The 57,149-nt window shown below is 45.3% G+C and carries 59 protein-coding genes; 12 read left to right on the top strand and 47 right to left on the bottom strand.

Translation table 11 applies throughout. The features are described from left to right. Positions 1 to 232 precede the first annotated feature (232 nt). The 15 genes from AC58QM_RS32640 to AC58QM_RS32570 all read right to left on the bottom strand — a co-directional run bounded on the left by AC58QM_RS32640 (position 233) and on the right by AC58QM_RS32570 (position 17,604). Positions 233 to 2,092, bottom strand: coding sequence for a hypothetical protein (locus AC58QM_RS32640; protein ID WP_497288921.1), 1,860 nt, complete (start codon positions 2,090 to 2,092; stop codon positions 233 to 235). Further along, positions 2,089 to 3,291, bottom strand: coding sequence for a CynX/NimT family MFS transporter (locus tag AC58QM_RS32635; protein WP_497288920.1), 1,203 nt, complete (start codon positions 3,289 to 3,291; stop codon positions 2,089 to 2,091). Before AC58QM_RS32635 ends, AC58QM_RS32640 begins: the two co-directional genes overlap by 4 nt. A gap of 59 nt (positions 3,292 to 3,350) precedes the next feature. Beyond that, entirely contained in the window at positions 3,351 to 4,907 is a 1,557-nt protein-coding gene (locus tag AC58QM_RS32630; protein ID WP_497288919.1) for an ABC transporter substrate-binding protein, read from the bottom strand. Positions 4,908 to 4,980: 73 nt separating this feature from the next. Continuing rightward, positions 4,981 to 5,955 carry a carbohydrate ABC transporter permease gene (locus AC58QM_RS32625; RefSeq protein ID WP_497288918.1) on the bottom strand — a complete coding sequence of 325 codons (975 nt, stop codon included), beginning with the start codon at positions 5,953 to 5,955 and terminating at the stop codon, positions 4,981 to 4,983. Positions 5,956 to 5,966: 11 nt separating this feature from the next. Next, positions 5,967 to 6,923: an ABC transporter permease gene (locus AC58QM_RS32620; protein ID WP_497288917.1), complete on the bottom strand. Its 957-nt coding sequence runs from the start codon at positions 6,921 to 6,923 to the stop codon at positions 5,967 to 5,969. A 174-nt stretch (positions 6,924 to 7,097) separates the two neighbouring features. Continuing rightward, positions 7,098 to 8,705, bottom strand: coding sequence for a response regulator transcription factor (locus tag AC58QM_RS32615; RefSeq protein ID WP_497288916.1), 1,608 nt, complete (start codon positions 8,703 to 8,705; stop codon positions 7,098 to 7,100). Next, on the bottom strand, positions 8,680 to 10,458 hold the full coding sequence (locus tag AC58QM_RS32610) for a sensor histidine kinase (protein WP_497288915.1): 1,779 nt from the start codon (positions 10,456 to 10,458) through the stop codon (positions 8,680 to 8,682). The genes AC58QM_RS32615 and AC58QM_RS32610 overlap by 26 nt, the downstream gene beginning before the upstream one ends. A 131-nt stretch (positions 10,459 to 10,589) precedes the next feature. Continuing rightward, positions 10,590 to 11,183: a histidine phosphatase family protein gene (locus AC58QM_RS32605; RefSeq protein WP_497288914.1), complete on the bottom strand. Its 594-nt coding sequence runs from the start codon at positions 11,181 to 11,183 to the stop codon at positions 10,590 to 10,592. Positions 11,184 to 11,188: 5 nt separating this feature from the next. Beyond that, the gene (locus AC58QM_RS32600) at positions 11,189 to 11,596 is read right to left on the bottom strand and encodes a zinc ribbon domain-containing protein (protein WP_497288913.1); all 408 of its coding nucleotides are present in this window, start codon (positions 11,594 to 11,596) and stop codon (positions 11,189 to 11,191) included. A gap of 145 nt (positions 11,597 to 11,741) precedes the next feature. Continuing rightward, positions 11,742 to 12,725: a Gfo/Idh/MocA family protein gene (locus AC58QM_RS32595; RefSeq protein ID WP_497288912.1), complete on the bottom strand. Its 984-nt coding sequence runs from the start codon at positions 12,723 to 12,725 to the stop codon at positions 11,742 to 11,744. 38 nt (positions 12,726 to 12,763) lie between these two features. Then, a complete protein-coding gene (locus tag AC58QM_RS32590; protein WP_497288911.1) occupies positions 12,764 to 13,669 on the bottom strand; it encodes a Gfo/Idh/MocA family protein in 906 nt (301 codons plus the stop codon). A 182-nt stretch (positions 13,670 to 13,851) separates the two neighbouring features. Beyond that, on the bottom strand, positions 13,852 to 14,637 hold the full coding sequence (locus tag AC58QM_RS32585) for an alpha/beta fold hydrolase (RefSeq protein ID WP_497288910.1): 786 nt from the start codon (positions 14,635 to 14,637) through the stop codon (positions 13,852 to 13,854). Between the two features lie 91 nt (positions 14,638 to 14,728). Beyond that, positions 14,729 to 14,905: a hypothetical protein gene (locus AC58QM_RS32580; RefSeq protein WP_497288909.1), complete on the bottom strand. Its 177-nt coding sequence runs from the start codon at positions 14,903 to 14,905 to the stop codon at positions 14,729 to 14,731. A gap of 135 nt (positions 14,906 to 15,040) precedes the next feature. Next, entirely contained in the window at positions 15,041 to 15,946 is a 906-nt protein-coding gene (locus AC58QM_RS32575; protein ID WP_497288908.1) for an S-layer homology domain-containing protein, read from the bottom strand. Between the two features lie 104 nt (positions 15,947 to 16,050). After that, positions 16,051 to 17,604, bottom strand: a complete 1,554-nt coding sequence (locus AC58QM_RS32570; protein WP_497288907.1) for an SAM-dependent methyltransferase — start codon at positions 17,602 to 17,604, stop codon at positions 16,051 to 16,053. Between the two features lie 92 nt (positions 17,605 to 17,696). On the opposite strand from AC58QM_RS32570, the gene AC58QM_RS32565 reads away from it, so the two are divergent. Further along, positions 17,697 to 18,578 (top strand): alpha/beta fold hydrolase, encoded by an 882-nt coding sequence (locus tag AC58QM_RS32565; RefSeq protein WP_497288906.1) that lies wholly within the window; start codon positions 17,697 to 17,699, stop codon positions 18,576 to 18,578. Between the two features lie 9 nt (positions 18,579 to 18,587). Here the strand turns inward: AC58QM_RS32565 and AC58QM_RS32560 are convergent, their stop codons facing one another. From AC58QM_RS32560 to AC58QM_RS32535, 6 genes are all read right to left on the bottom strand, one after another. Then, complete coding sequence (locus AC58QM_RS32560; RefSeq protein ID WP_497288905.1) at positions 18,588 to 19,961, bottom strand: PDZ domain-containing protein; 1,374 nt, start codon at positions 19,959 to 19,961, stop codon at positions 18,588 to 18,590. Positions 19,962 to 19,976: 15 nt separating this feature from the next. Then, positions 19,977 to 20,732 carry a phosphoribosylformimino-5-aminoimidazole carboxamide ribotide isomerase gene (hisA, locus tag AC58QM_RS32555; RefSeq protein ID WP_497288904.1) on the bottom strand — a complete coding sequence of 252 codons (756 nt, stop codon included), beginning with the start codon at positions 20,730 to 20,732 and terminating at the stop codon, positions 19,977 to 19,979. A 144-nt stretch (positions 20,733 to 20,876) separates the two neighbouring features. Next, the gene (locus AC58QM_RS32550) at positions 20,877 to 21,356 is read right to left on the bottom strand and encodes a hypothetical protein (RefSeq protein ID WP_497288903.1); all 480 of its coding nucleotides are present in this window, start codon (positions 21,354 to 21,356) and stop codon (positions 20,877 to 20,879) included. A 15-nt stretch (positions 21,357 to 21,371) separates the two neighbouring features. Beyond that, a complete protein-coding gene (locus AC58QM_RS32545; RefSeq protein WP_056621264.1) occupies positions 21,372 to 21,680 on the bottom strand; it encodes a hypothetical protein in 309 nt (102 codons plus the stop codon). A 228-nt stretch (positions 21,681 to 21,908) separates the two neighbouring features. Then, positions 21,909 to 22,100: a hypothetical protein gene (locus AC58QM_RS32540; RefSeq protein ID WP_497288902.1), complete on the bottom strand. Its 192-nt coding sequence runs from the start codon at positions 22,098 to 22,100 to the stop codon at positions 21,909 to 21,911. Between the two features lie 57 nt (positions 22,101 to 22,157). Then, positions 22,158 to 23,207 (bottom strand): YheC/YheD family endospore coat-associated protein, encoded by a 1,050-nt coding sequence (locus AC58QM_RS32535; protein ID WP_497288901.1) that lies wholly within the window; start codon positions 23,205 to 23,207, stop codon positions 22,158 to 22,160. A 180-nt stretch (positions 23,208 to 23,387) separates the two neighbouring features. On the opposite strand from AC58QM_RS32535, the gene AC58QM_RS32530 reads away from it, so the two are divergent. Both AC58QM_RS32530 and AC58QM_RS32525 read left to right on the top strand, forming a co-directional pair. After that, positions 23,388 to 23,756 (top strand): hypothetical protein, encoded by a 369-nt coding sequence (locus AC58QM_RS32530; RefSeq protein WP_497288900.1) that lies wholly within the window; start codon positions 23,388 to 23,390, stop codon positions 23,754 to 23,756. Positions 23,757 to 23,790: 34 nt separating this feature from the next. Beyond that, on the top strand, positions 23,791 to 24,684 hold the full coding sequence (locus AC58QM_RS32525) for a YitT family protein (RefSeq protein WP_497288899.1): 894 nt from the start codon (positions 23,791 to 23,793) through the stop codon (positions 24,682 to 24,684). Between the two features lie 557 nt (positions 24,685 to 25,241). Here the strand turns inward: AC58QM_RS32525 and AC58QM_RS32520 are convergent. Next, complete coding sequence (locus tag AC58QM_RS32520; RefSeq protein ID WP_497288898.1) at positions 25,242 to 25,505, bottom strand: HPr family phosphocarrier protein; 264 nt, start codon at positions 25,503 to 25,505, stop codon at positions 25,242 to 25,244. 211 nt (positions 25,506 to 25,716) lie between these two features. On the opposite strand from AC58QM_RS32520, the gene AC58QM_RS32515 reads away from it, so the two are divergent. Continuing rightward, a complete protein-coding gene (locus tag AC58QM_RS32515) occupies positions 25,717 to 26,607 on the top strand; it encodes a cation diffusion facilitator family transporter (protein WP_497288897.1) in 891 nt (296 codons plus the stop codon). 7 nt (positions 26,608 to 26,614) lie between these two features. Here the strand turns inward: AC58QM_RS32515 and thrS are convergent, their stop codons facing one another. The 8 genes from thrS to AC58QM_RS32475 all read right to left on the bottom strand — a co-directional run bounded on the left by thrS (position 26,615) and on the right by AC58QM_RS32475 (position 34,934). Further along, positions 26,615 to 28,528 carry a threonine--tRNA ligase gene (gene thrS, locus AC58QM_RS32510; RefSeq protein WP_497288896.1) on the bottom strand — a complete coding sequence of 638 codons (1,914 nt, stop codon included), beginning with the start codon at positions 28,526 to 28,528 and terminating at the stop codon, positions 26,615 to 26,617. A gap of 420 nt (positions 28,529 to 28,948) precedes the next feature. Further along, positions 28,949 to 29,836 (bottom strand): multicopper oxidase family protein, encoded by an 888-nt coding sequence (locus tag AC58QM_RS32505; RefSeq protein ID WP_497288895.1) that lies wholly within the window; start codon positions 29,834 to 29,836, stop codon positions 28,949 to 28,951. A gap of 70 nt (positions 29,837 to 29,906) precedes the next feature. After that, on the bottom strand, positions 29,907 to 30,890 hold the full coding sequence (gene msrB / locus AC58QM_RS32500) for a peptide-methionine (R)-S-oxide reductase MsrB (RefSeq protein ID WP_497288894.1): 984 nt from the start codon (positions 30,888 to 30,890) through the stop codon (positions 29,907 to 29,909). A 114-nt stretch (positions 30,891 to 31,004) separates the two neighbouring features. Beyond that, positions 31,005 to 31,937 carry a manganese-dependent inorganic pyrophosphatase gene (locus AC58QM_RS32495; protein WP_497288893.1) on the bottom strand — a complete coding sequence of 311 codons (933 nt, stop codon included), beginning with the start codon at positions 31,935 to 31,937 and terminating at the stop codon, positions 31,005 to 31,007. A 147-nt stretch (positions 31,938 to 32,084) separates the two neighbouring features. After that, positions 32,085 to 32,663, bottom strand: coding sequence for a polysaccharide deacetylase family protein (locus AC58QM_RS32490; protein WP_497288961.1), 579 nt, complete (start codon positions 32,661 to 32,663; stop codon positions 32,085 to 32,087). A 370-nt stretch (positions 32,664 to 33,033) separates the two neighbouring features. Next, complete coding sequence (locus AC58QM_RS32485; protein WP_497288892.1) at positions 33,034 to 33,582, bottom strand: DUF1697 domain-containing protein; 549 nt, start codon at positions 33,580 to 33,582, stop codon at positions 33,034 to 33,036. Positions 33,583 to 33,618: 36 nt separating this feature from the next. Next, positions 33,619 to 34,479 carry an HAD-IIB family hydrolase gene (locus AC58QM_RS32480; RefSeq protein ID WP_497288891.1) on the bottom strand — a complete coding sequence of 287 codons (861 nt, stop codon included), beginning with the start codon at positions 34,477 to 34,479 and terminating at the stop codon, positions 33,619 to 33,621. Then, positions 34,476 to 34,934, bottom strand: coding sequence for a GNAT family N-acetyltransferase (locus tag AC58QM_RS32475; RefSeq protein ID WP_497288890.1), 459 nt, complete (start codon positions 34,932 to 34,934; stop codon positions 34,476 to 34,478). The genes AC58QM_RS32480 and AC58QM_RS32475 overlap by 4 nt, the downstream gene beginning before the upstream one ends. A gap of 172 nt (positions 34,935 to 35,106) precedes the next feature. Between AC58QM_RS32475 and AC58QM_RS32470 the strand changes: the two genes are divergently transcribed. From AC58QM_RS32470 to AC58QM_RS32460, 3 genes are all read left to right on the top strand, one after another. Beyond that, positions 35,107 to 35,883, top strand: a complete 777-nt coding sequence (locus AC58QM_RS32470; RefSeq protein WP_497288889.1) for a threonine/serine exporter family protein — start codon at positions 35,107 to 35,109, stop codon at positions 35,881 to 35,883. A gap of 1 nt (position 35,884) precedes the next feature. Further along, complete coding sequence (locus tag AC58QM_RS32465) at positions 35,885 to 36,316, top strand: threonine/serine exporter family protein (protein ID WP_497288888.1); 432 nt, start codon at positions 35,885 to 35,887, stop codon at positions 36,314 to 36,316. Between the two features lie 149 nt (positions 36,317 to 36,465). Beyond that, positions 36,466 to 37,161, top strand: coding sequence for a class I SAM-dependent methyltransferase (locus AC58QM_RS32460; protein ID WP_497288887.1), 696 nt, complete (start codon positions 36,466 to 36,468; stop codon positions 37,159 to 37,161). A 15-nt stretch (positions 37,162 to 37,176) separates the two neighbouring features. On the opposite strand, the gene AC58QM_RS32455 is transcribed toward AC58QM_RS32460, so the two are convergent. The 8 genes from AC58QM_RS32455 to AC58QM_RS32420 all read right to left on the bottom strand — a co-directional run bounded on the left by AC58QM_RS32455 (position 37,177) and on the right by AC58QM_RS32420 (position 45,064). Continuing rightward, entirely contained in the window at positions 37,177 to 37,623 is a 447-nt protein-coding gene (locus AC58QM_RS32455; protein WP_310224095.1) for a DUF2269 family protein, read from the bottom strand. Positions 37,624 to 37,684: 61 nt separating this feature from the next. Then, the gene (locus AC58QM_RS32450; protein WP_497288886.1) at positions 37,685 to 38,032 is read right to left on the bottom strand and encodes an ASCH domain-containing protein; all 348 of its coding nucleotides are present in this window, start codon (positions 38,030 to 38,032) and stop codon (positions 37,685 to 37,687) included. Positions 38,033 to 38,121: 89 nt separating this feature from the next. Beyond that, the gene (locus tag AC58QM_RS32445; protein WP_497288885.1) at positions 38,122 to 38,295 is read right to left on the bottom strand and encodes a hypothetical protein; all 174 of its coding nucleotides are present in this window, start codon (positions 38,293 to 38,295) and stop codon (positions 38,122 to 38,124) included. A gap of 100 nt (positions 38,296 to 38,395) precedes the next feature. Next, complete coding sequence (locus AC58QM_RS32440) at positions 38,396 to 39,397, bottom strand: aldose 1-epimerase (RefSeq protein WP_497288884.1); 1,002 nt, start codon at positions 39,395 to 39,397, stop codon at positions 38,396 to 38,398. 310 nt (positions 39,398 to 39,707) lie between these two features. Then, positions 39,708 to 41,195, bottom strand: coding sequence for an L-arabinose isomerase (gene araA, locus AC58QM_RS32435; RefSeq protein ID WP_497288883.1), 1,488 nt, complete (start codon positions 41,193 to 41,195; stop codon positions 39,708 to 39,710). A 64-nt stretch (positions 41,196 to 41,259) separates the two neighbouring features. Then, entirely contained in the window at positions 41,260 to 42,939 is a 1,680-nt protein-coding gene (locus tag AC58QM_RS32430) for a ribulokinase (protein WP_497288882.1), read from the bottom strand. Between the two features lie 82 nt (positions 42,940 to 43,021). Next, on the bottom strand, positions 43,022 to 44,125 hold the full coding sequence (locus AC58QM_RS32425) for a GntR family transcriptional regulator (protein ID WP_497288881.1): 1,104 nt from the start codon (positions 44,123 to 44,125) through the stop codon (positions 43,022 to 43,024). A 96-nt stretch (positions 44,126 to 44,221) separates the two neighbouring features. Continuing rightward, positions 44,222 to 45,064 (bottom strand): helix-turn-helix transcriptional regulator, encoded by an 843-nt coding sequence (locus AC58QM_RS32420; RefSeq protein WP_497288880.1) that lies wholly within the window; start codon positions 45,062 to 45,064, stop codon positions 44,222 to 44,224. A gap of 111 nt (positions 45,065 to 45,175) precedes the next feature. Here AC58QM_RS32420 and fabF point away from each other — a divergent pair, with 111 nt between their 5' ends. Next, positions 45,176 to 46,411, top strand: coding sequence for a beta-ketoacyl-ACP synthase II (fabF, locus tag AC58QM_RS32415; RefSeq protein WP_497288879.1), 1,236 nt, complete (start codon positions 45,176 to 45,178; stop codon positions 46,409 to 46,411). 313 nt (positions 46,412 to 46,724) lie between these two features. Here fabF and AC58QM_RS32410 read toward each other — a convergent pair whose 3' ends face one another. The 3 genes from AC58QM_RS32410 to AC58QM_RS32400 are packed head-to-tail and all read right to left on the bottom strand — an operon-like array spanning position 46,725 to position 48,756. After that, entirely contained in the window at positions 46,725 to 47,234 is a 510-nt protein-coding gene (locus AC58QM_RS32410) for a CBS domain-containing protein (RefSeq protein ID WP_497288878.1), read from the bottom strand. Further along, entirely contained in the window at positions 47,209 to 47,961 is a 753-nt protein-coding gene (locus AC58QM_RS32405; RefSeq protein WP_497288877.1) for an SDR family NAD(P)-dependent oxidoreductase, read from the bottom strand. Before AC58QM_RS32405 ends, AC58QM_RS32410 begins: the two co-directional genes overlap by 26 nt. Positions 47,962 to 48,006: 45 nt before the next feature. Continuing rightward, complete coding sequence (locus tag AC58QM_RS32400; protein WP_497288876.1) at positions 48,007 to 48,756, bottom strand: SDR family NAD(P)-dependent oxidoreductase; 750 nt, start codon at positions 48,754 to 48,756, stop codon at positions 48,007 to 48,009. Between the two features lie 163 nt (positions 48,757 to 48,919). On the opposite strand from AC58QM_RS32400, the gene AC58QM_RS32395 reads away from it, so the two are divergent. Beyond that, a complete protein-coding gene (locus tag AC58QM_RS32395; RefSeq protein ID WP_497288875.1) occupies positions 48,920 to 49,822 on the top strand; it encodes a LysR family transcriptional regulator in 903 nt (300 codons plus the stop codon). 82 nt (positions 49,823 to 49,904) lie between these two features. On the opposite strand, the gene AC58QM_RS32390 is transcribed toward AC58QM_RS32395, so the two are convergent. From AC58QM_RS32390 to hrpB, 3 genes are read right to left on the bottom strand one after another with little or no spacing between them, the layout of a single operon-like run. Beyond that, positions 49,905 to 50,168, bottom strand: a complete 264-nt coding sequence (locus tag AC58QM_RS32390) for a hypothetical protein (RefSeq protein ID WP_497288874.1) — start codon at positions 50,166 to 50,168, stop codon at positions 49,905 to 49,907. Next, positions 50,161 to 50,880, bottom strand: a complete 720-nt coding sequence (locus tag AC58QM_RS32385) for a vWA domain-containing protein (protein WP_497288873.1) — start codon at positions 50,878 to 50,880, stop codon at positions 50,161 to 50,163. The genes AC58QM_RS32390 and AC58QM_RS32385 overlap by 8 nt, the downstream gene beginning before the upstream one ends. Before the next feature lie 33 nt (positions 50,881 to 50,913). Continuing rightward, complete coding sequence (hrpB, locus tag AC58QM_RS32380; RefSeq protein ID WP_497288872.1) at positions 50,914 to 53,400, bottom strand: ATP-dependent helicase HrpB; 2,487 nt, start codon at positions 53,398 to 53,400, stop codon at positions 50,914 to 50,916. 162 nt (positions 53,401 to 53,562) lie between these two features. Between hrpB and AC58QM_RS32375 the strand changes: the two genes are divergently transcribed. After that, complete coding sequence (locus AC58QM_RS32375; RefSeq protein ID WP_497288871.1) at positions 53,563 to 53,817, top strand: YpbS family protein; 255 nt, start codon at positions 53,563 to 53,565, stop codon at positions 53,815 to 53,817. A gap of 243 nt (positions 53,818 to 54,060) precedes the next feature. On the opposite strand, the gene AC58QM_RS32370 is transcribed toward AC58QM_RS32375, so the two are convergent. From AC58QM_RS32370 to AC58QM_RS32360, 3 genes are read right to left on the bottom strand one after another with little or no spacing between them, the layout of a single operon-like run. Further along, positions 54,061 to 54,696: an NUDIX hydrolase gene (locus AC58QM_RS32370; protein WP_497288870.1), complete on the bottom strand. Its 636-nt coding sequence runs from the start codon at positions 54,694 to 54,696 to the stop codon at positions 54,061 to 54,063. A 46-nt stretch (positions 54,697 to 54,742) separates the two neighbouring features. Beyond that, complete coding sequence (locus AC58QM_RS32365) at positions 54,743 to 54,997, bottom strand: DUF2164 domain-containing protein (RefSeq protein WP_497288869.1); 255 nt, start codon at positions 54,995 to 54,997, stop codon at positions 54,743 to 54,745. Between the two features lie 12 nt (positions 54,998 to 55,009). After that, positions 55,010 to 55,321: a Dabb family protein gene (locus AC58QM_RS32360; protein WP_497288868.1), complete on the bottom strand. Its 312-nt coding sequence runs from the start codon at positions 55,319 to 55,321 to the stop codon at positions 55,010 to 55,012. 170 nt (positions 55,322 to 55,491) lie between these two features. Here AC58QM_RS32360 and AC58QM_RS32355 point away from each other — a divergent pair, with 170 nt between their 5' ends. Together AC58QM_RS32355 and AC58QM_RS32350 are read left to right on the top strand one after the other, a co-directional pair. Further along, complete coding sequence (locus AC58QM_RS32355; RefSeq protein WP_497288867.1) at positions 55,492 to 55,668, top strand: hypothetical protein; 177 nt, start codon at positions 55,492 to 55,494, stop codon at positions 55,666 to 55,668. A gap of 161 nt (positions 55,669 to 55,829) precedes the next feature. Continuing rightward, positions 55,830 to 56,828 (top strand): YpdA family putative bacillithiol disulfide reductase, encoded by a 999-nt coding sequence (locus tag AC58QM_RS32350; RefSeq protein ID WP_497288866.1) that lies wholly within the window; start codon positions 55,830 to 55,832, stop codon positions 56,826 to 56,828. Positions 56,829 to 57,149 lie beyond the last annotated feature (321 nt).

Genomic DNA, 57,149 nt, shown 5'->3' with positions numbered 1-57,149 from the left:
TTAGCTCCGCATGGTTGACGTGATCCTGAAGAAAACACTCGAAAGCTTGATCACCTAGTTTCTGGGGATAGCCAGCCTGCTGTTCCTCGCCTTTTCATATGTAATTTTCTCACCTCCAAGTGAAATCGTTTTCAGTTCACCCACATATTAACAGTTGTAAATTTCCCCCGACTATATGATTACATGACATTAACATCGAATTTGTAACCTCTTGTACAATGTCAGCATCGAACTAGATGAATTCAAAGTGAAACGCAAAGCGGATACGCTGCGCATTCTCGATAACATCTCGTTTGAGTTTAAAGTCTAAGGCATAGAAGTTAACTTCCTTGCCAAAATGGTTCATAAAGTTCAGTTGCTCCACACTCGGGTTCAGCAATTCATTATCAAACTGAATGACTAACCTATAGCGGGTGCCCTCCAGCTCGACTCGCCCTTGCTCATGTATCTTAGGCTCCATGGCACAAATAAACCGTTCCTTCACCGAGTTTATGCCTTCAGTAAACACGAATTGATCCTCAAGTTGAAGTCTAGGAGGATTGCAATCTTTCTGCCACGTCCAACTACGTTCAAATGCGTATAAATTCAATTGTCCGTAAGTATCTTTCAAATCCAATGTAAACCGGTCACACTCGAGACCGATATCCGCCTCAAGCACCTTGGCCTTAATCTCCTTGCCCGTGAGCTGAAGTTCATGATTAATCATCGGAATGGAATGTCCCTGCGCCCCATTGCCTATAAACGTGTATCGAGCTGGACTAAAATACTGCTTGGTATAGAGACCGGCGCCCATATCGGCAAGAAAAGTTTCTTCATCCGCAGTCAAAATAAAATGACCGATGTCATTATGATTATGTGGCTCATCATTGTAACCGCCTTTTGCAGCGAAGCAAAAGGTGCCATTCGGTTGGTGAACACGTGAAATCACCCATTGTGCATCGGGCAAATAATAAGAAGCTTCCTCCCAGTCCGTTCCTTTGAGGTTCGCGTCAAACCAAATCAATTTACGCAGCGCTGGTGCAAAACGTCCGCAATGATCATAAATCAACTTGCCCTCGAAGCTGTATGCAGGGATATGCATTTCAGGTACTCTTCTAGCCCATTCGTGGGTAAGTCCGATATTCACATCCGCCTCATCTTGCGAATCAGAGAAGTTGACGGTTTTTCTCCCTGTCAAAAAACATTTTTGCTGAAATAACGCGATTTCTTTTACTTTTGAATGATCAAAAAGATTAATGCCTCCAGCGGTCCTGCGTTCTAGGAGTTGTGCAGCATACGTATAAAATCCAAAGCCATAACTCCAATACATATAGCCTTCCAAGCACGCACCATCTTCTCCAAAACCTTCCAGGAATAGGTCGAGAATCGGCAGCGCTTTCGCTAGTACCAAGGCAAGCTCCTGCGAATCTTCAATTAAATAAATCGCAGCTGCGGCAATCGATCCCGCACAGACCGCCGCCCAATTATTACGCACAGCTTCCCAAAAATAAGCATTATTCAAATAGGGAATAAATACTCGGCGATATATTTCTCGATAAATACGACCTCGTACAGCCTCCGGCCACCAATCTCCCGTAAGCTGCAGGATCTCTGCTAACGTAAACGCAGTTTCCGCTGCGAAGAGATCAATTTCTAACGCGGGATCATGATTACCAATATGGGGATCAAGAACGGACTGCCTTATCACTATATTGCCTGGCATGTTCTCAAAATGTGCGGGCACACACCAAGAAAACTCGTTGCAGATTGCCCAGACGATATCTAGCAACCCATCCCGATAATCTTCGCGCTCAGGCCATAGCCAACTCAATAACCCTAATGCGGCTAATCTTTGCCTCCGACGGAAATAATCTGCCTCATACGTCTTGCGGTTTCCATCTTCCCATATTCTACGGAAAAGCGACCATGCCAGATCGGGGATCGGCGTCTGCAAAAATCGATCCCCTTCTCCAACTAATTGATCTAGATATGGTAAATAAGCAGCATCGGTAAGGATTCGCTTGCGAACTTGTTGGCTGTCTTCATGTAACAGCCATGAATCTGCCCCCGTTCGGATAATACCTAGATGCTCAATAATTTCCTCAACCTTCATGCAGATAACCTCTCCTCCTCTGGCAGCCGAATATTTCTTCCTGCACCAAGCCCTGCCCATAAGAACACGATGATAGCTACGAAAAGTACGCTAAGCGGCATACGCCAGCCTCCGCTCAAATCATGCAGCCAGCCGAATAAAGCGGGCCCTGTACAAGCAAGCGTATACCCGATAGATTGTGCCATGCCGGATATTTCTGCTGCTTGACGTGCGCTGTTCGTTCGCAAATTAAAAAACATCATGGTCAGGCTAAAGGCAAAACCAGCCGCACTGCCAATTAATGCACCCCCTAGGGCAAGCAGCACTGCATGATTCATAAATAAGCAAATAACACCGCTAATCGACATGGCGGCACTGGTCAAAGCTAATACGCGCTGATTCTTTACCTTAACTGCGATCAAGGGTACAACAAAATTAAAAGGCAGCCCAGCAAATTGCATCAAAGCGACCATCACACCTGAGGTGCCTGCCCCGACTCCGCGTTCCGCTGCTATATCAGGCAGCCAAGCCATAACCACGTAGAAAAAGAAGGATTGCAGACCCAAATACAACGTAATTTGCCAGGACAGTTTATATCGCCATAAAGATATACGTTTACCTTTTGAACTTGGATTAACGGCTTGCGTTGCCTGGCTACGAGCTCGGATGCAATACATCCAATAGGATGCGGTTACGATGGCAAGGAATCCCCATAAGGCCAACGTTTTCTCCCATCCCCAACCTAATGATCTGGCAATGGGGATACTTGTGGCGGAAGCAATGGATCCTGTTAGATTCATCGAGACGGTGTAGATGCCTGTCATAAATCCAAGTCGGTCAGGAAAATAACGATTCAGCAAAGAGGGCAGCAAGACATTGCCCACGGCGATGCCCATGCCAGCCATCGTCGTACCGACAAGCAGCAGACTTACACCCGACCATGGCCTCAGCAGAAGGCCTGAAGCCAGCAGTAATAATGCCGCCAACACGACACGTTCTAGACCAAAGCGATTGGCGAGACGTGGCGACAGGATAGAAAAAGCTGCAAATGCCATCAGGGGCAGCGTCGTTAATGTACCTGCCACAAGATGAGATAAGTTCAACTTTTGACTAATCGATTCTAACAGCGGACTAATGGACGTTAATGGCGCCCGCAAATTTGAGGCAATGAGTACAATGGCAATGACCATGGCTAGTTTATTTTTCTCAATTTTCCACATGCAGCTCACCCTTACTTAAATGGGAACGGCCCCGATTATCGGAGCCGTCCCTGTATTCATTATTTTTTGTTAGCTGCTGCCCATGCATCCAGCTGTGTTTGAACTTCCTTGTTAATTTTATCCATACCCGCTGCTTTCAACTTCTCAACCATCTTAGGCAGGTATTCTACAGGGTCTAATGTACCTGTGATCAAACCAGGGTAGAACTCAGCTAATGCATTGGTGTAAGCACTGATTTCGTTTTTCACATTTTCATTGTTGAAAATAAAGCCAATACCCTTCGCTTCTTCTCCGTCTGTATTAAATTTATTGTATTTATCCCATTTTTGCGGATCTTCGTTCGTCCAGAGATAATCATTGAATTGATTACCGAACATGTAAGGCGCTCCGAGCGAATATCCGGAAGTTTGCGCTGTGACACCCTGCGGGAAGTCAATTGTATTCGCGTCTTTCTTCACAAAGTGCTTGCCTTCAAGCCCGAATGCAATCATATTGAGCAATGTTTTATCCGAATACAACAGATTCAGGAACATCATGACACGTTCTGGATTTTTGGACGTACGGGAAATTGACAACATATTTCCAAGTACACTGCCTGTTGTAATCAGTGGCTTCGTAAACTCAACCTGAACCCATTTTTGACCGCTCGCTTGCGACACTTCCAAATCTTTACCCGGTTTCAATGTTTCAGGGAAAGCAAATACTTTACCTGAACGGTACGTACCTGCGAAGTCAGTCAACGTAGCAGCATCTTTGTTGATGAACCCGGCTTTGTACCATTTATTCGCTAGTTTCAGCATATCCATGTAGCGTGGATCGCTGTAAAGGTCAACTAGTTTCAGATCTTTGTTGTTACGATCCAAGACACCAAGATTCGTTGCACTGGAGCTTGCCCCATAAAAATTTCCTTCTTGCACAGCAATAAATAGCGCATTGCCCTTGCTGCTTAAGAACGGAATCATCCCCGGTTCATTCTTCTTAATGACATCAAAGAACGGTTCCATATCTTCCGGTTTTTTCACAGTACTGAGATCGAACTTATACTTATCCACTAAATCTTTGCGTACCAGGAAACCTTTATTGGCGGCAAATTCCTTGTTAGTCGGCATTCCATAGGTGACACCGTTATACTTGATCCCGTTCATCACTTTAGGATTCACAATTTTCACTGCATCTTGCCCATATTTGGCTATCAAGTCATCAAGCGGAATGATCGATTTGTTTTGGATTTTGCCAACCCAGTTATCCCATGATGTCGTCCACGTAATATCGAACACTTCGTTGGACGCATATTTTAAATTCATTTTATCCGCCCAACTACCCCAATCAATGACCTGCATATCGAGTGTTACATTAATCTTGTCTTTCAAATACTTGCTAATCTCCGCATTCACAAGCTCTTGATCTTTCTGTGGCACACCAGGAACGAACATCTTAATCGTGTACGGGTCTAGCTTTGGCTGAGCTGCGGCGGAAGCAGCCGGAGTTGCGCTTGTAGCGGGTGCTGGGGTGCTAGTGCTGGTGCTAGACGTACCTGAGGAGCAGGCGCTGAGCACAAGGCTTGCGGTTAGGGTGAACCCTAGGGCAGCGCCAATTCTAGTGCGAATCGATTTCATTTTTTTAACCCTCCATTTAGTTCGTATTTATGAACTTGCTCTATGCTCGACCGGCACGATAGCCGGATGAAGCCTACCCTTTAACTGCGCCAACCGTTAAACCTTTCACAAAATATTTCTGGAAGAATGGATACGCCAGGACAATCGGCCCCATCCCAATGATCGCCATCGCCATCCGAGCTGTTTCGCTCGGAAGTTTGGCAGTCTGATCGCTTATTCCGCTATCCACAGCAATGGTAGTTAGATATTGCAAGTTTCGAAGCGCTTTATACATCATATATTGAATCGAAATCAGCTTATCTGAATTCAAAAACACCAAGGAATTGAACCAATCATTCCAGTAGCTTAGCGTATAGAACAGGCCGATGGTCGCTAGCACTGGCAGCGATAACGGAAGAACGATTTGTGTAAAAATCCGGATCTCACCAGCTCCATCAATCTTTGCTGATTCTAGAATGGACGGATGAATGCTAGTCGTAAAAAACGTCCGCATGATAATTACGTAAAAGGCACCTAGCAAATGATTGGGTACAATTAAAGCCCAAATGGTGTCCCGCAGATCGATGAAGTTCGTATACACGAGATACCAAGGTACCAACCCACCGCCGAAAATCATCGTGAAGAAGACGAAAAAGGAGAAGAAATTTCGAAACGAAAAATCTTGCCGGGATAACGGATACGCGACCAAGGCTGTAATCGTGAGCGCAATGACTGTTCCGAATACCGTCACGAAGATCGTAATCATATACGAATTGAGGATCGGTCCGAGATCTCGTAATAGATACTCATACGCAGACCAGCTGAATACACGCGGGATGACATTATAGCCGTACAGGTAAATCGTATCCTGATCCGTCAGCGAAACGCCCAACACAACGAGCACTGGAAAAATACAGGCAGCTGAGAACAGCAGGAAGAACAGATGCAATACAAATTCAGTCGGTCTTTTAATGGCATTGATTTCGCGCTTCCGCCTTGTTAGCGAAAGTCTGCTACCCTGCGGTGGAGCTTGTGAGGCTACAGTCAACTTCTGAACAGTTTCTTTCATTTCGACTCCTCCTAGAACAATGCATTCTCTTTATCGATTTTACGCACCACATAATTCGTGGTTAGCACAAGAACAAACCCTACGAAAGCCTGATATAAACCAGCAGCTGAGGACATCCCAATGTCTCCGAGCGTAAGAAGCGCGCGATACACATACGTATCAATAACCTGTGTGGCTGAGTAGAGCGCTCCCGAATCAAGCGGTACTTGATAGAATAAACCAAAATCCGCATTGAAAATTTTACCAACCTGCAATAGCATCAAGATGATGAGCACAGGACGAATGAGCGGAATGGTAATGCGTGTAATCTGCTGCCATTTGCTCGCACCATCGATGTGAGCTGCTTCGTAGTACTCGTTATCGATTCCGATGATCGCCGCCAAGTATACGATGCTGTAGTAGCCAACAGACTTCCAAATGTTCACGAGCGGGAGTATATATGGCCAGTACTTGACCTCGCTATACCAGGATATCGCAGGAAATCCGAGCGGTTCGAGCAATGATTTGTTAATAAAGCCATACTCACTATTTAACAAGGAATACCCCAGATAGCTGACCACGATCATGGACAGGAAGTACGGCAGAAACATGACGCTTTGATAAAATCGTGCTGCAAGCCGCACTCTCAACTCATTCAGCGCAATGGCAAACCCAACGGGAATGACGAGATGGAGTAAAATAAACAACGCATTATAAAGCACTGTGTTTCGCGTAATGAGCCAAATATCCTTCGTAGCGAACAGGAACTTGAAGTTATCGAATCCAACCCAGTCGCTTCCGAGAATCCCTTTGGAGTAGTCGATGTGTTTAAAAGCAATGACGACACCGAACATGGGCAGGTAGTTGTTTAGAATTAGATACAGGACGCCAGGCAGAAGCAGCAGAAGCAGCGCCTTGTCTTTCCTCACATTTCGCAAGAATCGTACGAACATATTCCGTGACTTGAGATTCATGTTATTGCCTTTCATGCGTTTGTCACACCTTTCACTTAATTCCTATACTCCTAGTATACTGTCGTTCTCTCTCTCTCTCTATCGGGTAGCGTGACTCCTATCTCGATTTTGTGACTGCTTTGAAGCAGGTACATGTAACGAAAACAAAAAAAGTCTGGCATCGTGCCAAACTTTCGAGGAAATCAACCATTACTTTAATTCTAGATTTTGGAATCGTTTACGGAATTCCACTGGCGAGATGCCAACTTTTTTCTTAAACGCTTGACCGAAATGCGAGTAATTCTCGTAGCCAATCTCCTCACAGATATCAACAATTTTCAGACTCGATTCCGTCAACAAAATTTTGGCCCGATCCATCTTCGCATTAATGATGAAATCAATCAGGGATTGACCCGTTTCCCGTTTGAATATGCGTGACAGATAAGCGGAATTCAAGTAAATGTAACCGGCGGCTTTTTCCCGTGTAACGTCCTTCAAGTTGGCTTTAATGAATTGCTTTGTCTTCTGAATAATTTGAGAACTTTCATTTCTTTGGGATTCGAGATAGCGGGACCCCGTATCGATGATTTTCTCCGCCCATGTCTTCAATTGGGAAATCGAACGAATGGCATTTAATTCTCCGCTGCGTTCGCGAAGTCCTGACCACTCTTTCACCGAAAAGCCGTTCTTATGCGCAACATGATAGATCATATAAACTAGTGCATGATACAGGGCACTTGCCGACTCCGTATCCGCACCACCCTCCTGCATTCCAGCAAATAATTGATCTAACCGCTTTAAGAGCTCTGTTTTATTACCTGTTTCAAAAAGAATGACCCAATCCGACCATGGGATGGCGAACGGATGCTTGCTAGTATGATTAGACCGTACCGATTGATTCAGCTGCTGAACAGATAGCGGATTGGACAAATTCTCTTGCTCCATTTCGATCAAACGATGGTACACCTCTGTTAACTCTTGAAACGGTACCGCATGCCCAATATAGCAGGAAACCGTACAGTAAAAATAACGCGCGCAGGCGTCAGCGAACGTCCGGCAAGCCTCTGCCAATACTTCTGGTTTCGACGACCGTTCGGGTAACTCATAAACAAGTGCAAATAAAATGCCATTCTCATCTTTGATAATGTCCCCGGCAAAGCCGCCTAGAAGGATCTCAGACGCTGCGTTGCGAATCGCATACTCCAACGTATCCTCATCACGTAAGCTGAACTCCTTGTGCCATTGCTCAATAGAGATAAGAATTGGCAAGATTTGCGAGTCGGTCTTTAACGGCAAATTGACCGCTTGTAGATTGTTCGCCTCCGGAATAATTCGGCCTGACAGTAGATTCTGCCAGTACCGTTCAACAACGACCGACTTCTGGCGTTCCCATAAGGTCCGGTATTTCTTGCTCGTTTCCACCATTTGCGCTGCATTTTTGTTTTCATTGATCTTCTCAATCGCATTGTTCACCGTTAGGATTAACTCTTCTGTTCTGACAGGCTTAAGCAAATATTCAAAGCTGCCTAATTGTACGGCTTTTTTCGCATAGGAGAATTCGGCATGTCCGGTTAAGAAAATGGTTTCCACTTCGGGATAATGATCATTCACCCATTCAATGAGCTCCAAGCCGCTCATGCCAGGCATTTCGATATCACAAATGATTAGATTAATAGAATGCGCTTTCAATATTTCCATAGCTTCTTTGCCGCCCATGGCCTGATACACTTCTTCAAAACCAAGTGCCGCAAAATCGATAGACCTCATCATGGCACGCAGCACGTACACCTCATCATCGACGATCATCAACTTTGCCATCTTCTTCCTCCTCCATTTCGTGAAATGCGCCAATTGCCGGAATAATCAGACGAACAATAGCGCCATTCGGCTCACCTAACAAGAAGGTTACCTCCGCCTGATCGCCAAAAGCCATACGCATCCTCCGGTACACATTCCAAATGCCCATATGGGTTCCTGTTCCATCTCCGAATTTTTTCTGATTAAACGTTGACAAGACTTCTGGTGTGAAGCCTACGCCGTTATCGCGAATGAGAATTTCCAGACAGTTCGGATCTTCTTGACAATTACCTGCGGAAATTTCGATATGGAAAGGCTTGCTCCCCTCTTCCATTCCGTGAATAACCGCGTTCTCGACAAAGGGTTGGATCATCAAGGGAAGAATCATCGTACGAGAAAACTGTTCGGGCAGATCAATGCTATACGTAATTTTCTCTGGAAAACGAAGCATTTGAATCTCCAGATAATTGCGGATATGCCGTACTTCTTCATCCATCGTAATCGTATCCCGATGCGATCTTGTTATAAATCGGAAATAATCAGCTAGATGCTCCGTCATCTTTTTGATCAGATCGTTCTCCCCCAGCGTAGAAAGACTGTTAATAATATTCAGGGAGTTTAGATAAAAATGTGGATTGATCTGAGCTTGCAAATGTTTAAATTCCGATTGCTGGGCCTTCAACATCTCTTCGTACACGTTAATTTTGAGATGGCTAATTTGCGATACCATGTGATTAAACGTTGTAATCAGAAAATTTAATTCCTCTGTCTTCGCTTCCTTTAATCCGATTTCCATGTCCCCTTTTACGACCCGCCGCATGCCCATAATTAATGAGTTCATGGGACCGAACAGCATTTTACGCAAATAATGCGAGTAGAAGTAAAAGATGACAATGACACCAAGCGGAATGAGATAGATGACTCCTTGAAAAAATGGCAGACGCTGCAGCAGCGATTTCTCTGGAATGATGGCCGCCAGGCGAAGTGGCGCCTGTTGAAAGTCCGTACTGACGAGCAGGTAATCCTTTTGGTCAGCTGGATTTTCAAAAACTTGAAAAGCACGTGGATTGCTTACCAGCTTTCGGTTAACCGCTGTCATCGTTTCAGGTGACATCACGGATTTGGTTAACGGTTGTCCGGTCTGATCCAGCAGAATCGCCTCCCAGCGATCGCCATAATCCAAACCGCGCAGAGGTCGAATCAGATCCTCCAACAGGATGACAGCCCCGATATATAGCCCATCACTCGCTTGCGCAACACGAACCAGATACCTCTTGTCCCAATACCGAAGGACAATCCAATTACTGAATGTTTGTCCGTTCACCTTCTCACGCAGATACGCGCCCAACATTTCTTTCAGATCGTTCGTATCCGCGAACGAGGAACGAGAGAATATAAAATCCTCTTTCTCAACGGAATAAGTGAAGAATGAATGAAAATTCTCGAAAGCGGTGCTTCCCGAGGTAAGTTCATTATGAATTTTGATTTTAGCTAGCGTATAATCTCCGTTCGTTTCTGGCAGTGATGCCATATCCAGATAGGCAGATTTGGTATCAGATGTGACAATTTGTTGTAACAGATAGTGCGTGATTTCCTCTAGCGTGCGATCAATCTGTGTAATATGTATAGCCAGTACATTGCTGGTAGATTGCGACACTTCCTCTCGAACAATTTTGATAGCATAGTAATTTTCATAATACAGAAAGAGGACCAAAGGTGTAATAATGACTAGGAAGCTGCGGATCAAACCGATACGAAGAGTTGGTTTTTTCATTTCATTCCACCCGCCATGAACATCAAGATATAAAAATAAGGCACCCCGTCATGAGCACCTTACTTTCTTCGATATGATCATACCACGCACTTTAGGTTTATCGTCAAGTAGGAATAACAAGAAGCGTATCGTTATACAATTTCGGGTGCAAGCCCATTTAAATGCCTAATACAATTGTACTTCAAGCATTCCCAACGGCTATCGATATGGCGTAATGTGGTTACAGACGTATTATGTAAATGTTCTTCGATGTTCTCATGTGGGATCAAATCCATTAGCGTCAGACTAAGTAAGGCACCGTGACTGACGATCAAGACTTTCTGATTCGGATGTCTCTCGATCACTTCCTGAATGAAACTCACACCGCGGGCAGCAATTTGCTGATGTGTTTCGACCCCTAAATCCAATTGGGACCAGTCTTCCCCCCATTTGGCAACACGTTCTTCAAGCGTTGTCCCTTCGATCTGTCCACAAAACATTTCACGTAAGCGTTGATCCGTTGTCACTTCCATTTGCTTCACATTTGCAATATATGTTGCCGTTTCATGAGCACGACCCAAATCACTTGCATAGATGTAATCCCATTCCTCATCTTTCATTCTATCGGACAGTAATTCGGCTTGTTTACGCCCAAACGCGTTGAGTGGAATATCCGTTTGTCCCTGTACGCGCTTCTCTGTGTTCCAATCTGTTAAACCATGTCGTATGAGTCCGACTACCGTCATGCCATTCATCCTCCAAATAATAGATCTAATATTGTACCTAGTGAACCAGCTTTCTTATCATGTAACACATTCGGATCATAAATTTCAACGAAGCCACAATGTAAACAAGAGACAAATAAGAAATGGTGATGCTGAATATCGAACATCTTGCTAAGTCCAGTCCCCGTCATCGCTACTTCCTGGATACCACACGCTGTATGCTTACATTTGCTGCATTTGAATTGATTGGATATCCGTTCTTCCAAACTCAGATCAGACAGTTCCTCCTGCTTGGATAGCTGTTCGGAAAACGCCTCGACATCGCTGATCTCTTCGCTCTGATTCAAATGGATCGTCAAAACCTCCTGCTTACAGGCAGGACAGATCTCGTCAACCAACTGCACTTGCTCATGGCACCAAGGACATTCAATCATCGTTAGTCTCCTTTACAGAACCTCTTTTTATATTCCATACCCAGTAAAATATACCTGCCTACAGGACAAAATGACAAAGTAAAGCCATTATCTACGCTGAAATAACAAAAAAAGCTGGATGATTGGTATCCAGCCTTTTCTCATATTAAAGAAATTGTTCCACGCCTGACTCTGCCGCTTGATACACGGCTTCAAGAGCCTCAATCACACTTCGCGCATAGACAGGCGGACAACTCGTTTCATTTTTCGATGCAATTGCGCTCAATAGATCCTTATACTGCAGCTCGAATGGCGTATCCATTGGTGGCACGTCAACCTGTTCATATGCGCCGCCTCGACTCATCCACAAACTAACTCCTGTTACGAGCTTCAGCATGCCAGTTGTACCGATGATCTCCGTTTCATTGCGAGTAGCTCCCGGATACCCAGACTGTGCAATCGTTGCAGGCAGACCATTATCTAGCTCTAAGTAGATGACGCCGCTTCCTTCTACATTTCCTCTTTTGCCATGATGACTCACTTTTGCGCTCACTTTACGAACTTGACTCTCCATCAACCACTGTATTTTATCGATCGAATGGGTACCTAAGTTGGCTAGAATCCCGCCGCCTGATTTGTCCTTTTCAAGAAACCACTGTGGACGTGTGTCTTGGAAATAATTCAAATGCCGAACATCATTGATCATCACAATCTCACCAATTTCGCCACTTTCAACGATCCGCTTCGCTTGAATATTCTCCGCTATATAATGCTGCGTATGCCCGACTAAAATACGAATATCTGCTTTCGTGGCAGCAGCAATGATCTCATCACATTCGGCAACAGAGAGCGCCATTGGCTTCTCAAGCATCAAGTGACAACCATGTTCAGCTGCGAAAATGGCTGTTTCTCTATGTAGAAAATGCGGTAAAGCAATGACCACGACATCCGGTCGTTCTTGACGAATCAGTTCTTGATAATCACGATAGGCTTGAATACCATAGTTGTCAGCAATCGCTTGTGCTCTCTCAATTTGAATATCGGCGACAGCGCAGGCAACGAATCCCTCGGTTCGTCGTATCGCATCAAAATGCTGACCAGCAATGGCTCCCGCGCCCAAAACTGCAACCTTCAAATCTACTCTTTCCATCGTAGTGTTCCTCTCCTTAACTCCTGTGTGCAAAACCTTTATAAGTTTACTGTAAGTCCTGTTTGTCGACTCTCATTAGCAGCTTCCATAAAGCGAATGATTTGCACAGTCTCTTCAACATCGATATCCGGAGCTCCCGTCACAAACATCGACATAATCTTCTCCAAAAGACTCGCATAATACGGTTTAGGATGTTTGTTCACATCAACAAATTGCGTACGTGACTCATGATGAATTAGGGCTCCAAATTGCCCGTTCCCCTTACGATTGCCACGAATGGTACCAATAACGCCATTGTTCCATACGCCAGTAATCACATCATGATCTTCTGTTGTCGCAGCTGTTACATGAAGGCAATCCTTGCCTAATACTCGGAAAAGCATCTCAACCGTATGTACACCATACCAGAATAGACCTGGTTGTGTCGCTTGTAGGGCCATTGGTCCATAACAGTCCATACCAATAATCGGGCTATTATCCGATGCATGCAAAGCGCTTGTCAGTTCCTCTGCATATCTTAAGGAGGAGCAGCTCATAAGCGGAATGTTATTTTGCTGAGCTAACGCTATGATTTCACGCGCTTCGGCCGAAGAAACAGTCATCGGTTTATCTATGAAAATGGGTTTGCGATAGGCCACCACGCGACGAAATTGCTCTAGATGAATGCGGCCATCCACTGAAGTCATCAAAATGCCATCACAATTCGCAGCTACTTCCTCTGGAGAATCGACGATAAGCACACCTCGGTCACGAAGCTGCGTTGTAAATCCTTCGATACGCGAATAGCTCATCTCGAAATCTGGAGAACCACCTGGATACGCTATCGTCACTTTGCCTCCAGTAACATGAAAAGGATGCTCTTTATCGTTCAATAATTGCGTAAACGTCGGAGCATGTGAGGAATCAATACCAATAATACCAATGCGTAATGGTGAATGAGTCATAATAAATACTACCTCCAAACCAGTTTAAATGAATTTGACATGCACTTATGTCATCCGTTGATTGATATTCCTTCCCTTTCATCATAATGAACCGACACCTAAGAGACAAGTCTTTTAATAGTCTATTTATTTCAAATCCGATATCCAGAATACCTAAAAGCCTCCCTTGAGGGGAGGCCCGCTTATCCAATAAACTGCGTGAGCACATAATTGAATCGATCTCTTTCCTCCCAGAATCCACCGTGTCCACTGTAATGAAAAGGTATAAGCTGAGAGTTCGGAATACGTTGATTCATCTCGACCGCTTGCGGATATGGAATGACCTTGTCATGAATCCCATGAACGATCAAGGTTGGTACTTGAATTCGACTTAGATCGGCAGCCACATTCTCATCTCGCAGCAAGCGTATTACCGCCGCGGTTGACCAACTGGCTGCTTCTAGCCCCATTTGAAAGAACCAATCGGAGAATCGCTGCGTGATATATTGAAAGAAGAAGATATCCGTTACACCATGTTGCAGCATATTAGCACGATCGTTAGCATTCTGTTTCAATAGTGCCGCCGCCGTTTCATTCGTAAAGCCCGTAGGCGCTGCTGCATCGATTAACACGAGCTTCGACACGCCTTTTCCATGATGCCTAGCCATATAGCGGATTGCGATTGCTCCACCCGTTGAGTGACCCGCAAGTGTGATTTCTTCCAACTTCAACGCTAGAATCACGGCATGCAAATCATCGGCTAGTTGATCATAAGTATACCCATCCACCGGTTTATCCGATTGCCCAAAGCCCCGCCAATCTATCCCTATACAACGATACCCCAGGCCAGGGAGTACATTAAATTGATACTCAAATTGTGTATGAGACAAAGGCCACCCATGAATAAATAGGATGGTCTTCGTCCCTTTTGGATTTAAATCTTCGATAAATAGTTTCACACCATCTGCCACTTGCACAAAGTATCCCACGTCTGACGCCTCCGTTATGGAAATCTTATCTGTCCATTACGATATTCATCTAGGCTGGTATCGGTGTCAACGCAAGATGGTGTTAGGCGAATTACTGCTCTTTTTGATGGTTCGTATAGACACCGACCACAGAAAGTAAAGCAGCAACACCGTTGGCAATCGCATTCGCTGTCTCATCCGTAATAATATTCATACCGAATGCATCCAAAATTAATTTGGCCGCACCTAACAAACCTAATGCTAACGTGTAATAGTTCACTGTTTTCATATCTCTCACCACCCATCTGATAGAGGATGCTATATCCTATGTGAGAGAGTACGAGCTTGCACAGTTCGAATACAGGGGGGTAAACGCACAAAATAAAAAGCCGCCATCCACATCGGATGACAGCCTTGAGAGGTCTTATTTTACTCCGCTAACTTCTGCTTTCACTTCATATTTCGAAGATACATAGGTTTCAGCCTTCGCTTCGGTTATGACTTGCGCATACATGTGATCAGGTTTTGGATCCAGTAACGTATATTTCACAATTGCTTGACCCTCTGTCTGAAATTCGATGCTGTCTATGCTAATTCCGTAGCCAGCATTTGGTTTCTCACCTCGAGAAAGTGTCACTTTATTCACATCAGCGTTTACTTTTTCAATCGATACTTTGACTTCTTCTACTTGTGGTGGTTTCTGCACATGCGTCTCTAGCACACGAATGGCATTGTATAACCAGTTCGCGGCTTCTCCTCTAGTTAGCTCCGACTTGGGCTTGAAGTTGCCATTCCCATCCAGAGACGTGATTTTGTAGAGCAGCAATCTTTGAATTGTTCCTTGGTAATCCACGGTAAGTTGATCTTCATCATGGATTGGGATATACATTTTCACCAGAGGAAATTGACCTTTGGTTTCAAGCGCTTTAACTAAGAGATTCCCAAATTGTTCGCGTGTTATCGTCGCATTCGGATTCACATCTTTCGGAATGTCTAGATTGTGGTAATGGGCAATAACGAACGCATTGGCATACCAAGAATCATTCGGGATATTGGAATAACTGTCCGATGCTAATGGTTGTTTAATGAACTTCATATTATCCAAATTGAGGTTCAGACCTTTAACGATCATTTGGACACTTTGTGCATAGCTGATTTTACCCTTCGGCACGAAATGCAAGTTATCAAAGCCACTGACGATACCTCGTTCTTTTAAAGCTAGTACCGCGGTTGCTTGTCCCTCTTCCAAATCTGTAAACGCGTAAGCGGAACCGAATGTCAACATACTGCCTAGTAGGATCGATAAGCTTAGTGCTGCTATTTTTTTCATGCTCGTGCTCCTCTCATTTTCGGTTGGCAGTTTTTACTACCATTTGGTATGGTTACCTTCCTAACGTGAGGAGCAACGAGATTGTTGCAGCCACCTGTCAACTTTTATTCCAAAGTAAGTAGCAGTTCACGTAAGGCAAGTGCTTCCTCATGCTCTGGCTGGATCGCAATGGTTCGGTCCACGAATTGTTTTGCCGCATCATCTTGCCCCAACTCGTAATAACATACCGCCATCTCATAGAGTACGGTTGCATCATGATCCAACGTGGGCTGCGTACGCTCAAAATAAGGGATCGCATCCTGATACAAATCCATTTGATACAAGAGGATCCCACAGGCTAGCGCAACATCTGTATTCCCATCCATTGGATAATAATGTGCCCACATCCGATGAATTCCTTGCTGAAGGGCTATCCATTCATGTTCCCCACATTCTGGAATTAAATGTATAAGATGCTTCGTACTTGGTAGTAAAAATTGCGTATCATAGCCACTTAAACGCCACAGCGCTAGAAGTTGAGGCATCGATTTCTGTTCTATTTGTGTATCGAAGGCTTCCTTGAGATTAAAAAAATCATCCGGACCAAAGCGTTCCACACATCTTTCATACGCTAGACGCGTTAACCCATAGGTGGCAGGATCCGAGAAATGAAGAATACAGCCAATGTTTAAATACGTATACGGATGCTTCGTGAAAAGCGACTGAGCTCCCTTCGCTTCACATACATAGCTTATCGCGTGATAATTCGCCGTGAGTGAAATACTGCCATGATGAATCAGCTTCGGCGGCTCATTATATTCCCAACTTTCTAAGCGATGATCGCCTTTATCAGCTGTCAATAACATGAAACCGTTGTGAGATAACGCCTCTAATCGCGCTAAACACCTTAAACTAACTTCGGGTAACAGAATGTGCGAATCGGATACGTGTTGTCGATACACATCCAATAATTCACGATAAGGGTAAGCATCGTCATCATAGGCTTGTTCCCGTTGATAATGGTAGCTCCCTACGACCTCTTTCAACTGTTGGGACGCACTCCAATCCTGAGCTCCCTCCGGAAATTGCAGTGAAATCTGGCAATCATACACGTTGTGATCTTCAATATAAATTAATTCCTGCGGCAGGCTATCGAAAAAATAATTCGCCACAATTACTAAAGGCTGCACCAAATCTCCAGGCCCAACGTGTTCGCCAACATGTTGTAAATAAATATCCTTATCCTGAACCGCGTCAAATCTAGCAAAATCAAGTACGCCAAGCTCTACAAACGGCGCTAGACCAGCATGTTGACGCCAGAACGTCACATTTTTCTCGGCCAAGTCACTCATCACATAGCGAAATGGTGGCAAAGGAATGCCTGCGATTTCAATCAACTTCGTTAATTCTTGCAGCACATAAAAAGCGAATTGACCCGATCCCGCTCCGAGCTCTAGAATCATTACACGCTCTGTTAACTCACCGATTTTAGCTCGATCTTGCAAGAAAGCGAATATCATCTCCGCGTACGAAATTGCCATTACACGGTTACTTGTTATGTATTGCGGCACATCGCCACTTTGCCATGCCGTTATGCCCTGTTCCTCATAGTAGGAACGCTGAAGCTCCCAAATAGGTGCTTCGCTAAATCGATACATTGTAGGCTCCATCTGTGTCATTCTCAGCACAATTCCCTTCACATTCAAATTCCAATCGCACAAATGTCATCTGGGCATATAGTAATATATCACTACGCGAGAGGAAGACCACAATGACATACCTGAATGAGCATTACCCCAATTACGGCCCTTCATCATGGCCAAACCCGTATCAATCCACTTATACGCCATCGAATTGGCCTTATACGCCTTCCCCATGGTACCAAGAAGAGGATTCCTCTTACCGGGCCAAAGAGCAGCCGCTTACGTTCGTACTTGTCCATGGCTCGTGGGCGGACACTAGCTTTTGGGCTGGCATCGCTTCTGAGTTAAGCAAAAAAGGTCATACCGTCTACGTCCCTGAATATCCAGGACATGGCGCTGACCCCAATAAAAATGTCACACATGCGATGATGTCCAAATCGATCGCCGATTTCATCATATCTCATAATCTGCATAACGTTGTCCTGGTTGCACACAGCTTCGGAGGTACTTTGATTCAAAAAGTAGCAGAACTCGTTCCAGACCGCTTGAAGCGACTGGTATTTCTGAATGCCTTCGTTCTCAAAGACGGCGGTAGAGCCGCCGATGAGTTCCCTCCTCAAATTACGGAACAGTTTAAACACCTAGTAGAAAGCTCCAAAAACAACACGCTCATGCTGCCATTTGAACTATTTAGAGAAACGTTTACGAATTTAGGAACGCTGGAGCAAGCCAAACGCATTTATAGCAAAGCATCACCAGAGCCCGCTGGCCCTTTATTCGAGAAGTTAGATTTGAAGAAATTCTATAGCCTTTCTATTCCCAAAAGCTATATCCACATCACAGAAGATAATGTGATTCCTTTTGGCGATCCCAACTATGGTTGGCATCCACACATGTCCAGCAGGCTAGGTATCTTCCGCTTCCTGCAAGTCCATGGTGACCATATGACGACGCCTCAATATGAGCCTAAGCTCATTGCTGCCAAGATTTATGAAGCTTCCCGTGATTAACCCGTACGGTTATGACGAGCAAGCTGATGCCCCTGTCTTCGGATTGGCCTTCAGCCAATTCAGAATATCATCAAGATTGCGCACGGGAACGATCGGTAGATCGCCTGCGCCTTTTCTTGCATCAGCTTCATTCGCGATCGGGACGAAGAACACATCCGCATTCGTGCGACTTACGGTGTAGGCTTTCTGAACGAGTCCGCCAACGGGCCCGATAGAGCCGTCTGGTTCGATCGTTCCCGTCCCTGCAACGTGATGACCATACGTGACCCCACACGGGGTCAGTTGGTCTATTAGCGTGAGCGCCAGCATGGCTCCATGGGACGGTCCACCCTCATGCAACAGGTAATTGTGATAGGTCACGTGCTCAGGTATATCATATCTGAGCTCATTTGCAATCATAATTCCGATAGATGCTCGTTTTGGATCGTCTGTGCTCGCGCGCGTAGGAACGGTTACCTCAAGCTTCTTACCGCTCCGAATGACCGAGAGTTTGATCGATTCGCCAGGTTTAATCGCTTGCATTTGCTCACTTAGTTCCTGAACCATTGTGATGGGATGCCCATTCAATACGGTAATCACATCGCTGGGTTGCAGCACTTCCGAGGCTTGTGAATTCTGCAAGACAGCTGTTATTCGTACACCTTCCGGTAGAATGCCTTTGCCTAAACCCACTTTTTGGAAGGCAATGGCACTCCCCGCGGCATTCGCATCTTCCTTCATCGTGCGTACTTCCTGATTATATTCACTGATCGACATGCCTAACGATTCAATCTTTTCAAACGTGTAATCTTTAAAAAGCTTCGCATACAACCAATCCATCGGGAAGGCAGGCCGCTCGAAAATGAGCACACCTGAAATATCTCCATGCTTGGAACCGCCTTCGGCCTGTGCATAGCGATTCATGTTAAGCGTTATCCCCGGATAAGTAACTAAGTAGGAAGTAGGCCACAACATCAGCAGTAAGAGACTCAGTGTCACGCCAACCACGATGATACTCTGGCGTGGCACCTTACGTTTCCTTCTCTCGTGCAGGAACATATCTGTAAGGATAAGCAGCAAGCTAAGAATCAAAGCAGAAGCTGAGAATTCCAGTTTTTTGGGCATCGTGATCACGATAACCGTACTACACAAACAGACCAAACTGATAAGGCCGCGAAATACCTTCAACCTGCGTGAATGTGACGCTTTTAGATGCAAGAGAGCCGCTATCATCCATAATAAAGGAACAAGTGCAATCGCGTAGATTAGCAGATCTATAAGATCTATCCAATAGAAGCGCGTTCCCCATCTTAACGGATCTGGCAGCCAGACGAGTTCTCCAATCATAATTAACAGGAGGATGATACCAAGTCCCCAGTAGTACAGCTTGTGCCAAATCGCCATTGCACACATCCTTTTTTACCTGCTTAACTGTTGGACAACCTCATCATAAGAGAGCCTACCGCCGAAAATATCAAGCGCACTCCCAATCGTTATATCCAGTTTCCCTTGGGAAAGCTTTCTAAACAGAGCTACATCTTCAAATGAACGCGCTCCCCCAGCATATGTTGTAGGTATTGTAACCCACTCGGCTAAGGCGCTTACGAGGCTTTGTTGAATACCACTTTGCTTGCCTTCGACATCCACCGCATGAATAAGAAACTCGTCACAATACTGTTCGAAGAACTGAATTGTCTCCTGATTCAATTCCACATCACTTAACTGTTTCCATTGATTCGTCGCCACATACCATTTGCCGTCTTTTTCCTTGCAGCTAAGATCAATGACTAGTTTCTCTTTGCCGATTGCCGCAACAATGCGTTCTAAATGATCCATATTCAGCTGGCCATCACGGAAAATGTAAGACGTCACGATGACATGTGAGGCCCCTTGCTCCAGATAAAAGCTCGCATTATCCGCTTGTATGCCTCCCCCGACTTGCAGGCCGCCAGGGTATGCTCCAAGCGCTCTGAGCGCTTCTTCCTTGTTCCCCTCGCCAAGCATGATGACATGACCGCCAGTTAAGCGATCTTTTTTGAACATTTCTGCGTAATACACTGCATCATATGAGGATACAAAATTTTCAACAACAGGCTGGCCCTCGCCACCCAAAGTTTCTCCTACAATCTGCTTCACTTTCCCATTATGTAGATCGATGCATGGTCTAAATTTCATGACGTATGTTTCCCCTTTGATCTTCGTAATTCTTGTACGATTTTCCATCTAGTATACAAAATAAACAGCTGCTCCGTCCATCTTGGACGACAGAGATGCACGAGATACCAAAAAAGCCCTCCAAGGAGGGCTTACAGGTTAGAATTACTTCTTATCGAAGCCTTCTTCTTCCAAATACTCTTGTACTTCTTCATAGGACTCAAAGGCACAATCAAGGTTCTCTCCCGCGTAGATATACCATAAATCCTCTACGAACGTAACGCTCAATGTGTTGCCATCCTCATCTACCCAGATCTCTTCTTGCGAGTCTTGCGTTTCCTCGACCTTCGCAATCTTAGGACTACCGCTGCGAGTTAAAGACTGAATCGACTTCGCGATGATATCACGAAGCTCGTCTTCACTATAATCCCGAATGTTAATTAATCCTTTGGCATCTACCGTACAACCTGGGATGTATTCGGCATACACAAATCCATTTCCATTCGGGTGAAGATGATAAAGAACTGTTGTCTTCTCATAGTCACTTTCTAGATAATGAAAATTGATTCGTCCCAGTGAAACATCCTTACGCTGCAACTCAGGGAAGGATGCTGCAATTTCTAGCTTTTCGTCTAAACTAAGCATACATGCCCCCGTAACTTAATCGATCACTTGAATTTTGAACACATTCTCCAACTTACCGTCCGCTCTCTTCTTCAGGGGCACTTTAATATCTCTCCCAAGCTCTTTGAAAAAAGTCTCAACATCACATTGTACATTCGAAAGAACAACTTTAAATGAACCATCTTGGACGATATTCTGATTTGCTTCAGCTGGCACCGTAATATCAACTGCGTACTTCTTCGTTAACGTGTTAATATAACGACTAAAAATTTCAATGAGCTCCTCATTATTGAAATTTTCGATTACCACTTTGCCCTTGTTTGTAAAATTTAAATGAACGTTCACTTTTAAATGTCCCCTTTTCCTGTACACCCTGTATTTGCTTGTGGGTAAAAGCCTACATCGAACGAATAATGCTTCACTTCTATTTTACTTGTTTATAGGGGTATGAAGCAACACTAAAGCCAAATTCATTTTCTGTACACAAAAAGAAGCAGGTATTTCCCTGCCTCTACGGGTATTGCTTCTATACTAATTATGCCACATTTACCTAATTTCTACGCACAAATGGCACTAAGCTTTTTGAGAAATTCGTCTAATGCGTGTTTTAGCACGATTAATCGAGATGATTCGAAATTCGCCAAATGTCAAAATTCGCTGACGTACTTCTTCAGGAAAAGTTTGATGCATGACTTCCAAACGATCATCAAGCTCGTTATACCAGGGTAATAAATTCATTTTGATGACGAGTACTCGATCACTCACATCCCCACTCCACCTTTTCAATACAGGTTAACTATCTACGCCGACATCTTATTGGATTCACTTGCCCAGTAAATATTTCGCATACAGCATCGGGGTCTCATACGTTCGATAAAATGTTTTATTCAAATTTAAATGCTTATATTGATAACGCTGATCCCTGCCATTAATTTCAATAAGCCAAATTTCGCCTTGATCATCAATGCCGATATCCATCCCGACATCAGACATAGATGGGATTTTTTCGCTTAAGCTTTCTGCGATCTGTAAAGCTGCTTTCACAACCTGTTCCCTTTTCTGTACGGGGTCAAAACCATTACTTCGAAACAAATTTTCGCAGATCATGGCTTCTCCACCCCTAGCCAAATTCGTGACATGTCGGCCATTTGCAGCAATCTTACCAGCGATTCCTGTTACACCCCACTGTCCTTTGTCGCCACGTTGTACAGATACGCGCAAATCATAGGGACGGCCTTCATACATCGCAAGAGGAATTGTTTTTTGAATCAAATAGGATTGTCCCCTGACTTTATCATCTATAAAATCAATCGTTTGTTCTTTATTCAGTTGCTTAGGAATTTGTTTACTCCACCATACCTGCCATATCTGATCGGGCATCGCAGACACTTTCAGGACACCTATTCCTACAGAACTATTGGTAGGCTTGACGAAAAAGGAGTCATACCGGCTTATTGCCTTACCCAGATTATTACGTGTGTATGCCATAGTACTAGGAAGAAATGCCGAGCTTCCGGAACTTCCACGTAACATCCGATGAATGCGAAGTTTATCATGTCTATTTTGACCATTGAAAATTCGGCTTATCTTCGCTAGGTCTTTAAGTTTCTTTTGTGAATAAGAGGAAAGTGTCATCGCGCGGTTGTGAATGACTTTTGGAATTGGCAGCCGCTTCAACGTGTACTTTTTATTCTCATAACATAAGCCTAGGGCGGTCTTCGTGCTAATGTGCTTTAAACACATGTAAAATGGCGTCATCTCAAGCTCAATTGCCGCTTTATTATAGTAGTCAATATGCTCATATCCGGTTTGCTTCTGTAGAATGCCAAGATACGTTTTTCGATCAAGGAGGATGCCGATTACATTACGCACAATTTCACCACTCCCACTTAGGTTCATCCTACTACTGTATGCAACATAGGCCTAAAGGGTCCTCATTCACGTATGGAAATCGCGAGATTCCGTTCTTACATATATTCTAGTTTGACTCATGGGAAGTGAAATGCTACAATTCAAGCAAATTTGGATTCACATTGTCTGGAGGGGATGTACGTGAACCCTTTAACACGCAGATGCTGTTGGACAATTATGGTCTGGCTGATTCTCGCATTATTCGTCTTTCCTTTAACACCTCCTATCTCCAACCATACTACGGTCGAGACTGATGTTTTAATTTCAGCCAATTCCACTCAGGTCTTAACGATTCAACAGCAACCGCCATCGAAGGAAATCATCCATTTTTATGAGAATACGATCTACCTGTTTGACCAGTTTCACAAGCAATATGAGATAACGATTTTCGTCGTTTTCATCGTATTTCTAACTCATCTTTTCTGGAAAAAGCTGAAAGTGATCCTACTTGCGTTCCTCAAGTTCACCTCTTGTTATGCGGGCCTCATTCCTTCTTACTCATTAAAGTAACGAAATTGAATGATGAGGAAAAGAGGAAACTTTCATGGCTAATTCACAAGCACAAGCACATGCACATGCACAACATCAGAAATTAACACGTTTGAAATTCGCACGCAGAATTCTTTTTATGATTATTGGTGCCGCTCTAGTATCCATTGGATTGGAAATATTCTTAGTTCCGAATCATATTATTGATGGCGGTATTGTAGGGATTTCCATTATTGTATCTCATTTATCTGGCTTCCCTATTGGCTTATTTCTCGTTCTGCTCAATCTGCCTTTTGTCTTACTCGGTTATAAGCAAATTGGCAAAACCTTTGCTATATCAACCACTTTCTCGGTTATTATCATGTCGATTGGTACATCTTTACTTCATCCTGTTAAAGCCATCACCATCGATCCTTTGTTAGCCGCTGTATTCGGTGGGATTATCGTTGGTATTGGCGTCGGGCTCGTTATTCGATCAGGCGGCTCGCTTGACGGAACGGAAATTGTTGCTATTTTATTTAGTAAAAAGACTGCTTTCTCTGTAGGCGAAATTGTCATGTTTTTCAACTTGTTCATTCTTGCCAGCGCAGGATTTGTATTTGGTTGGGATCGTGCCATGTATTCTCTAATTGCCTATTATATTGCTTATAAAATGATTGATATCACGATAGAGGGTCTTGATCAATCCAAATCCGTTTGGATAATCAGCGATGAATATGAGAAAATCGGGGATTCCATTACCAACCGTCTGGGACGTGGAGTTACGTATCTCAAAGGCGAAGGCGCGTTCACAGGCGATGATAAAAAAGTCATTTTCAGCGTCATTACGCGGCTGGAAGAAGCAAAACTTAAATCTATTGTCGACGACTTAGATCCCAAGGCTTTCCTTGCCATCGGGAATATCCATGATGTGAAGGGCGGACGGTTTAAGAAGAAGGATATTCATTAATCGGATCGCACACCATTCTGCGCCGCACCTTTTTTCCTGATGTTGGAAATAACTGGATTTGGTACAGTTAATTTCACTCAAATCATGCTTTAAAAACGAATAACTGGATAACATGCAGCTAAATTGGTATCGACGACTCCAAAACGTAGATAACGGGCAAATTAACTGTAGGAAATCCATTTAAACACAAATTTCTGTGAAAAATCGTGATATTAACTGGAGATTTTCCAGTTAGCTAGCGGAAAGACACACTGAAAAGCCTACAATCCCACCATTGTGTGGATTGTAGGCTTTTTTATGCGCTTCAGCGCATGAATTCGCGAAGGAACTTGCCGTCATGGTTGCCAGCAGCCACAACTTCCACGTACGGTTTACCCTCACCGTCCACAGAGCGTGCCCTGCTCGCCCGTCACGCGCCGAGCCGCCTCCCATAAGGTCAAGGGCACCTTTCGCGTACTAAGAGCCGTGGCAGCAGAACACAGAGCCGTCACCGCTTAATAGGAGCATTGCCTCCAGATCCGTTATCTCGTGATATGTAAGCGCATACGGACAAGTCATCAACAAAACATTCGAAATAAGTCAAAGATATAGTGCATGGCCTCTTCTTCATCTTTGCCTCTCGTAAGCAAACGCAGTGTAGTGCCTGCTTTGATGGGAACTAACAACATCCCTAATACACTTTTCACATCAACCTTATGATGCTTCTCATCAAATTGAAAGTCGAGTGTGATATCCGAAATAAAATGAGACGATTTCGTAGAAATGGTAGATAAATCGCTTCTTTCTAAATCTTTTGCAACCATAAATTCATGTACACGCATGCTGCTCGACTTCCTTTCCATGACATTTGGCGGTTTGTGGATTGTCATTATGTGTGGTATTATACAAAGATATTTGTGAAAAGTGAAGTGTTGAATATGCCATTTATTGATAGTTTACTAGATTCCCACAAAAAAACCAGCCCAATCCCCCGACCTGTGGTCGAGGGATTTTTTTTCCTTCGGGAAACACTTCTGCAGGAGGTCATCATTCATGCATACTAACAACAAATCATCGGTTTGGGCTATTTGGCTTTCACTCATCAGTAATATTCTATTAACGATCATCAAAATTATTATTGGTCTCATTTTTCACAGTGAAGTTCTTCTCGCGGACGGTGTTCATAATGCTGGAGACATCATCGCAACCATAGCCGCACTAAGTGCAATGCGGATTTCCAAGCTCCCCGCCGATGAAGATCATCCCTACGGTCATGGTAAAGCTGAAGTACTAGGCTCAGGTTTCGTTGCGTTTATCCTCGTAACTGCCGCCCTTTATATCGGGTACCACGCGGTTGCCGCGCTATTCCATGAACCGAGTGCACCAAGTCTAATTGCTCTAATCGCCTCAGCCGTTTCTGTGATTTGGAAATATGTACTTTATGTGTACACCATGCGAATCGGACGCAGTACGAATAGCAAAAGCTTAATCGCAACTGCTCACGATCATATGGCTGATGTGTATGCTTCGATTGCGGCTGTAGTCGGGATTGGTTTGGCGTTTATCGGCAAAGCCTATGACATTTACTGGCTGGCTTACGGTGATGCAGCTGCCGGGGTAATTGTTTCTCTCTTGGTTTTGAAATTAGGTGCAGAGATGGCCAAAGAATCCTTCGATATTCTCATGGAAAAAACCGTCGATCAACACATGCTTTCGCAATTTACGGCGTTGATCGAAGCGGTTCCTCAGGTTAAGCGTATTGATCGTGTTCGTGCGAGAGAGCATGGACACTATATTTTGGTCGATGCACGCATCTCTGTTCCAGGTGAGCTGACCATTCAAGAAGGACATGACATCTCACGTGCGATAAAAAAATCGATTATGGATCAACACAGCGATGTGGACGAAGTCTTGATTCATTTGAATCCCTGGTATGAGGAGTGAAAGGTTGTTAGCCCTTCACTCGAATTTCTGAAGTGATTTTCTCTACAATCTCTGGCAGCGAACTTACACCAAGATCGCCTTCTCCCCTTTTTCTAACGGAGACGCTGCCGGAGTTTTTTTCATTTTCACCAACGATCATCATGTATGTGACTTTTTCAAGCTGAGCTTCGCGAATCTTATACCCTAATTTCTCCGTCCGCGCATCTACCTCCACCCGTATTCCCGCTTCCTCAAGAGAGGTTTTCACTTGCAGCGCATAGTCCAGGTAGTGATCGGAAACTGGCAATACTTTCACTTGTACAGGTGCTATCCACAATGGGAAGGCTCCTGCATAATGCTCTGTTAAAATCCCAATAAATCTGTCAATCGAACCATAAACTGCCCGATGTATCACGACTGGCCGGTGTTTGAGATTATCATCCCCGATGTAAGATAAATCAAATTTCTCAGGCATTTGGAAATCCAACTGGATCGTTCCACACTGCCAGCTCCGTTTTAAGGCGTCCAAGATGTGAAAATCGATTTTGAGCCCATAAAAAGCACCATCACCCGCATTGACGCGATAGTCAATCCCTCTTTTATCCAACACATGCTGCAAAGACTGCTCTGCCTGATCCCATAGCTTGCTTGAGCCCATGAAATCATCTGGTCGTGTGGACAACTCAATCCGATACTGGAAGCCAAACACGTGATATACGTGCGCAATCAGTTCAATGACGCGTCCGATTTCTTCTTCAATTTGTTCGGGCAAAACGAAGAGATGGGCATCATCCTGACAAAAAGTACGTACACGCATCATCCCATTCAGCGCCCCTGAAAACTCATGACGATGTACTTGACCGAATTCCGATAGGCGAATAGGCAATTCCCTGTAGGAGTGTAAGCTATTTTTATAAATAAGCATATGTCCTGGGCAATTCATCGGTTTAAGTGCGAACTTTGTATCATCTACATTTGTAAAGTACATATTGTCTTTATAGTGATCCCAGTGACCTGACTCCTCCCAAATGCGATTATTCATCATCAGAGGAGTACGTACTTCGTTATAATCTCTCAGACGCTGCAGCTCACGAGCGAAATTCTCAAGTTCGTTGCGAAGGATCATCCCCTTGGGCAAATAGAAAGGCATTCCCGGCGCTTCTTCTGAGAACATAAAGAGCTCCAGTTCTTTTCCAAGCTTGCGATGGTCACGTTTCTTAGCTTCCTCAAGCAAATGCAGGTGCTCATCTAGCTGCGCTTTCTTCAAGAAAGCTGTGCCATAGATCCGCTGCAGCATCTTATTCTTAGCGTCTCCCCGCCAATACGCCCCTGCGACTTGAAGGAGTTTAAAAGCCTTTATATAACCAGTTGATGGGAGATGAGGGCCTCGGCATAGATCGAAGAATTCACCTTGATCATAAATCGTAATCTTTACATCTTCCGGCAACTCACGGATGAGTTCTAGCTTATAAGATTCATCTGCCTGTTCAAAAGTTTCCATCGCCTCTTCCCGGCTGACCACTCGGCCAACAATCGGGATGTTCTCCTGAATAATATGGTTCATCTCAGCTTCAATAGCCCTTAGATCATCTGTAGATAATGGGTTATCAATATCGATGTCATAGTAAAAACCATCTTCGATGACGGGTCCAATACCCAGCTTAATTGCTTGCTGGCCATACAAGCGTTTGAGCGCCTGCGCGAGCACATGAGCTGTGCTGTGTCGATAAACGGATAATCCTTCTTTGCTTTCCAGTGTGATAATTTCGATATGACTATCCGCTTCAATCTGCTGCGCGAGATCAACCAATTTACCATTCATTTTGCCTGCTATGGCTTGCTTCTTTAGACTCGCACTAATGGATTCTGCCACTTGTACAATCGTCGTGCCTTGTACGTACCTCCTATTTGTGCCATCTGGTAAAATTACTTCCATTTCCATGCTTTCCATGCCTCCCTTTCCCAGTTAGTTGTGTACGAAAGATACAATCTAAACTTCCAATCAAACGCAAAAAAACGCATCTCTATCCCAGAAAGGGACGAGTGCGTTTAGCTCGTGGTTCCACCCTAATTCGACTTGCCTTGTATGCAAGTCCTTATTAGTATCCGGTATCGAGGATAAGACGGTGTCGCATACTTCCATAGTAGAAACTACATGGGTTCAGCATCACAGCTACAAAGGGGTAATTTTCAACCGGTAACAGGAGAAGATTTCAGCTATTACTTCTCTCTCTGGGCAGTTCGTGAAGAAAATCATGTCTTTGATCATAACTTGTTATGTGATTATGGAACTCATAATACCTAGTCTGACAGGTTAATGTCAAGAGGCGTTTGTGGATAAAATCATTATAACCATTCTCGTCTACACATACTTAACAACGGTGAACATGCCACCCGTCGGTTTCGTCATATTGTTTGAAGTATGATGAGGCATATGACAATGCAGCGGCCAAACACCCGGATTTTGCGCTGAAAATTCAATATCCACCGTAACACCGCTTGGCACAAGTATCGTATTTCGCAGCTCTCGATTGTAATGAGGGATGGTGTTCCCATCGGCTGCTGTGACCCAGAACTGATGACCGTGGAAATGAATGGGATGCGCGTTCATCCCGATATTTCCGAATCGAACGCGCATCTCCTCCCCGAATCGGACAGGTAACGGACTAGTATGCGGGAAACAGCGACCATTCATCGTAAAGAAATTAAAGCGATCCGACATCGTATCCAGCTCATAATGTCCAGCCTTCACCACACCTTTTGCCATACCTAGTAAATGATACTCTGACAGCATAATGAAATAGTCCCGCTGGACACTGCATTCGAATGGATCCTCAATAATAAAGCCTCCGCCCAAACCCATCAGCTCTTGAAAAGCCGTGTCTACATGGGTGTGATACATATGTGTACCAGGTGGATTAATAATTTGAAAATGATAATCAAAATATTCGCCTTGCTCAATATAGGGCGAAGGTTCCACGGCCGGCACACCGTCCATGCGATTTGGCACATCCAGCCCATGCCAATGTACACTGGTAGCCTCCGGCAGCCGATTATGTACGCGTATGGTCACCCAATCTCCAGGACATACACGTATCGTCGGACCCGGAATGCTGCCATTGTATCCCCACCCTTTGAAAAACACGCCTGGCAAAATCTCTTGAACAACGGGCTCTGCGACCAACTCAAAAAATTTCACGCCTTGCAGCATGACATAGCTAAGATCTTGTAGATCTGGTGATACGACCAAGGCATATCCCCCCGCTTCAACGCTTTATAATTCAATGTATGCGTCAAAGCCTGGGATTACCTCCTACGGATTACTTTCCTTCGAAGAATCGAAGATAGGCGCCGTAACCTTCCTTCTCCAAATCTGCCAATGGAATAAAGCGCAGTGCTGCGGAGTTAATACAATAACGTAGACCATTCGGACCAGGACCGTCATTAAACACATGCCCTAGATGTGAATCCGCTTCTGTACTTCTTACTTCGGTACGAATCATGAAATGACTCGTATCTGTGACTTCTTTCACTTGACCTTCAAACAATGGTTTCGTGAAGCTAGGCCAGCCGCAGCCAGAATCAAATTTATCTATGGATGTGAACAATGGCTCTCCAGAAACGATATCCACATAGAGACCTTTTTCTTTGTGGTCATGAAATTCATTTTGGAAAGGACGTTCCGTCGCATTGTTTTGTGTAACTTCGTATTGGATCGGTGTAAGTGCCTTCTTGCGCTCTTCTTTATCCTTCGCGGTGTTCCAAAATTGCGAAATATACGCATCGCGTCCTGAACCTTTGCGGTACGCTTTATAGCGAAGCGGATTTTTATGATGATAGTCCTGATGGTAGTCTTCCCCTGGGTAAAAGGCTTCGGCATCAATGCGCACGATTTCGGTTACGATGGGACGATCGAATCGACCACTGTCTTGCAATGCTTTTTTGGACGCCTCGGCTTTGGCTAACTGCTCATCAGAATGGGCAAAAATCGATGTACGATAGGATGATCCACGATCATGGAATTGTCCACCCGCATCAGTTGGATCAATTTGGCGCCAATACGTATCCAACAACTTTTCGTAAGGATACAACTCGGGATCAAATGTAATTTGAACAGCTTCTGCGTGCCCAGTTGTCTCTGAGCAGACTTCTTCATACGTCGGATTGCTTGTGTGCCCGCCAATATAACCAGAAACAACGGAAATAATTCCCGGAAGTGACTCAAACGGTGTCACCATACACCAGAAGCACCCTCCCGCAAAAGTTGCTTTATCTGAATGAACGCCTTGATTGTTATTTGTCATGTGTCATGCCACCTCTTTCTCAAAGTATCCTCTTATCATACCAAAAGTTACGGGGATAACCAAAAACACCGTTCCTCAAGTGAACGGTGCTCGTTTAAGCTAGTGCTATGTAGCCTACAGGTTGTTGAAAATGTCTGTAAGGACAGGCACGATTTGTGATTTACGGGAAACTACGCCTTTAAGAACAGCTTTGTTGTCCACAAGCGATACGTTGTAAGCTTTCTCAACTGCGTCCGCTTTACGTCCAAGAGCAAGACCTACGGAATCATTGTTCAAAATGTCCGTTACAACGAACAAGAACAAGTCTAGGTTTTTCTCAGCGATAATCGCTTGAAGCGCTGTTTCGATCTCAGCTTGCTGGGAAAGAACATCGTTCACATCAACCGCATTCACTTGTGCGATTTCTGTTTTGTAGCTGCCCATTTGGAATTCTTTCGCATCCAAAGAAATTAATTGAGCAACCGTTTTGTCACTAAGATCTGCACCAGCTTTGAGCATGTTCAGACCATACTCTTCTGCGTCTACTCCAGCAATAGCAGCTAGCTCACGAGCAGCAGTAACGTCTTGCTCTGTGCACGTTGGGGATTTGAATAACAAGGAATCAGAAATGATAGCAGAAAGCATCAAACCTGCAATATCTTTATCAATGGCAACGCCGTTTTCTTTGTACAATTTATTTAAAATGGTTGCGGTGCAACCCACTGGCTCCGCACGGTAGTAAAGCGGGTGGCTCGTCTCGAAGTTAGCAATGCGGTGGTGATCAATAACTTCCACAACACGTACTTGATCAATGTCGCTTGCGCTTTGTTGGCGCTCAACATGGTCAACCAAGATCACATTTGCCGCTTCATTCGCAACCGTTTGAACTTCACGTGGAGCAGCTACTTTAAAAGTATCTAACGCGAATTGCGTTTCGCCATTAATGGAACCTAGACGAACAGCTTCGACTTCTTGACCTAATTTAGTTTTCAGTGCAGCGTAAGCAATTGCGGATGTGATTGAATCAGTGTCCGGATTTTTATGTCCGAAAATAAGTGTTTTTGACATTGTACGACTCCTTAAACGACATATTTTAGCGAGTGTGGTTATCATCTCTATATACGATTATACTCAAACTTCTAGCTAAATCCACTACTAAACTCGGTATCTTCATAAACCTACTCGTGCCTATCCGGAGACTACATTGCAAATGGCCTATTCTGGCGTCGATTCTGACAATTGCTGCACCCAGTTCTCGAATGGCTTTTGACTGTCAACGACGATGCGATGCAACTCCAGCGGAGGTTGATCCGAAGATGCCCAGCCAGCCTGCGTCGTAAAAGCAAAGCGAAAGCCGGCCTTGCGTAGAATCCTTATTGTCGCGCGATTGTACTCGCCATATGGATAAGCGAACGTATCCGCTGGTTTTCCCAGCTCTTGTTCAATGCGCGCTCGCGCTGCGAGTATCTCTTCGCGCTGCGCCTTCTTGCTGAGCTTGGGCAGATGCGGATGCGTCACGGTATGTGACGCAATATCCCAGTGGGCTGCGCTCAGCTCATGTATTTGGGGCCAGGTAAGATAACCTGGCGTATGGATTAGACCCGTCGACACGTACAGCGTCGCCGGAAAGCCATGCTTCCGGAGGATGGGCAACGCCACCTCCGCGTTATTGGCATAGCCGTCATCGAACGTGAGTAGCACAGGGTGAGCCGGCGACGGCTGTTTGTGTGAGAGGACGCTGGCGAATTCATCCAGCGTCAATGGGGTGTAGTGATGCGCGGCCAAATAGTCCATTTGGCGCGCGAACGTATCGGGGTGGAGCACGTACGTGTTCCCCGGGGCCACCCCGATGCTGTGGTAATTCAGCACGGGGATGGCGATCCCGGGCGCGGCTTGTACTGGCGATGCGAAGCACGCCAGTAGGAGGCACACGAGCAGCGCGGCCGTGTGCACTTTCTTATTCTTCCAATGGAACCTCATAAGGTTCATTCTAGATCGCCTCCCCCGTATTGAACATATCCGTCCAATGATTGATCTCCTAAGCCTCCCCTATCTCCTCAACGAATATGCAAATAATCCCAGACTACTATAAGAACCGGACTGTAAGATAAATTCGGCATTTTCGAACTAATTGGCGCTACGTAAGTCAATTGACCCTATCGACTTACGTCTCTTCCCCTGCTAACTGAATCAACTTATTCACCGTCTCCCAATTCCGAGTGGTGGCAGCCACTCCTAGCTTCTTCTCGATGAAATTGTTGCTGAATTTGGAATCTCCGTAGTTTTTACGGATAAGCAGATACACAGTTAATCCCTTGACATGGTACTCGTCCACTTCACTCTGAGCTGCTTGCAGCTTGCTTAGAGCTGCCTCCGTCGGAGCTGTTGAGAGAAATGTGACATATCTTTGCTCATTTTCTTCCACATTTACCGTTACGTATGGCGTATCGCTAACCACCGCTTTCAGCTCCGCAGGAGTGCGAATGATGACTGGGATATCGAAGGTTAATTGCTCCTTCAGCTCATGGACAATGCGATCACGAAGAACCACAGGGTTCAGCTCATCACTGTCAAAAATCACATTCCCACTCTGGATATACGTACTCACCTGCGTGAACTCCAGCGATTCGAAGAGCTGTCTAAGCCTGTCCATTTTAATAATTTTCTGACCACTCACATTAATTCCACGCAGCATAGCGATGTACCGAGGCATTCAAACCCCTCCTTTTCAACTCACCATTTCCTACACTTACCCTACTTCATTCACACGCAACCCGCCCGAACGAGCAGCAATATAAGCAGCCACGCCATCCTCATCATTACTGCCCACAATCTCATCTGCCATTTGCAAAAGGTCAGGATGTGCATTCGCCACAGAAACTTTATAGCCTGCTTCTAGGAACATCCCGGTGTCGTTCAGATTATCTCCGAATGCTGTCACTTCCTCAGACGCACAGCCGACTAGTGCTGCCCATAAGCGCAAGCCCATCTGCTTATTTGCTTCAGGATGACTAAATTCAAGGAAATAATGCCCCTCTATGTAGTTATCCTTCATCAAATGGATGTGTACCTCAGAGCCAAATAATTCCTCAATTGCAGTCTTCAGTGGAAGCAGCTCGTAGTATAAACCGATATATGTCAGCATTAACGTACGGAGGACTTCCGTATTTTGGAGCTCATCCACCTCTTGGAATCTCGGATCATTTGGCCGACTAGCTAAAAATTGCAGATCTCCCGTGCGCTCCAACCTCTCGTGCATGACACGCTCATTATCCTTCTCATCGAGGGCGAACAGCAACGGCGTTATGCCCAGTGTTTTGCCCATTTTAATAATCGCATTGCATCGCTCACTGTCCAACCATCGTCCATCCAATACCCGTTTCTGAATAGGATCAAACAACATCGCGCCGTTGTACAAAACGAGCGGGTACCGCCACGGAATATCCGAAGCAACAGCTTGTGAGCTTTGATAGCTTCGTGCAGTTGCGTAACTTACAACCATTCCCTGCGCAAGTGCCTGCGTAAGAACGCTTATTGTAAAATCAGAAGGCTTAGCGTGAGATCTCAACAAGGTACCGTCCAAGTCCGTTAAGAAATAGGCTCTTTTCATCCGATTTTCTTCTCAAAGCATAAGCTGCTCTTGCTTCCTATGTATTCACCAAAACATGCGATGGGATAATACCCACATTTGGCATAAAACGCAACTGCCTCTGGCTGCGCTTCGCCAGCTTCTAGCCGAATTGTATGATGCCCAAGACGCAACGCTTCGTTTTCTAAAAAAGTAAGTAATTTCGTCGCAATACCTTGTTTTCTGTAACTAGCATCAACGAAAAAACGTTTCAACTCCGTACTACTCTGATCAATCGGGCGCAGAGCTCCACAACCGACGGGGATCCCATCGATTTGGGCAACCGCGAACGTAATTCGCTCCACCGAAGGATCATTAAAATCCACAAAATAAATATCCTCAATCGGATATCTTGCCAGCAGATCTTGATCTAACTTTGCTATCAACTCATGTAAAACAGGGTCCGAATGGGAAACGAATTTGATTTCCAAACTCATTGCGAGTCTCTCCTCCTAATGCTTTGTCTGTGTCAGAAGTCATTTTTATCCAAGCATTATAGCACAAACAACGTGTCATGTGCCCCTCTCTTGCACCATACTCATTTTCAAAATATGCCAATTTGATTTATACTAAAGTCAATTAATTCAAACGAGAAGGGATACAGATCATATGGCGCAGCAGCCTGCAGCGACAAATTATGAAATCGCACAAGTATGTTTACTCGCTGGTAAAATCATGCTGGAAAACGGCGGCGAAACCTATCGCGTGGAAGATACGATGACCCATGTTGCCGAAGCCTTTGGTATTCCGAATTCCCATAGCTTTGTCACACCTACAGGAATCATTTTCTCAATCGACGGTCCTGAGCAAACGACCCGATTAATTCGCATCTCTTCGCGATCCACAGATTTAAGAAAAGTAACCGTGGTCAACGCAATTTCTCGCCGTATCAGCCAAGGAGAGCTGTCACCAACAGCGGCGTATCAAGAGCTTGAAGCACTTAATTTAGATAAACGCAGGTATCCTACTTGGTTCCAAGCGTTAGCCGCAGCCATTGCCAGCGGTTGTTTTCTCATCATGTTTCAAGGGGAGTGGTACGACTTCATCCCTGCTTTCTTAGCGGGTGGAGCTGGTACGATTGCCTTAACTTATTTTCATCGTTTAGTTCCGATCAAATTCTTCGCTGAATTTCTCGCGTCCTTAATTATTGGACTTATTGCTTATTTAACGGTCAAAACAGGGCTCGGACATCATCTGGATAAGATTATCATTGGCTCCGTCATGCCGCTCGTACCGGGGCTTCTTATCACAAATGCTGTGCGCGATCTGATGGCAGGCCATTTCGTTTCTGGCGTATCCAAAGGTGCCGAAGCCTTCTTAACCGCCTTCGCCATTGGCGCAGGCATCGCTTTTGTATTAACATTTTATCCAGGGAAGGGGTACTAATATGGACATGTTGGAGCAGCTTGTAACAAGCTTCATCTCGACATCCGCTTTCGGCATCATTTTCAACGTACCCCGGAGAACCTTAGTGCAGTGCGGTTTTGTAGGCATGATTGGATGGATGCTCTATTTCTCTTTTCAAAAAGCACATCTGGATCCCATTTTGGCCACACTCATTGCGTCCTTTGTTGTCACGATTATTAGTCAATTTTTTGCGAAAATATATAAAACACCTGTTATCGTTTTCAGTGTGTCTGGTATTATACCACTTGTCCCAGGTGGATTAGCGTATGACGCCATGCGCAATGTCGTGCTAAACCATTACGATGTGGCCGTGCAGCTAGCTGCGAAAGCATTTCTACTCTCTGGTGCCATTGCGATAGGACTGGTCTTTTCGGAAGTCATCAATGTGCTTTTCAGACGTGCTAAAGCATAATTTCGCTCTATACTTCAATAATGACATTAAACTTGATAGGATATACCTATAACTTCATGCCTTTTATATCTTGGATTTTTTCCCAACTGCCCTTTACACTAGGGGTATAGAACCAATAAACCAAGAATAGGAAATGGAGTGGATACCCTATGAACGACAATGCAAACCATCACATTTTAACGAAATTCGATGAAATTGCCCAAAAGTACGATAGTCAACGAAGAAAGTTGATCCCTTGTTTTGATGATTTTTACAATACGGCCGCTTCGCTGGTCCAAGTTAACCATGAAACTCCACGTGTTCTTGATTTAGGCGCAGGCACTGGACTTTTCTCATCCTATATTCAACGCATGTATCCTCAAACGAAATTAACATTGATTGACCTCTCCACGGGAATGCTTGACATTGCCAAAGAAAGATTTGCAGAGGCGGAAACAGCTGAAGTCACTTACCTTGTCGGGGATTATTCGACTTTTGAGGATGCAGAACCTTTTGATGCCATCATCTCCTCTCTGTCGATTCATCATCTAGAGGATGAGGCTAAACAAGGTCTATTTTCGCGTATTTTCCAATTATTGAAGCCAGGTGGTGTGTTCGTTAATGCAGACCAAGTCTTAGGCAAAACTTCCAATCTTGATCGTCTTTACCGTTCCGATTGGGTTGCCAAAATTGAAGCAACGGATCTATCCCAAGAAGCACTCCAAGCAGCCTACGAGCGGACCAAGCTGGATAAAATGGCACCATTAGACACGCAGCTTGGCTGGCTTCGGGACTGCGGATTTGAAGATGTGGACTGTGTCTACAAGTCCTATAATTTTGTCGTGATGTATGCGCGAAAGCCGTAGCTCTCTCGCACTCTTTTACCAGATCATTGGTTTGGACACCATGAACCACATCATCGCGAGTGTTATAATCACATACCAAATCAAAGCTTTGCGAAGCTTGTTGACGAGAAGATTACGATCTTCATGTGGAGCTTTCAGCTGTCGTAATAGTGGAGAAAATGCACGTGCAATGAAGTAAAGCGAAGCTACCATGATCAGGACTGTAGCGACAATCCAGGAGGTTTTCCAGCTCCATGCCGTTATCCATGTCAAAATAATGCCTGTGGCGACCAGCACATGTCCTGCATGCTTTGTTAGTCGCACTGTAATCCGGAACGGCTCTAAGTAATCAGGAAGCTGTTCAAACGGAGCTCTACGGATTAGCGCAAGTAAAGGAAATAGGACGAAATAAGGGCCGATGCTTAATACAACGCTAAAAATATGGATATAAAGCATGACAATATACCAAGACAAGTTGATCATCCGTTCTATCTGTAATGTGAATAAACCGTGCGAATCCTAAGGATCCACACGGTTTTTTGTGTTATTCAGCTTTTTGAAATTCGTGTACCCATACTTTCATCTGTGGCAGCCATGGCATACCAGGGTGAATAGCAAGAATACTGTCGCGATACTCATCAACGGTCTCGTGACCTTCCATTTTGGCATGCTCAGGTGTCAAATCACCTAGTGCTTGTTGATACACATTGGTTACTGTAAAAGCTGTACCTTGCAAATCCATCGTTTCACCAATATCCGCATAACGCCCATTACGACGACAAGCTGTTTTTTGACCAGCAAGCACCTTGCTTACTTCTTCTTCTTTCGTTACAAGTCGATCGACCGAGCAGGTCTTTGGCGGTAAAGTTGCATTTACGTTCGTTTCACTCATGTTAGTTCCCTCCTTTTGCCAGTTTTTATTATAGCGAATCCCCTTCGCTTTGTCGAACTGAGGAGTTTATTCGAATCCGACTACCCAAATTATTCGTACAAAGCTTCCCTAAGCTTCGTCGACATGCTCTCCATTGAACCTGATGCAGCAGGCTTGACTCCGCGCAGGCGCGCGATTTCCGCTTTCAGTCTTTCATTTTCAAGTATTAGCGCATCAACCTTCACTTCGATTTGCTCGCGATCCAAGTGATCCCACTTCCCCATTCTTACACCTCCTAGCATGAAAATACCCCCTCCTCGCAAGTCGATCATCCCATCGGATTCTCTCCATGCATCAAAGGGGGCGGTTCCTATCGCTACTTGCTTATTTCGTGATATTGATTGTATATAGTCGAGCTGTTTCTTCCCAAACTTCGCCTGGCTCTAAGGAAACAAGTCCGATTTGATTCGCAGGCAGATCCACATTCGGCGCATTAACCAAATTCATTTGCGGCTCTGGGCAGAAGAAGCCTTCGGTTTTGCCATTGTTCCAGATCATCCATTGCTTGTAAGAAGTCCCTACATCATAGACTAGTTTGATGCCTTCACGTGCATCTGTCAATGCCATGAAGTTGCGGCTATTTTGCGGAACACTCGTATAATGATTATCCATGCCTTCGAAGAATGGCGACAGACCGCCAACTTTCATCTTCTCTTCATCCGCGGACAGCGCTTGATATTCGCCTGTTGGCAGCATACGCTCGTTCAAAGCCCAACGCTCACCGATCGTCATTTGGAACGTATAATCGGAAGGCTGACTATTGACAGCAAAAGGTGCATTAATCGTCGTATGGAAAGCTAGTAAGCACGGCATTGCTTCATTGCCCTCATTATGTACAGAAATTTGCTGATGCAAACCTTGCTCATTCAACGTGTAGACGAGGCGAATTGTAAAATCAAAAGGCAAGAATTCATGAACAGAATGTCCTTCACGAACTCGCAAGGCAAGTGCTACGCGACTTTCATTGCCATCACTGCTGAAATTCTCAACCGCCCATGGAATATTGTGCACAAATCCGTGCAGATGATTGCCAGTTTTAGGTTCATTGACTGGGAATTGAAAAACCTTACCCTGCCAAGGGAATTTACCATCCTCATAACGATTCGGCGGGAATAACACCGGAATTCCATGAACAATCGGACGTTCTTTAAACGCTTCCATCTCTTCCAACGCAGGCTCACGCAAAAAGCGATATTCTTTCTCTATATCACGAAAAGCAATCAGATTTGCACCCACATCTGGCAAAACAACCGCTTCATAACGTCCAGCTTGCAGCCAAATCGCTTGTTCTCCGTTGTACGTTCCTTCATATGCTTTGGTAGACATCCTCTTCATTCTCCTCCTAGTAATTGCTTGTCTTCTGTCCAAAATATGGTCGGACACATTGATTTCACTTTAGCCCATGTGCGTGAAAAAAGTCAATGGACGTAAATTGTTTTTATATCGATAAATGTGACTTTTCTGTGGGGTGCGATTTTCTTTCGAGATACTCGAATTTTTCGAGTAACTCCTACTCCTACTCCACCTCACAATTCTCCCAGTCGTGGCCTGATTGGTGCATCATCCCCCGTAACCTGCTCGCCCCAACAAAAGAAAAACCTGAGGCCGCAGGCCCCAGATCCCTAACTTCAATAACTTAACGTCTCCACACCGCGTCGTTCCAACGAAGCTCATTCCGGAACTGAAATGGTGACGTGTTTTTATTGATAATAACAACTTCAATGCCAGCTAGCTCTGCCCAATCCACAAGCTGCTCTGTACTTACTGTGTATGAGAATACAGTATGATGAGCGCCACCAGCATAAATCCAAGCTTCTGCTGAATCGTTCAACGAAGGTTGTGGCTTCCACAATACGCGAGCTACAGGCAGCTTCGGCATTTCTTTTACAGGTTGAACCGCATCTACTTCGTTAATCAACAAACGGAAGCGGTTGCCCATATCGATGAGCGAAGCATTCAATGCTGAACCTGAAGCACCGTCAAAAACGAGACGAGCTGGATCCGCTTTGCCGCCGATACCCAGCGGGTGAACTTCAATTTTAGGACGAGTCGCTGCAATCGTCGGACAAATTTCAAGCATATGTGCGCCCAGCACAAGCTCATTGCCTGGCTCCATGTGATACGTATAGTCCTCCATGAAGGACGTCCCCTTGTTGTTCGCGATGATTTTCATTACACGCAGCAATGCCGCTGTTTTCCAATCACCTTCACCGCCAAATCCGTAACCTTGTTCCATCAACCGTTGAACCGCTAGTCCTGGCAATTGCATAAGACCGTGCAAATCCTCAAATGTTGTCGTAAACGCACCGAAGCCGCCTTCTTGCAAGAAACCTTTCATACCAAGCTCAATGCGCGCTTGTTCCCGAATCGCTTCACGAATAGGTCCTGCAGTTCGCCCTTCAGGCGTAATATCGTATAGCTCATTATATTCATCCATAAGTTGATCGACTTCAGCTTCTGAAATATCGCCCACTCGCTGAACCAGATCTCCCACACCGTACCCATTGATGGACCAGCCGAATTTAATTTGCGCTTCCACTTTATCGCCTTCCGTTACGGCAACATGACGCATATTGTCACCAAAACGAGCAACCTTCAAGCTGCGCCCTTCGATGAAGGCCACGGAAGTCCGCATCCAACCTGCTATACGTGCAAGAACTGCAGGATCTTCCCAGTAACCAACGACTACCTTCCGAGAAATGCCCATACGTGCCCCGATGAAACCATACTCACGGTCACCGTGCGCTGCTTGGTTTAAGTTCATGAAATCCATATCTATCGAATCCCATGGGATATCGCGATTGAATTGTGTGTGTAAATGAAGCAATGGCTTGCGGTATTCCGAAAGACCTGCAATCCACATTTTTGCTGGAGAGAACGTATGCATCCACGTGATAATACCCGCACAGGAATCATCGGCATTTGCATCTAGACACAGTCTACGAATCGCATCAGGTGTAGTTAATACTGGTTTGAATATGAGCTTGCTTGGAATGATTTCCGCACGATCAATACCTGCTGTGATCTGTTTGGAATGTTCATCTACTTGAAGCAGCGTTTCAGGTCCATACAAATGTTGACTTCCAGTAACAAACCAGAATACTTTTTCAGAAAAAGGGTTCATGAGTTAAGCCTCCTAGGATAATGGGATCCATAATTGCAAATTAGATTTCTAGCTAAAGTGAGAATTACTGACGTGCTTCCTCGCGAATCGAGCGAAGTCGTTTCATCACATCATTGTCACCGCGTCCAAAATAGTCATGCAACTTGCTATACTCTTGGTATAGCTTCTCGTATACAGCAACATTGTCAGCAATCGGCTTAAATGTTTCTTTACGAACACGAGCCATTTGCTTCGCGGCATCCACGATACTGTCATAACCGCCTTTGTCTGCACCCGCTGCCACTGCTCCAAACATCGCAGCTCCTAGGGCTGGTGTTTGTTTGGAATCGGCAATCTTAATTTCACGATTCGTAACATCCGCATAAATTTGCATCAAAAGACGATTCTTCTGCGGCAAACCACCACAAGCGTAAAGCTCCTCAACCTCAACCCCGTTGCTATGGAAGGCATCCACGATTTTTCGTGTTCCGAAAGCTGTTGCTTCCAATAATGTCCGATAAATCTCTTCTGGCTTCGTAAGCAATGAATACCCTAGAATAAGTCCATTTAACTCTGTATCTACAAGCACCGAACGGTTTCCATTCCACCAATCCAGAGCGAGCAAGCCTGTTTCGCCTGGTTTGTAAGCGGATGCACGACGTTCCAACCATTCATGTACATGAATGCCTTCTTCGGCAGCAGCTTTTTCTACATAGGCAGGAACACCTTGCTCTACATACCATGCGAAAATATCACCAACCGCTGATTGCCCTGCTTCATAGCCTAAGTAGCCTGGAATAATGCCATCTTCAACAACGCCGCACATGCCTTCGACTTCTTTCTCCTCCGTACCAAGTAACATGTGGCAAATCGATGTTCCCATCGCCATTACGAGCTTGCCAGGCGTAACAACGCCAACGCCAGGTACTGCTGCATGCGCATCTACGTTGCCAACAGCAATGGCTGTTCCTGCTGCTAGCCCCATCCGTTCGGCCATTGCAGCCGTCAATTCCCCAGCTTTTGTTCCTAAGGCAACAACACCACCGCGCAGCTTCGTTTCTGTGACATCTACAAGACGAGGATCTAGCGCTTTGAAGAAATCTTGACTCGGATACCCATCTTGTTTGTGCCAAATAGATTTATAACCAGCAGTACAGCTGTTGCGGACGATCTCTGATTGGCCAGTCATTTGTGAAACAACCCAGTCAGCCGCTTCTAAAAAACGATCGGTTTGATCATAAATGTCCGGTGCTTCATTCAAAATCTGCCAAACCTTGGCGATCATCCATTCAGATGAAATCTTGCCGCCGTAACGCGGTAGAAAGGCTTCCCCTCTGCTCGCAGCAATTTCATTAATTAATGTCGCTTCATCCTGCGCTGCATGATGCTTCCATAGCTTCACCCAGCTATGCGGGTTGGAAGAAAGCGTCGGTTGGAAGCACAGTGGTTGACCTTCTTTATCAATAGGAAGCATTGTACATGCTGTGAAATCAATCCCTAATCCGATAATGTCAGCCGGATCTACACCAGATGCACGTACAACTGCCGGAACCGATTGCGTAAGGACATCAATATAATCTTGAGGATGCTGCAAAGCCCAGTCATACTCTAACTTCACACCGGAAACAGGTAGTTTCTCATCAATAACATTGTGTGGATACGGCGTAACGTGATCGGCAACCTCAGTACCATCACTCAAATCAACCAGAACTGCGCGCCCTGACTCTGTACCATAATCAACACCAATCGCATATTTCTTCGACATCGGGGGCCTCCTTTAAAAGTGAACATGATTATTGGTTTCAGTATTTCACTTGTACGTACAAGTTGGCTGCCCTTATTTTCAGTTACTTTATGCGAATTGTGGAGTCTCTGACGATTAATTCAGGCTTGTACACTTTTCCCGTTTCACTGCCGCTAGCTCGTTTATTCTCGATCATATCAATTAGAATACCGGCTGCATCGCTGCCTAACTCCGTTTTCGGATGTGAAAGAGAGGTTAATTTCACCTCTGTAGCGGTAGCAAGATTAGAATCATCAAATCCCACTAGTGAGACGTCCTGCGGTACCTGCAAGCCAATTGTACGCACAGCTTCCAAAAGATGAATAGCAAGCTCATCATTATAGCAAACGAAGGCCGTTGCACGATCTTCTACCTCCATGCGTTCCAGCATAGCAATTGCGCTCATATATGGCTTTGTCCGCTTTTCTTCCGTCGTATAATGAATAACATACTCTGGCAATAATGGAATCTGATAGTGATGATGCGCACGAATAAAGCCTTTTAAGCGATTCACGCCTTGTAAGTCATCCGTTTTGAAAAAGCCAGCTAACCGTCGATGTCCAAGCTCAATCAGATGCTGTGCCGCCTTAAACCCGCCCTCTTCATCATCCACAATTAAAGAAGGACAGTTCATCTCCGGATATCGCTCATTTATCATGAGATAAGGAATATGCTGGTAGTCCAAAGACAAATAATAGCTGAGATTCGGATTGCCCTCCGCGCTCTTCGTGGGCTCAATAATAAGTCCACTCAGCGGCTGACTCATCATCATGTCTAAGCTTTCCCGCTCTTTCGCTTTGTCGTTATCCGTTGAAGAGAGCAGCAATCTATAGCCTCTTGCACGCAATGTCGCCTCTGCCCCCCGCACAATATGTGGGAAAATATAATCTGAGATGTAGGTCGTCAGAATGCCGATTGTTTGAACATCGCGCGATCTTTGAGATTGCGGGGCGGATACAAAGGTCCCTTTACCTTGCATTCGGTAGAGCCGTCCTTCTTTCTCTAACTCGCCAAATGTCTGCCTTACTGTCTGTCGACTCATTTGAAATTGTTCGGCAATTTCATTTTCCGATGGCATTTGATCATTGGGTTTGAGCCTTCCCGTATGTAACCAGGATAAAATTTCCTGTTTTAATTGTTGATATTTCGGTAATTGCTTTTCTTTCATGTTTCACCTCAAGGCTTCGATTGTGAACGTATTATACCATTCGCTCAACTTGTATGTACATATTTGTATGAACGACATTATCAAGAGAAATGGCTGTTATTCACCTATTTTACTCATCAGTAATTTGATTTTGCTATCTGTATCGGATCCAATAGACGGGGTGTATACACTGCATCTCAAATCCGTACGCCCTTGCACCTGCAAGGTTGTTAGGTCAAAAAGCATTTTCCCAACCTTGGCATGTCGAAATTCAATGAAAACTTCAGGTGCCGTGCTGACATCGCTCTCATTCCACAATGCACGAAAATCCTTGCTGCGTTCACTTATTTCCTCAATGAATTCGCTATACCAATTGTCCCCCACGTATTGTCCGTAATAGGAACGAAACATGGCCAAAAATCCTTTTGCAAAGTCGCTCCAATTGACCGCGAGTGCTTTCAGTTCTTTCCGTGTAAAAAGCAGCCAAATCATATTGCGCTCCCCCTCTGGGAGTTGAGCAAAATCAAGAAAAACAGCCGCTGCCGCTTGGTTCCAGCCAACAATATGGCATCTTCGATCGGATACAATCGTGGGACAATCATGAAGCTCAGTCAAAATCCGATTCAAAGCCGGACTTATCGTCGGTATATTATCTATAAAAGTTGTTGGCGCAGGTTGCTCTAGGGCTAGCATGAACAAATACTGACGCTCATCCTCATTGAGCTGCAATGCTAAGGCAATGCGATCTAAGACTTGTACGGACATCTTAATATCACGGCCTTGTTCTAACCAGGTGTACCAAGTTGTACTTACGCCAGCGATCGTTGCGACTTCTTCTCGACGTAATCCCGGCGTACGCCGCCTGCTTCCACCAAGCAACCCAACTTCTTGCGGCTGGATACGTGACCGATGTGCCATCAAGAAATTGGATAATTCCTGAAGCCTCTCTTTTGTGTTCATTGCCAAGTTTCCTCCTCAGCCTATTATCATAGAAGCCATTATACCAGTATAAACGGTAACTTGTAATAGGATACGCAGTATGACATTCTATGTAAAAAGGAGGACGACGCGATGAAACGTGTAGTTATTACAGGTATGGGAGTCATTACACCAATAGGAAATCAAGTGGATACGTTCTGGGGGAATTTGACGAAGGGGCAATCTGGCATTTCTAAAATAGAGCATTTCGACACATCCGATTACAAAACGAACTTTGCTGGCGTCGTTCATGATTTCGATGCCGAGGCAGCGGTAGGTCGGCGCGAGGTGCGCCGTATGGATCGGTACTGCCAGTTCGCCGTTGCGGCAGCTAAACAAGCAATTGACGATGCAGGACTTGTGATTGACGCTTCCAATGAGGAGCGCGTTGGCGTCTATATCGGTTCTGGCATTGGGGGTATTCAAACCATCTTGGACAACTATCGCACGTTGCTGTCCAGAGGGCCAAGCCGAGTCAGTCCAACCGTAGTTCCGATGATGATAGCTAATATGGCGGCAGCACAAGTTAGCATCTTATACGGTGCGAAAGGACCTTCCTTAGCGCCAGTTACTGCTTGTGCTACGGGCAATAACGCGATTGGCGAAGCGTTTAAGCTCATCCAGCGCGGAGGCGCAGATGCCGTGATTGCCGGCGGCGCTGAAGCGACGGTCACCGACCTCGCGCTCGCCGGCTTCGGCAATGCAACCGCGTTGTCGACGCGCGTTGACGCGCCGGAGCAGGCGAGTCGCCCGTTCGATGCGCAGCGCGACGGTTTCGTCGCCGCCGAAGGCGCCGGCGTGCTTGTGTTGGAGTCGCTCGAGCATGCGGAGCGACGTGGGGCTCGGATCCATGCCGAGATCGTCGGCTATGGATCCACCTCGGACGCCTACCACATCGTGGCGACCGATCCTGAAGGCTCGGGGGCTTACCGAGCCATGCGCGAAGCGCTGGTTGATGTGGGGATCGACGCATCGGAGATCAACACCATCAACGCACACGCGACAAGTACCATCGCGGGTGATCTCTCTGAGACGCTGGCGATTAAGCGTCTGCTTGGCCGCGGTGCTTACGATGTACCGATCAGCGCGAACAAATCGATGATCGGCCACATGCTAGGCGCCGCCGGTGGTGTCGAGGCCGTCGCCCTAATCAAAACCTTACAGGATGGCCTCATCCCCCCAACCATCAACTTGGACAATCCAGATCCACAGTGTGATTTGGATTACGTGCCCCATGTGGCGCGGCGTGCTGAGCTTCAGTATGGACTGTCGAGCTCATTTGGCTTCGGCGGGCATAATGCGGTGTTGATTTTGAAGAAGTTTGGGTGAACGTGGGAACAGCCCAGCGCATAACTTTTCCAAAAAGTAGAAAATGACAAATTTCAATTAATGTCAGTTGAAATTTGTCATCATGCTGTGCGAAGAAATGTTATAAACTTTCCGGAACTCCCTCACTTCTACAAATTAGAAAATGACAAATTTCAAATAATGTCATTTGAACTATGTCAGTTGGCTATCCGTAGAAACGTAATAGTTTCCGCCACAAGGAGATTAGGTTGCTCAGCACTCCATAATACAACAACAAACCGTGCGATGCACGGTTTGTTAGACTATTTTCGATGGATTATCATTGGATAATTGCTCAAGTAAGTTTCACTGCATAGATATGACGAATGATATCTCCACGACTAATGATGCCAACGAGAACTCCGTTGCTTTCAACCGGCACATTTCTTATCTGCTTATGAGCTAAGATCGCAGAGACTTTCGCGATATCTGTATCCGACTGCACTTTGATCACTTTACGTTTGGCAATTTTCATTATGTTCACATCTCGTAAATGATTACAACGAAGTTTAAAGGGTTCATTATTTTCATAAAAATGAGTCATATAAAAACCCGTATCAATTACTTTCAGTTTATGTTCGCCAATCCTTCTAAGAATATCCCCATCACTTACAAATCCAATAGTTTCATTGTAGTCGTTAACGATTGGCAAACCACTAAGTTGATATGTGAGTAACTTATTAATAGCATTTCCAATGCTATCACATGCTTTTAACTTATGAACAGGGTGAGTCATGATCTCAAATGCTACTGTTTGGATATTCTCATAGGTTACGAATCTATTTGAAAGAAGCATATCCGTCATCTACTTTAATCGTACTGCCGTTAATGCCGCTTGCTGCATCAGATGCAAGGAATAGCACCGTATCCGCGATTTGCTCTGGATTCAAAAATTCGCCGTGCATATGTTTTTGTGCGATCGGATCTTCCATACCTTGATCTTTTAAACCTTTAACAATATTCGTGTGGACAAATCCTGGAGCTACGCCAACAACTCGAATGTTGTATGGAGCTAGCTCTAGCGCTGCAACCTGGGACATCATAACAACGGCTGCCTTAGCGACGTTATACCCGAAAGCATTCTTCGTAGCAAGAAAACCCATAACGGATGCTGTGTTAATAATAGTACCTCCATGTCCAAGTTCTTGCATTTTCCGGCCTGCAGCTAAGATCCCATAATAAACGCCGTCTTGATTGATGCGAGTTACTTTATGATACATCTCAGGTGAGTGCTGTAAGAGCGGCGCGGCTGCTCCGATACCTGCATTGTTGAACATGACATCCAAACGTCCGTATGTCGCCACAGTAAAATTGACTAGCGCTTCTACTTGTTCAAAATCACCGACATCCGCTTTTTTAAAAGAAGCTTCTGCGCCGAATGCCTTGATCATTTCAACCGTTTCTTGGCCAGTTACTTCGTTGTAGTCTGCAACGACCACTTTAGCTCCTTCTCGAGCAAACTTTAGACATGTTTCTTTACCTATCCCGCTGCCACCGCCAGTAATAATGGCTACTTTATTTTCGAATCTCATTGTGTTACCTCCATTCAATTTATGCGCTATATGGATTCCACCTCATTAAGCCGTCATACCACCGTCGATGACCATCTCTGTACCTGTGATAAAGCTGGATTCGTCGGAAGCTAGAAACACAACCAAGTCAGCGACTTCTTCTGGCGTCCCTACTCTATTAAGTGGAATGCCTGCTGCCAATTGTGTGGTTGTAACCTGCTTCCCAGAAGCAACTGCATCACCCATTTGCGTTTGAATGACACCAGGATGAATGGAGTTGACGCGCACTTGGTGCGTTGCAACCTCTTTGGCCAAATCCTTTGACATGATGCGAACTGCGCCTTTGCTCGCCCCGTATAACGTTGTATCCGCACCGCCTTTAATGCCAGCAACCGAGGAAGTATTGATGATAGACCCACTTTTTCGCGCAGTCATCGTTGGCACTACGTGCTTCATGCCTAAAAACACTCCAATTACGTTAATACCTAATAAAGTTTGCCATTCTTCTACCGCGTAATCTGTCACCGGTTTCGTACTATAAATGCCAGCATTATTGAACAAAATATCAACAGTTCCGAATTTTTCAATCGTTGTGTTAACGACCACACTCCAATCCGCTTCCTTCTGGACATCGTGTTTGATGAAAATAACTTCACTCGAGAACGTTTTGAATTCCTCTAACGTCTGATTGCCAAGCTGTGCATTAATATCGGTAAAGACGACTTTTGCGCCTTGTTCTAAAAACTTTTTAACGGTTGCCTTACCAATTCCACTTGCCCCACCTGTCACGATCGCTGTTTTTCCTAGTAGTCTCATGATTCAGTTCTCCTTTTTGTAAACATGTAATACAACCAAAATATAAGAACTTGAGAGTCAAATATGCTCTTCAAAATTAGTATAACTTACGCCATTGAATAAATAAAATTAATGTTTTTTAGTTTAATATTAGTTATACTAATGTTAAAAAAGGGGTGAAATCATGAAACTAGAACAGATGCATTACATTATCGAAGTTGCAAAAACGAATTCACTTACAATGGCTGCCAACAATCTGAACGTTACACAATCAGCCGTGAGTCAATCCATTGCAAGTTTGGAATCAGAACTAGGTCTTCCGATTTTCATCCGTTCTCGGACGGGAGTCACGCCTACGAAAGAAGGCGTGAGCATCATTCAAACGGCGCTGGAAGTCGTAACCAAACTGCAGGAGATGAAGGAAAGAATACTGCGTTTATCCCAACTTATGCAAACTGAACTGCGTGTAGCGTCAATTCCAGGTGTGATGAGTTCGCTTGTTAGAACCGTGTCCAGCTTCAAACATGACTATCCGGATGTTTCTTTACGAATTATCGAAGAAACATCCGACACCACCATAAATGAAATTAGACAAAACAAAGTGGATCTAGGGTTAGTCGGGATGAAAGGAAATACAGAGAAAACCGATGGTTTGCTTTTTGAACCCATATGGGAAGGAAAGATTGTTGTAGGCGTTTGGAAGAGCTCTCCACTCGCTGCCAAGAAGAAAATTACGCCCGAGGACATGCTGAAATGTTCTTTTGCCTTGTACGACGAATTATATCTTCATGAATTTCTACACGATTTCGAAAAAAATCACGACTCGTTATCAACCTTATTTACGAGCAATAATCCAAATGCGATAGCTACAGCTTTAAAAGAAAACCTCGCAGCAACGCTTGGTTATGATTTTTCTTTTTTTGACAGCCCTTATGCTGTGAGTGGAAATTTGGTTATGCTCGAAATTGAAGGGGTACAGCAAACACCTATTCAATTAGGATGGCTGCGTTCACAAAAGGATAAAAACTCTCACGTATCCAACCTTTTTATTCAGCGATTTCTACAAACATTTCAATTAAAGCGGTGATTTCTACTTCTAGTTGGAACTAGCGTACAAGACAAAAAACCGCGCATCTCTATGCGCGGCATCGATTCTAGTTTTGTTTTGACTACTTCGCTACGGTTTCACGTGCTGCGTTCACTAGCAGATCAAACCACTCATCTTCCTCAAGGAGCTCTTCTACTGCCTCGATGTCCTCTTCTTTACCAGACTCACGCAAAAAGTGCAGCGCGTAGCTCCAATCATTTTTGCCTTTCGTGCTTTGAAGCGTGATTTCATAAGGGTGCTCGTGGCCCTCTACTTTAAACTCAACGTGCCCAAGGTAGCCATCTTCTTTGCTGTGTTCCATACTCGCTTTTAAAATTTCAATCATGTTCAACATCCTTTTCTATTGTTTGTAACCATGTCCAGATCGCGTTCATGGTGGTTTGTAAATTGGTTGCATTTTGCCATATGTAGGGATTGTGATCTCTAAAATAATCAGCATGACTCCCTATGATTGGAAGGATATGTTGGTGAATCGGTGCATGTTTTGCACGTTTCCAGCCGTGAATGCCAAGTCGTGTACGGCCCCAGCCTCCCCAAGTCCCTAGCCGAGCTATCGGATCTCGAGATTGATTTTGCGGATTAGTCGCATGTAGGTACAACACTTTGTGCTTGAATGCCGCTGGAATGGCAGACCTTGGAGATCCAATTTGGATCACCCCTAGGATATCATAACCAAGGCGATCAAGCTCATTTGCAGCTAAGATCGAAGCTACGGCGCCAGCGCTATGCCCGATGAATAGTAGCTTTTTCCCCTGTTCTTTTGTCGATAAGACGAACTGAAGCAAGCTTTTCCCACCATGAATCGATGACTTCCGATGGGCATTATGCCACATATCACGAATGATTTCCTGCAGTTGCCCCCGCTTCGGGCGATCCCAATCGCCATAAGGAAAGTGTACATAAACTCGCACACACTTGCCAGTTTGCTCATATCGCGAAGCAAGTTTAGCTGCAAAGTCGTCTAGAAAATTAGATGCCGTTGCAAATCCAGCTGAAACGTATATAACGATGTCTGCGATATCAGCGTGAATACTCATTTCTTGCTTCGTTCCTTTCTCGGAATCATGAGTTTATGTTCTAGGTTTGGCACGATTCGTCGGAATCGCTGCCATTGGATCATCAGGCCAATAGTGCTTGGGGTAACGGCCTTTGAGATCTTTTTTCACCTCGAAGTAGGCTTCACGCCAAAAGCTCGCCAAATCTTTCGTCACCTGCATCGGCCTTTGTGCCGGTGATAACAAGTGCAAGGTTACTGGCACTCTCCCTTTGGCAATTCGCGGGGTATCTGCTAATCCAAACATTTCTTGTAAACGTACTGATAACGTTGGAGACTCCATATTGCTATAGTCAACCGGGATTCGCGAACCACTCGGCACTTGAATGTGGGTAGGGGCCCACTCGTCTAACGAACGGCGCTGCTCCCATGTTAGCATTCCCTCTAATAGGCTTGTCAAGTTAAGTCGGCTTAAAGCACCTTTGCTTTTTATGCCAAATAGATGTGACCCCGCCCACTCCTCAAGGGTCGCTAGTAACGATTCATCGCGAAGATCGGGCCAATTTTCTGTAAAACGGTGTAAAAATATGCTGCGTTCCTGAAGCTGGCGTGCCGAACGTGTCCAAGGCAGTACTTCTAAGGATTCCGATCTTATTCCTTCAAGTAAGGCTTGTAGGACCAGATCTGGATTGGGCTCCTGAAGCGGTTTATCTTTGAGTGTGAGTGCTCCAAGCATCCACCGTTCTCTTGCTCGCACTGAACCAACGGAACTATCCCACTCTACAACCTGATCTTTGCGGATATGAGCTTCAAATGCGGTCAACAGCTGCTCCTCCTCCAGAGGGGCAGCGAGATAAATCCGGCTCTCCATGCCGCTATCGTCCAGCTCTGCTGCTACGATATACCGCTCATTTGAGAGCGGCTGCAGCTCCGGGAGCACGGCCCCGCGGCCATTCGCGAGCGTAAAGCGCCCCGCCGACCGTCGCTGCGCGACGCGGTCGGGGTAAGCGAAGGCGAGCAGCAATCCGCTCGCCGTTGCAGTGCTTACGCTCGGCCGGATGCCGAGCGACTGCATCAAGACCTTGGCCTCCGCCGCGATGCGGCGGCATAGGCCAAGGTCCACACCCTCGCGCGCGTCGCCTCGCAGCGCGCGCCAGAGCTCTTCGATGCGGCTGCGCACATCCGCATCCCGCTCAGCTGCGCGCATGAAATCGCGCTCGCTGAGCATGACCGCGAGCTCGCACGCCAGTGCGCCGAGCTCAAGCGGAATGGCTTGCAGCACCATGTGCGCAAGCCGGGGGTGCAAGCCTAACGCCGCGACACGCTTGCCGTGCGGCGTTAGGCTTCCGTTCTCGTGCAGCGCGTCTAGCTGCACGAGCAGTTCTCGCGCCTGCTGATACGCAGCAGCAGGCGGTGGGTCTAGCCAGACCAGCGCAGCGGGGTCTGGCGCGCCCCAGGCGGCAAGCTCCAGCGCCAGCGGAGCGAGATCTGCTTCGCGGATCTCGGGCGTAGGGCTCGGCGGGAGCTGCCGATGCTCGGTCTCGGTCCACAGGCGGTAACACACGCCTGGACCGAGACGCCCTGCCCGGCCTCTGCGCTGATCCGCAGAGGCTATCGATACCGGCACCGTCGTTAGACGGGTCATGCCGGTGCGGGGGGAGAAGCGCGGCACGCGCATGAGGCCGCTGTCGATCACAACCGTGATCCCTTCGACCGTTAAGCTGGTCTCCGCGATTGAGGTGGCAAGTACGACTTTGCGATGGCCCGGCGAACGAACGGCGGATAATGCTTGGTCTTGTGCTTCTATAGAAAGACTCGCATACAAGGGGGCTATTTCTACTTCTTGCCCTAAACGTAATGCGGCAAGTCCGTTCGCAACCCGATGAATTTCTGCTGCTCCTGGAAGAAAAACCAACACGCTTCCCGCATGCTCACGCAGTGCTTGCCCCACACTTGCTATAACTGCATTCTCCAGTCTCCCTGTAACTTTCTGTGAAAGATAGTGCGTCTCAACCGGAAAAGTCCGCCCTTCACTCTCGATAATAGGCGCATTATCTAATAATAATGAAATTTCTTTCGCTTCCAACGTTGCGGACATCAGCAATATTCTCAAATCCTCACGAAGCAGCATTTGTGATTGCCGAGATAAGGCAAGTCCGATGTCGGCATGCAAGCTTCGCTCATGAAACTCATCGAAGATAACAATACCCACCCCATCAAGGGCAGGATCTTGCTGCAGCATACGCGTTAGAACACCTTCTGTGATGACCTCGATGCGCGTTTTGGGGCCAACGCGTGTCTCATTCTTCACCCGATACCCCACTGTCTGGCCTATTTCCTCGCCTAACAGCTTTGACATATACCTTGCAGCGGCGCGGGCTGCCAGTCTTCTAGGCTCCAGCATGAGAATTTTTTGTCCCTGCAGCCACTCGGCCTCCAAAAGCGCTAAAGGAACTTGTGTCGTTTTGCCCGCACCAGGTTGAGCCACAACAATCGCACAAGTGCGTTCTGTTAATGTCGTTATTATTTGCGGAAGTACTGCGGTAATAGGTAACACATTCATGGGGTTCACTCCGAGCCTATCTTCTAATTAATACGATTGCATAATTATCCAATGATGGAAAGATCACGATTTGTTCAACTGTTTTCTGTTTGGAAACCTGTTCCTTCGCTTTTCAATCGTGTATACTAGAAGACAATCTAGTCACTAAAGGAGAAGTTTAACATGAATGTACATGAAGCGATTTCCAAACATTCGAATGCACAGCATCTGCATCTCGTGCGATTTGCTGAGCTAGATGCACAGCGAGAGCACGCCATTGATGCGGCTGTCGATTTGTGCAAACGCGGGCTGCCTTTTACCGTTGATTCGATCAACGCCATTACGGCCCAAATTATCGCCCATGCCCAAAAAGGTATTTCTCCACTCCGTTCCCTAGTTACTGAGGATATGGTCCGTGATTACGTAAACAAAGGGTAAGGAGATACATTTCCATGGGTGTACTAACTTTTATTTCAATGCTTATCATGGGTTCCGCCTTCAGTGCTGGATTCTTGCTCTTGTTTAAGCAAAAAATTGCATGGGGAATCACCTGCATTGGTCTCTCCATCGTGTGTTACATCGCATATGTTTACATTGCGAATTCTTATTTCGTTTAAAAAAGCTTCGCACGACAAGAACCGATCAGTTCATCTGATTCGGTTCTTTTTCATGCGCGCGTCCTTATTTCCACCCTTGTTCGTCCAGCTTCTGAAAAAGCAGTTCAAAATAGGCCGCAGGATGAGGAACAACGTCCTTTAGTGAAACGGGCAACTCTACATCTATGTACTCGCCGTTCATTCCCCTTTTATAACCACTTGATGCAATTTGTGCACGATCACCGCTAACCAGTTGTTTAAAATCAGATACAGTCACTACGAAGAGTCCGCTCACTTCATCTGGCTGCAAGACATAGTTTCTCAGCGGTTGATCGCAGCGATAGATGAATACATGACAAAACTCACGATCCATCAGCTTGTCCGAAATCAGGTCCTCCTCCGCAAACATACCACAGGGGATTAAATCTTCAAAAGCGACGGAGAGTCCTAACTCCTCCTCTAGCTCCCGAGTCCCCTCTTCAATGGTTTCACCTGCAGCAAGATGCCCTGCACAAGAAATATCCAATAAATCTGGGAATAGATCTTTGTCTGGGTGCCGTAACTGAAGCAGAAGCTTCGGTTCATTTTCTTCCAAGCTGACAATCCAGCATTGGAAAGTCTGATGCCATAGCCCCTTGGCATGAACCTCAGAGCGAGGCGCCACGCCAAGCCAATTCTTGTTCGCATCAAACACATCAAAAAGCTCTTCCGACTTCTTCATTACAAATCCCCACTCCAATCTGGTTGTCACGCATGTAAAAGGAGGCTTATCTCCGCGTTAATTTCGTAACTTTCATCGCGTAAAGATCATCCTCTAGCACGGCCATGCGATCTCTTACACCCTTAAGTGCATCCTCGATAGCTTGGTTATAAATCGGGGCCGCTAGCTGCTGAAGCATATAATCAATCAATTGCTCTGCGGCAATTTGACCTACTGTTACGCCTAATTCCACATCCAAATGCTCCTGCAAATCGCTGATAAGCGCATCTTTTTCATCCTTGGGCAGTTTTAGAACTTTCATAGGTTCGCACTCCTATTTTTCAAATAGTTGAAAATCGATCTCTTGGAAAGAGCTCACTTCTTTTAACCAGCGCTCAGCTACATATTGGGTATGTACAGGGTGAATATTATACGCGTCGTAAGCAGCTTGATTGGCAAAAACCATTGAAAACCCGTAATCATAATCCGCTTTCGGGCTTACTTGACGAAGTACTTCAAATTGTTCAACACCAGGTATGGTTGTCAGCTCATCCGCACTGCTTTTCAGGAATTGCTCTGCATTCTCGTTATTTTTACCAGCATGAAGCTTGAAAACCACCATATGTTTAATACTTGTCGCATTCATCTGTATCAACTCTCCTTTATTTTTCATCTTTGCTTATTATAACGGATTTTGGAGCTAGGAACTATACAGATGCCCGTCACTACCTTCCTATGGGTATGAAGGGAATAAAATCCTGTCGAGATGCGCACATTAGCGGAGTACTGTAAATTAGAAAAGAAGGAAGTGCTCCTATGGAAAACAAGAAACATGAAGGCAACTATACGGGAACAACGAATATGAATGCAGAGAATCAAGATATGGCTTTCGTCAATGATACGTTGGAAAATGCTCCAAGCACGAGTACAGTCAATCTGGCCAAAGACGATATTAGTGAGGAAAATGAAGAACATCAATTGAACCAAAAATAGGCGGCTTCATTCGTTAAGAGCAGTCATCTCGTTCCTTCTAGGAGCCGGTGGCTGCTCTATTTTCGTTTTTTCGACTTATTTACCTAGTGAATCGAACTTGGCATCTCCAATCGTGTGCGCTACTATAGATGAAGGAACATGGATTTGGGGAGGTCGTTACTTTGGAACAAGTAATCGTTATTGGTGCTGGTCCTTGCGGGTTATCAGCAGCCGTTGCCTTACAACGCGCAGGTTTGTCACCTTTACTTATAGAAAAAAGCTGCATCGTAAATGCCATCTATTTATATCCTACGTATTTGCAATTTTTCAGCACACCCGAGCTGCTCGAGATTGGCGGTTACTCTTTTACAACCCCACATGAGAAGCCCTACCGTCAAGAAGCGCTTGTTTACTATCGCGAAGTCGCTCGCCGAGAGCAGCTGCGCATTCGTTCTTATGAAGAAGCCGTTCAAATTGAACAAACTGACTCAGGCTTCAGGGTTCATACTTCTGATCAGTTTGGCAACAAAGCTGCCTACGATACGCATAAAGTTGTTGTCGCTACAGGCTATTTTGATCATCCAAACATGCTAGGCATTCCCGGAGAGGAACTCCCGAAAACGACTCACTATTATAAGGAAGCTCATCCTTATGCGGGAGCTAAAGTCGCGATTATTGGCGGCAACAATTCAGCTGTAGATGCAGCTATGGATTTACTTCGAGTTGGCGCAGACGTGACGGTTGTGTATCGTGGGAAAGATTTCTCAGCCAATATTAAACCATGGGTCCGTCCGTTATTTGAGAGTATGGTGAAAAAAGGACGCATCCACATGTGGTTTGATTCTCAGGTTGAACGTATTGATGAACATGCTGTGCTCGTGCGAAAAGGAAACGAACACGTCACCATGGAGAATGACTTCGTTCTTGCCCTCACCGGCTTTCGGCCGGATCGTCAGCTGCTCACGGATATCGGTGTTCAGTTTCACGAAGAAACGAATGCACCTTTGGTCAATCCTGACACCATGGAAACGAACATTCCCGGCTTATATGTTGCTGGTGTAGTCGCTTCTTCCAAATATGACGCGAACGAGATCTTCATTGAAACCGGCCGATTACACGGACTTTCCATTACCAAACATATCGTTTCCGATTCCATTACGGACCAGAACCATCAATCTTAGTGATTGGTGGTTTCTTTGTTTATTCAAGTGAGTAACTTCTTATTCGTGAGTGGATGATAAGCGCTGGGAGTTCCTTCGATGGTGGGAAAGATGCGAATATGCATCTTTTTTTCGCAAATAGGAGCTGCTATTTTGAATAACTGCGATTATGCAGGTATTTGTATCATTTGTATCTGAAATGGTTCACTTCTCGCCAAATTCCTGCACTTTCGGCTCGGCCCCCTTAATCCGGAGTCTTAGCCTACAGTAATTACTCATTCTTAAAAATGCTCATTATTTCGAGCGTTTACATTGAATTATGAAATGCTGAAGAGTCTTTAA

It is taken from the genome of Paenibacillus sp. J22P165 (assembly GCF_059692015.1).
This window is presented reverse-complemented; position numbering and strand designations above follow the sequence as displayed.

What these genes read in the sequence shown, in the direction of transcription:
- AC58QM_RS32490 (WP_497288961.1), bottom strand. Translation starts at nt 32,663, where the DNA reads ATGGACTATTTGGCCGCGCATCACTACACCCCATTGACGCTGGATGAA.
- AC58QM_RS32360 (WP_497288868.1), bottom strand. Translation starts at nt 55,321, where the DNA reads ATGAATGCGACAAGTATTAAACATATGGTGGTTTTCAAGCTTCATGCT.
- AC58QM_RS32405 (WP_497288877.1), bottom strand. Translation starts at nt 47,961, where the DNA reads ATGAGATTCGAAAATAAAGTAGCCATTATTACTGGCGGTGGCAGCGGG.
- AC58QM_RS32595 (WP_497288912.1), bottom strand. Translation starts at nt 12,725, where the DNA reads ATGGAAAGAGTAGATTTGAAGGTTGCAGTTTTGGGCGCGGGAGCCATT.
- msrB (WP_497288894.1), bottom strand. Translation starts at nt 30,890, where the DNA reads ATGACAAATAACAATCAAGGCGTTCATTCAGATAAAGCAACTTTTGCG.
- hisA (WP_497288904.1), bottom strand. Translation starts at nt 20,732, where the DNA reads ATGAAATTTAGACCATGCATCGATCTACATAATGGGAAAGTGAAGCAG.
- AC58QM_RS32625 (WP_497288918.1), bottom strand. Translation starts at nt 5,955, where the DNA reads ATGAAAGAAACTGTTCAGAAGTTGACTGTAGCCTCACAAGCTCCACCG.
- araA (WP_497288883.1), bottom strand. Translation starts at nt 41,195, where the DNA reads ATGAACCCTTTTTCTGAAAAAGTATTCTGGTTTGTTACTGGAAGTCAA.
- AC58QM_RS32455 (WP_310224095.1), bottom strand. Translation starts at nt 37,623, where the DNA reads ATGATCAACTTGTCTTGGTATATTGTCATGCTTTATATCCATATTTTT.
- AC58QM_RS32640 (WP_497288921.1), bottom strand. Translation starts at nt 2,092, where the DNA reads ATGAAGGTTGAGGAAATTATTGAGCATCTAGGTATTATCCGAACGGGG.
- AC58QM_RS32550 (WP_497288903.1), bottom strand. Translation starts at nt 21,356, where the DNA reads ATGCTTAGTTTAGACGAAAAGCTAGAAATTGCAGCATCCTTCCCTGAG.
- fabF (WP_497288879.1), top strand. Translation starts at nt 45,176, where the DNA reads ATGAAACGTGTAGTTATTACAGGTATGGGAGTCATTACACCAATAGGA.
- AC58QM_RS32615 (WP_497288916.1), bottom strand. Translation starts at nt 8,705, where the DNA reads ATGGCAAAGTTGATGATCGTCGATGATGAGGTGTACGTGCTGCGTGCC.
- AC58QM_RS32450 (WP_497288886.1), bottom strand. Translation starts at nt 38,032, where the DNA reads ATGAGTGAAACGAACGTAAATGCAACTTTACCGCCAAAGACCTGCTCG.
- AC58QM_RS32470 (WP_497288889.1), top strand. Translation starts at nt 35,107, where the DNA reads ATGGCGCAGCAGCCTGCAGCGACAAATTATGAAATCGCACAAGTATGT.
- AC58QM_RS32395 (WP_497288875.1), top strand. Translation starts at nt 48,920, where the DNA reads ATGAAACTAGAACAGATGCATTACATTATCGAAGTTGCAAAAACGAAT.
- thrS (WP_497288896.1), bottom strand. Translation starts at nt 28,528, where the DNA reads ATGGAAATGGAAGTAATTTTACCAGATGGCACAAATAGGAGGTACGTA.
- AC58QM_RS32465 (WP_497288888.1), top strand. Translation starts at nt 35,885, where the DNA reads ATGGACATGTTGGAGCAGCTTGTAACAAGCTTCATCTCGACATCCGCT.
- AC58QM_RS32620 (WP_497288917.1), bottom strand. Translation starts at nt 6,923, where the DNA reads ATGAAAGGCAATAACATGAATCTCAAGTCACGGAATATGTTCGTACGA.
- AC58QM_RS32440 (WP_497288884.1), bottom strand. Translation starts at nt 39,397, where the DNA reads ATGTCTACCAAAGCATATGAAGGAACGTACAACGGAGAACAAGCGATT.
- AC58QM_RS32610 (WP_497288915.1), bottom strand. Translation starts at nt 10,458, where the DNA reads ATGAAAAAACCAACTCTTCGTATCGGTTTGATCCGCAGCTTCCTAGTC.
- AC58QM_RS32475 (WP_497288890.1), bottom strand. Translation starts at nt 34,934, where the DNA reads ATGAGTTTGGAAATCAAATTCGTTTCCCATTCGGACCCTGTTTTACAT.
- AC58QM_RS32390 (WP_497288874.1), bottom strand. Translation starts at nt 50,168, where the DNA reads ATGATTGAAATTTTAAAAGCGAGTATGGAACACAGCAAAGAAGATGGC.
- AC58QM_RS32600 (WP_497288913.1), bottom strand. Translation starts at nt 11,596, where the DNA reads ATGATTGAATGTCCTTGGTGCCATGAGCAAGTGCAGTTGGTTGACGAG.
- AC58QM_RS32370 (WP_497288870.1), bottom strand. Translation starts at nt 54,696, where the DNA reads ATGAAGAAGTCGGAAGAGCTTTTTGATGTGTTTGATGCGAACAAGAAT.
- AC58QM_RS32430 (WP_497288882.1), bottom strand. Translation starts at nt 42,939, where the DNA reads ATGTCGAAGAAATATGCGATTGGTGTTGATTATGGTACAGAGTCAGGG.
- AC58QM_RS32525 (WP_497288899.1), top strand. Translation starts at nt 23,791, where the DNA reads ATGGCTAATTCACAAGCACAAGCACATGCACATGCACAACATCAGAAA.
- AC58QM_RS32425 (WP_497288881.1), bottom strand. Translation starts at nt 44,125, where the DNA reads ATGAAAGAAAAGCAATTACCGAAATATCAACAATTAAAACAGGAAATT.
- AC58QM_RS32485 (WP_497288892.1), bottom strand. Translation starts at nt 33,582, where the DNA reads ATGCCTCGGTACATCGCTATGCTGCGTGGAATTAATGTGAGTGGTCAG.
- AC58QM_RS32410 (WP_497288878.1), bottom strand. Translation starts at nt 47,234, where the DNA reads ATGACGGATATGCTTCTTTCAAATAGATTCGTAACCTATGAGAATATC.
- AC58QM_RS32575 (WP_497288908.1), bottom strand. Translation starts at nt 15,946, where the DNA reads ATGAAAAAAATAGCAGCACTAAGCTTATCGATCCTACTAGGCAGTATG.
- AC58QM_RS32605 (WP_497288914.1), bottom strand. Translation starts at nt 11,183, where the DNA reads ATGACGGTAGTCGGACTCATACGACATGGTTTAACAGATTGGAACACA.
- AC58QM_RS32400 (WP_497288876.1), bottom strand. Translation starts at nt 48,756, where the DNA reads ATGAGACTACTAGGAAAAACAGCGATCGTGACAGGTGGGGCAAGTGGA.
- AC58QM_RS32445 (WP_497288885.1), bottom strand. Translation starts at nt 38,295, where the DNA reads ATGGGGAAGTGGGATCACTTGGATCGCGAGCAAATCGAAGTGAAGGTT.
- AC58QM_RS32515 (WP_497288897.1), top strand. Translation starts at nt 25,717, where the DNA reads ATGCATACTAACAACAAATCATCGGTTTGGGCTATTTGGCTTTCACTC.
- AC58QM_RS32355 (WP_497288867.1), top strand. Translation starts at nt 55,492, where the DNA reads ATGGAAAACAAGAAACATGAAGGCAACTATACGGGAACAACGAATATG.
- AC58QM_RS32495 (WP_497288893.1), bottom strand. Translation starts at nt 31,937, where the DNA reads ATGTCAAAAACACTTATTTTCGGACATAAAAATCCGGACACTGATTCA.
- AC58QM_RS32560 (WP_497288905.1), bottom strand. Translation starts at nt 19,961, where the DNA reads ATGGCGATTTGGCACAAGCTGTACTACTGGGGACTTGGTATCATCCTC.
- AC58QM_RS32590 (WP_497288911.1), bottom strand. Translation starts at nt 13,669, where the DNA reads ATGACTCATTCACCATTACGCATTGGTATTATTGGTATTGATTCCTCA.
- AC58QM_RS32520 (WP_497288898.1), bottom strand. Translation starts at nt 25,505, where the DNA reads ATGCGTGTACATGAATTTATGGTTGCAAAAGATTTAGAAAGAAGCGAT.
- AC58QM_RS32460 (WP_497288887.1), top strand. Translation starts at nt 36,466, where the DNA reads ATGAACGACAATGCAAACCATCACATTTTAACGAAATTCGATGAAATT.
- AC58QM_RS32365 (WP_497288869.1), bottom strand. Translation starts at nt 54,997, where the DNA reads ATGAAAGTTCTAAAACTGCCCAAGGATGAAAAAGATGCGCTTATCAGC.
- AC58QM_RS32635 (WP_497288920.1), bottom strand. Translation starts at nt 3,291, where the DNA reads ATGTGGAAAATTGAGAAAAATAAACTAGCCATGGTCATTGCCATTGTA.
- AC58QM_RS32420 (WP_497288880.1), bottom strand. Translation starts at nt 45,064, where the DNA reads ATGAACACAAAAGAGAGGCTTCAGGAATTATCCAATTTCTTGATGGCA.
- hrpB (WP_497288872.1), bottom strand. Translation starts at nt 53,400, where the DNA reads ATGAATGTGTTACCTATTACCGCAGTACTTCCGCAAATAATAACGACA.
- AC58QM_RS32480 (WP_497288891.1), bottom strand. Translation starts at nt 34,479, where the DNA reads ATGAAAAGAGCCTATTTCTTAACGGACTTGGACGGTACCTTGTTGAGA.
- AC58QM_RS32570 (WP_497288907.1), bottom strand. Translation starts at nt 17,604, where the DNA reads ATGACACAGATGGAGCCTACAATGTATCGATTTAGCGAAGCACCTATT.
- AC58QM_RS32630 (WP_497288919.1), bottom strand. Translation starts at nt 4,907, where the DNA reads ATGAAATCGATTCGCACTAGAATTGGCGCTGCCCTAGGGTTCACCCTA.
- AC58QM_RS32375 (WP_497288871.1), top strand. Translation starts at nt 53,563, where the DNA reads ATGAATGTACATGAAGCGATTTCCAAACATTCGAATGCACAGCATCTG.
- AC58QM_RS32385 (WP_497288873.1), bottom strand. Translation starts at nt 50,880, where the DNA reads ATGAGTATTCACGCTGATATCGCAGACATCGTTATATACGTTTCAGCT.
- AC58QM_RS32565 (WP_497288906.1), top strand. Translation starts at nt 17,697, where the DNA reads ATGACATACCTGAATGAGCATTACCCCAATTACGGCCCTTCATCATGG.
- AC58QM_RS32580 (WP_497288909.1), bottom strand. Translation starts at nt 14,905, where the DNA reads ATGAAAACAGTGAACTATTACACGTTAGCATTAGGTTTGTTAGGTGCG.